The sequence below is a fragment of the Knoellia koreensis genome (assembly GCF_013041615.1).
Taxonomy (GTDB): Bacteria; Actinomycetota; Actinomycetes; order Actinomycetales; family Dermatophilaceae; genus Pedococcus; species Pedococcus koreensis.
Map to the genome: position 1 here is coordinate 967,472 of NZ_JABEPQ010000002.1, position 53,917 is coordinate 1,021,388.

Sequence of the window (53,917 nt, forward strand, 5' to 3'; positions counted from 1 at the left end):
TCGGGCCACCCAGGGCTCATCACAGCCGCAGCATCGACCCTCAGTGGCCCGAAGTCGGGAAGACCCTCGCACTTCGGGCCACCCAGGGCTCATCACAGCCGCAGCACCAAGCCTCAGTGGCCCGAAGTCGGGAAGACCAGCGCGGTGGCGATGGCGGCGAGGCCCTCGCCGCGGCCGGTGAGCCCGAGGCCGTCGGCGGTCGTGCCGCTGATGGACACCGGCGCACCGGCCGCCTCGGACATCACGTCCTGCGCCTCACCCCGCCGGGTGCCGACCTTGGGCCGGTTGCCGATCACCTGGACCGCGACGTTGCCGATCTCGAAGCCGGCCGCACGCACCAGCCGGGCGGCCTCGGCCAGCAGCACCTCCCCCGAGGCGCCCGCGATCTCGGGCCGATCCGTGCCGAAGTGCGCACCCAGGTCGCCGATCCCGGCCGCGGAGAACAGCGCGTCGCAGGCAGCGTGACAAGCCACGTCGCCATCCGAGTGACCCTCCAGACCCACCTCGCCCGGCCAGAGCAGCCCGCCGACCCACAGCTCGCGGGCCGACCCTTCCGCCGCGAACCCGTGCACGTCCACTCCCACGCCCACCCGCGGCATACCGGCTCGGTCCATGCCCCCAATCCAACCACCACGAAACCCGGGTGAACGCCCCGTCACACCCCGGCTAGCGTTGCGGCGCATGAGCGACACCCTCGACATCCCGGTCCTCAGGGGCGACCTCGTCACGCTGCGTCAGCACACCGAGGCAGATGCTGAAGGCGTGCGCGAGCGCGCCGTCGACCCCGAGGCGGTCCGCTACACGACCGTGCCGCTGGACTACACCCGCGAGATGGCGGTCGAGTACGTCACGAAGTTCACGGCCCCGTCGCCAGACCAGGTGTGGTGGGCGATCGAGGTCGACGGCCGGTACGCCGGCACCATCGACCTGCGCCGGATGGACGTCGAAGCCGGGGCCGGGTCGTTGGGCTTCGCGACGCACCAGGACTTCCGTGGTCGCGGCGTCATGACCGAGGCGGTCAGCCTCGTCCTCGACCACGCCTTCGGCACGCTGGGGTGGCAGACGGTGCGCTGGGAGGCCCACGGGGGCAACTGGGGCAGCCTGAAGTCGGTGTGGCGAGCCGGTTTCCCGGTCCCCGTGTTCGTCCCCGACCTGCTCGTCGAGCGCGGCAAGCTCGTCGACGGCTGGATCAGCACCCTGCACGCCGACGCCCCACGCGAACCGGTCTGCGACTGGGACGAGCTGCGCGCCACCCTGCCGGTGTCGGGCTGACTCAGACCTGTTCGCCGGGCTGGAGCGTGTCGGCGCCGTCCGGGGCCATGTGCGGCTCGCGCCGCGCGCTCACGAGGTGCAGCAGCCACGACCCGAGCCCGGCCGCCACGAACACCGCCGAGACCACGGCGAGGCTGAACACCGAGCGCGTGGCAAACGGTGCGAGCGCGAACGCGCTGACCCCGTTGAGGATCAGGGTGAAGAACGTGAACATCGACACCGCCGCCCCGCGCGACGCGGGGAACATGTCGAGCAGGACCAGCTGGAGAGTCGGGTATGCCGCGGCCGTGCCGACCGCGATCAGCGCCGGCCCGATCACCGCCCAGGGCAGCGTGGCCGCGGTGGGCAAGGTGCCGAGCACGACGTTGACCAGCGCGCCTGCCATCGAGAAGAGAAGCGCGGCCGTCACCAGCCTGCTCGGTGAGATCCGGCCCGCGGCGCGACCACTGAGGAACGAGCCGAGCATGACGCCGCCGATCATCGGCACGAAGAACATCCAGAAGTCGAGCTCGCCCTTGCCGAGCAGGTCGACCACGAAGATCGGCGCCGACCCGATGTAGAGAAACTGGCCGGCGAACGACAGACCAGCCGCCCACGCCACCCGGTGGAACGCACCGGCCCGCGCCACCTGGCCGAGGCTTCCCACCAGAGACCCGAACCGGAACGGCAGCCGGCGCGCCGGCGGGTGCGTCTCCGGCAGCAACAGCGCCACCAAGACGATCAGCAGCAGCCCCACTCCGGCCATGAAGTAGAAGACGACCGGCCACGTCCCGACCTGCAACAGAAGCCCGCCGACGATCGGTGCGACGGCCGGCGCCACGGCGAAGATCATCATGACCCGACTCATCAGCCGCTGCGCCTGGGGCCCCTCGAACACGTCACGGATCACGGTGCGGCTGACGATGACGCCACCGCCGGCGCTCAGCCCCTGCAACACCCGGAAGGCCAACAGGACGGGCAGGCTCGGCGACAGGGCGCACCCGATCGACGCCACGGCATACACGGCGACACCGGCGAGGATCACCCGCCGGCGCCCCAACGCGTCGGACAGCGGCCCGTGGAACGGGCTCATCAGCCCGAACGCCACGAGGTAGGCGCTCACGACGAGCTGCATCTGCTCGGTCGTGGCGCCGAGGTCAGCACCCATCGCCTTGAACGCAGGGAACGGCGTGTCGATCGAGAACGGGCCCAGCATCGACAGGCCCGCCAGCAGCACCGGCACGACGACCACGAGCCGCCGCTGGTGCGCCACGTCCACCGATGGTGCGTTGGCGGCGTCGCTCACGGCGCGAGCGCGCGCTCGGCCGCCGCGAGGTCGGCCGCCGTCGTCACCTTGAACGCCAGCGGGTCACCGTCGACGACCCGCACGTGGCCACCCGCGCGCTCGACGAGTGCGGCGTCATCCGTCGCGCCACCGTCGGCTCCGGCATGCGCGTGCTCGAGCACCTCGCGCAGGAACGCCTGCGGCGTCTGGATGGCGCGCAACGTCGCCCGGTCGGGCGTCGCCACGACCCGGCCCGACGCGTCCACGGCCTTGATGGTGTCGGTGACGGGTATGCCGGGAATGACGGCCGGGTGCCCCGAGCGCACCTCGTGCACCAGCCGGCTGAACAGCGAGGCGGGCGCGAGCGCCCGGGCCGCGTCGTGGACGAGCACGATGCCGTCGTCGGGGCGCAGTGCCGCCAGACCCGCCGCGACGGAGTCGGTGCGCTCGAGACCTCCGACCACCACGTCGACGTCCTGCGGACGGGCCGACCGGGACGCGATCGCGCCCGCCTCCCGCTGGTGGGAGGCGGGCGCAACGACGACCACGTGGCTGGTCTCGGGTGCCTCGAACGCCCGGCGCACCGCATGCTCGAGCAGCGGGACACCGCCGAGGTTCACGAACGCCTTGGGCTCACTGGCACCGAGCCTGGTGCCTCGTCCACCTGCGACGAGGACGACGGCAACGCTCAGGAGGCGAGCACCTCGTCGAGGATGGCCTCCGCCTTGTCCTCGTTGGTCTTCTCGGCGAGCGCGAGCTCGGAGACGAGGATCTGCCGGGCCTTGGCGAGCATGCGCTTCTCACCGGCGGACAGACCACGGTCCTTGTCACGGCGCCACAGGTCACGAACGACCTCGGCCACCTTGATGACGTCACCGGAGGCGAGCTTCTCGAGGTTCGCCTTGTACCGACGCGACCAGTTGGTCGGCTCCTCGGTGTGGGGGGCACGCAGCACCGCGAAGACCTTGTCGAGGCCCTCCTGGCCGACCACGTCGCGGACGCCGATGTCCTCGCAGTTCTCCGCAGGAACCTCGATCGTCAGGTCGCCCTGGGCCACCTTGAGCTTGAGGTAGATCTTCTCCTCGCCCTTGATCGTGCGGGTGTTGATTTCTTCGATCAGTGCCGCCCCGTGGTGGGGGTACACGACCGTCTCGCCGACCTTGAAAACCATGTGCTGTTTTCCCCTTTCGCGACCTCCAGAATAACACGACACGCCGACGGCGGAAAGCCGAGCATCCGACGTTTGTGCTGGTCAGGGGTGGTGGAAACCCTTGGGCGCCAACGAATTCGGTCTTGACAGGAGCGGCCCTTCCGTGCAACGCGCGGGGGTGCGCGCGTTCATGACGGAGGCCGGTAGGCTGTCCGTCGTGATGAGCCGCCTGCCGCTTGCCGCCCGCCTCGAGGGCCGCCGACCGTCCCCGCGCCGACTGCTTCCGGTGGCCGTTCTCGGTGCCGCACTGGCTCTTTCGGCCTGCCAGACCCAGTCGCCGATCCAGACCGACGTGGCCTACCAGCCCGCCGACGGCGTGCCCGTCGACCTCGGCCAGGTGCAGATCCGCGACCTCGTGATCGTCAGCGGCGGCAAGGACAAGGCCGGCACCCTGTCGGGCGCGGTGAGCAACACGAGCAACCAAGAGGCGCGCATCGCCTTCGCCCTCCCCCAGGCCCAGCCGGTCTACACGACCGCCGCACCCCACAGCGAGGCCCGCCTCACCGGCGACAAGCAGCTCCAGCTCCCGGCAGTGCCGACACCGGCCGGCAGCACGGTGACGCTCACCGTGCAGTCCCCGACCGCGCCGACCACCGTGGTCGTCGTGCCGGTCGTGGCCGCCAACCACTACTACGCCACCCTCGCACCCACCCCGCAGCCGAGCGGGACGGCGACCCCGAGCGCCACCGCCACCCCCTGAGGTGAGTGACGTCGGTATGCCGCGTGGGCGGCATACCGAGGTCATCGCACGCAGGTGCGCGGGGGCTCAGTCGCTCTCGAACTTGTAGCCCAGGCCGCGCACCGTGACGATGTGCCGCGGATCGGCCGGGTCGGGCTCGATCTTGGCGCGCAGCCGCTTGACGTGGACGTCGAGGGTCTTGGTGTCGCCGACGTAGTCGCTGCCCCAGACGCGGTCGATCAGTTGCATCCGGGTGAGGACGCGACCGGTGTTGCGCAGCAACATCTCCAGCAGCTCGAACTCCTTGAGCGGCAGCTGGGTCGGCTCACCACCGACGGTGACGATGTGGCGCTCGACGTCCATCCGCACCGGGCCGGCCTCGATGGTCGCGGGCAGCAGGTCCTCGGGCTCCTGGCCGCGGCGCAGGACGGCCTTGATGCGGGCCAGCAGCTCGCGCGAGGAGTAGGGCTTGGTGACGTAGTCGTCGGCGCCGATCTCGAGCCCGACGACCTTGTCGATCTCGCTGTCCTTGGCGGTCAACATGATGACGGGGACGCTCGAGCGCTGGCGCAGCGCACGGCAGACCTCGGTGCCGGACAGGCCGGGGAGCATGAGGTCGAGCAGCACCAGGTCGGCGCCGTTGCGGTCGAAGTCGTCGAGCGCCTCGGGGCCGGTCTCCGCGACGGCGACCTCGTACCCCTCCTTGCGCAGCAGGTACGACAACGGGTCGGAGAACGAGACCTCGTCCTCGACCACCAGGATGCGGGTCATGCGTGCGGTGCTCCTTGCGTGCGGCTGGTGCGGTTGGTCCGGTCGGGGCGGGCAGCGGCGAGGCGATGGCCCGCGGGCGAGGTGGGGGGCGTCGTGGCGTTCGCGGGGCGCGAGTCGGCTCGGGAGTCGGCGCGGGCGCCGGGGCGGCCCGGCGCATCGGTGGCGGCCGGCTCGGTCGTGGCCCCGGCGGTGGTGTCGTCGGCGGCGGGCAGACGGATCGTGAAGGTCGACCCGCGACCCTCCTCGCTCCAGACCGTGACGTCGCCGCCGTGGTTGGCGCAGATGTGCTTGACGATCGCGAGGCCGAGGCCGGTGCCGCCGGTGGCGCGCGACCGGGCGGCGTCGACGCGGTAGAAGCGCTCGAAGATGCGAGCCTGCTCGGCCTCGGGGATGCCCGCACCCTGGTCGCTGACGGTGATCTCGACCATGTCGCCGCTGCGCCTGCCACCGATCGCGACCCGCGACCCGGCGTCGGAGTAGGTGACGGCGTTACCGATGAGGTTGCGGACGGCCGTGACCAGCAGGTCCTCGTCACCGAACACCTTGAGGTCGGCCGCGGTCGCCTCGGTGAGGCTGATCTGCTTGGCGTCGGCGGCGACCCGCGAGTAGTCGATCGCCTCGTGGACGGCGGCGGTCACGTCCACCAGCTGCGGCTCGTGCAACGTGTCGGCGACCTGCAGCCGGGAGAGGTCGACGATCTCCTTGACGAGCTGGGCCAGGCGGTGGCTCTCGATCTGCATCCGCGACGCGAACCGCTCGACCGCCTCCGGGTCGTCCTTGGCGTCGAGGATGGCCTCGGCCAGCAGCCCGATGCCGCCGACCGGCGTCTTGAGCTCGTGGCTCACGTTGGCGACGAAGTCGCGCCTGACCTCCTCGACGCGGGTGGCCTGCGTGTGGTCCTCGACGAGCAGCAGGACGTGGTTGCTGCCCAGCGGGGCGACCCTGGCGCGCATGACCGAACGGGCCTGGCCGAGCGGTCCGCGGGCGAGCTCGAGGGTGGCCTCGCGGATGACCCCGTCGCGTCGTACCTGCCGGGCGAGGTGGCGCAGCTCGGAGTGGACCAGCTCGGTGCCCTTGACCAGGCCGTAGGCGACGGCGGGCGGGGAGTTGTTGATGACCTCGTCGGCGGAGTCGACGACGATCGCGCCCGAACGCAGGACGGCGAGGACGTCGCCGACGCCGGGCGGCAGTCCCTGGACGGCGGGCGTGGTCTCGGGCACCGTGGTCTGCTGGCGTTCGGAGTACCGCACGGCGATGACCGCGAGGGCGCCGAGGATCAGCCCGGCAAAGCCGGACAGCACGGCGACCTGCGTGGTATCCACACGTCAAATGTACGGTCCACGGCATACCGACACCGACCGCGACCGCCTGTGCGCGCACGCCACACCCCAGATGTTCACCTGAGTTCACCCGATCGTTCACTGGTCCGTGGGAGCCTCATCGCGCACGCACCACCGGCACCCCCGTGCCCACATCCCAAGGGAAGCAATGCGCGACGCCTTTCACGAGGACCTCGACACCATCTCCGACCGGCTGGTCGAGATGACCCGCCTGGCCGGGTCCGCCATGTCCCGCGCGACGACCGCGCTGCTCGACGCGGACATCCAGCTCGCCGAGTCGGTCATCGCGGCCGACAAGGAGCTCGACACGATGCGCGAGGACCTCGACGCCCTGTCGATCGACCTCCTCGCCCGGCAGCAGCCCGTGGCCACCGACCTGCGCATGGTCGTCACGAGCATGCGCATGAGCGCCGACCTCGAACGCATGGGCGACCTCGCCCGGCACGTCGCCAAGGTCGCCCGGCTGCGCTACCCCGACTCGGCGGTGCCGGCCGACGTCCGCGCCACCATCCTGCAGATGGGGCAGGTCGCCGAGCGCATCGTCGCCAAGTGCGGCCAGGTCATCGCGGCCAAGGACGTCGAGGACGCCAAGACCCTCGAGCAGGACGACGACGCGATGGACGACCTGCACCGCGAGCTGTTCAGCCACCTCAACGACGGCACGTGGCAGCACGGCACGCAGTCGGCCGTCGACCTGACCCTGCTGGGTCGCTACTACGAGCGGTTCGCCGACCACGCGGTCTCCGTCGCGCACCGCGTCGTCTACCTGGTCACCGGTGAATGGGATGTCGCCGAGGACCACGAGGAGCAGGAGGATCGCGCCACGTTGCGCTGACCCTGCTTCCTGGAGGGGCCCGGTATGCCGTGGGGGCGGCGCACCGGGCCCCTCGCCTTTTCGGATGGCCCCCCATTTCTCCCAGCGGTTCGAGGTGATCCCTCACCGGATTCCGGAGCAGAAATACCTCGAATCGCGTGGGGATGCTTTCAACCTCGGCGACACTGGGTCGCGTCTAGGGGTGCATGAGCACAGTCGTCGTCGGGGGGAGGTCCACCGTGGAGGCCGAGGTCGGGTCTGCCGAGGAGGACTTCGCCCGGTTCGTCCGCACGCGGTGGGATCAGCTGGTGCGCACGGCATACCTCCTCACGGGTGACCGGGGCCGCGCGGAGGACCTCGTCCAGACCACGCTGGTGAAGGTGCACCGCCGCTGGCGGCACATCTCCGGCGAGTCGCCCTACGCCTACACGCGGGCTGCGCTCGCCAACGAGTCGGCGTCGTGGTGGCGCCGACGCCGGGTGGCCGAGTCGCTCGGCGAGGTACCCGTGGGGGCCGACCGGGCGCCCGGGGACGCGTATGCCGCGGTCGACGCCCGCGACGAGCTCGCCCGAGCGGTCGTGCAGCTGCCGCCGCGGATGCGGGCGGTGATCGTGCTGCGCTACTTCGAGGACCTGTCGGAGGCCGACACTGCTGCGGCCCTGGGGGTGTCGACGGGTTCGGTGAAGAGCCAGGCGTCACGGGGACTGGAGCGGCTGCGGGTGGTGCTTGAGGCGCAATCCGGCTCTCAGACAACGGAATCCGACCGAGGCGAGAGGAGCCCGGCATGAGCATCGAGACCCAGCTGCGCGAGGCACTGACCGCGCGGGCGGACGAGGTGGGCGGCAGCACCGGCGACCCCTACGAGCGGGTGAGCGGCGCGGTGCGAAGCTCGCAGCGGCGGCGTCGGGCAGTCGTTGGTGGCGTGGCGGTGGCGGCCCTGGCCGCGGGAGTCCTCGCGCCACAGGTGCTCGGTAACCAGGGCGACCGCGGAACGACCCCGGCGACTCACACCCAGACCCTGCAGCTGCCCGCCCCGAACAACCCGGCGTGGCAGAAGCTCTCGACGTGGCCGACCCGTGGCTCGCTCGCGGGTGACAAGGGCTTCATGACGGCGGTCCTGGCTCGCTTCGACGGCGAGGCGCCCCGGATCCTCTTCGCCGGTGACGTCGAGGACCGGCGCGTCGTGCTGGCCTTCCAGCGCATCGCCGTACCCGTCGATGGGCCGGCCGGGGCAGGCGTCGACGAGCAGATCCAGGTGCTCAGCGGGCCGCGCGGCGCGCGCATCGACCAGCTGGAGATGGGCTCGAACAACTCCCCGGGCGACGTGAACACGCTCGTGGTGCGCCGAGACCAAGGACCCGACGGGTGGCTGATGGTCCTCGCCCCGCGCGACGTCCGCACGGCCGAGGTGTCCGCCTCGGTGTCGATCTCACCCTCGGGGACGGTTTCGCGCACCTGGTCGTCGCTCCCGCTCAGCGACGGCGTGGGCGTGATCCAGCTGCGCAACGCCCCGGTCGCCGTGACGCGGGTTCGAGCTGGTGGCTACGACGGGAACCTGCAGGTGCTCGCAGGAAACACCGACCAGGAACAACCCAACGCGGCGGCCTTCTGCGGCGGCTGCGGCGACTCGTTCTACGCGAGCGGACTGGACGCCGCGCGCGACGCAATGGCCACGGCCCTGGGTCTGCGTCCGGACCAGGTCGAGGTCAGCGCCCAGGTGCAGGGCCGTATCGACCGCGCGCTGCAGGGGAAGGACGGCACCCTCGGGGGGCCGGGCTCCGTGGGTCGGGTGCTGGTGGTCAACGGGCGGATCCCCGGTGGCGCCGTCGTGCGCACCGTCGCGGTCAGTGTCACGGAGAAGGACGGCTCGGGCTCGGTCTACCAGGCCGAGGACATCGTGCCCATCGACGCGGCCACGGCGGACCGCCGTCCGTGGGCCACGTGGGTCGACGACCCGGCGGGACAGGGGCTGGTCGTGCAGGTCTTCGCGCCGGGGGCCGCGTCGGTCCAGATCAGGTCCGAGTCTGCGACGATCTACCCCGGCAGCTCCCGGGCGCCGGTGAAGAACGGGTCCGCGGTGGTCGACATCGCCTCGGGGCAGAACGCCGTGCAACACCTCAGCGTGGTGACCTACGACGCGGCGGGACGCGAGCTGGGGACCTGGCCGCTCCAACCGACCAACCTCGGCGACCCGCTCGACCTGAGCCCCGACAACTGAGGCGGACCACCCACTGGTTCGAGGTATCGCCGCGCCGGATTCCGGTGCGGTAATACCTCGAATCGCGGGGTGGGTGGGTCAGCGGCCCTGGTTGGCGACGGCTGCGGCGGCCTCGGCGGCGGCCTCGGGGTCGAGGTACTCGGCCGGCTTGGTCGGCATGAAGTCCTCACCCAGGGTGTAGACCAGCGGCTGACCCGTGGGGATGTTGAGGCCGGCGATGTCCTCGTCGCTGATGCCGTCGAGGTGCTTGACCAGCGCGCGCAGCGAGTTGCCGTGGGCGGTCACGAGCACCGTCTCACCAGCCTCGAGGTCGTCCTGGATCGGCCCCTCCCAGTAGGGCATGAGCCGGGCGATGACGTCCTTGAGGCACTCGGTGCGCGGCACCTCGATGCCGGCGTAGCGCGGGTCGCTGCTCTGGTCGAACTCCGACCCGACCTCGATCTCCGGCGGCGGGGTGTCGAACGAGCGCCGCCACAGCATGAACTGCTCGTCGCCGTACTTCTCCCGCGTCGCCGCCTTGTCCAGCCCCTGCAACGCGCCATAGTGACGCTCGTTGAGCCGCCAGTCGCGACGCACCGGGATCCAGTGCCGGTCGGCCTCGTCGAGCGCGAGGTTGGCCGTGTTGATGGCCCGGCGCAGCACCGACGTGTGCACGACCGTGGGCAGGATCCCCTTGTCCTTCAACAGCTTCCCGCCGTTGACTGCTTCGGCACGTCCCTGGTCGTTGAGGTCGACGTCGACCCATCCGGTGAAGAGGTTCTTCGCGTTCCACTCGGAGTGTCCGTGGCGCAGCAGGATGAGGGTGTAGGCCATGCGACCAACCCTAGCGAGCGTCCTCCCGCGGCGGGTCACCGTCCCGCTGGAGGATCGACCGGAACGCCTCGAGGTTGCGCAGCGACTCACCGCGCGAGACCCGCCAGTCCCACTCCTTGCGCATCGAGGTGATGAAGCCGATCACGAGCAGCTCGTTGAAGTGGGCATCCGCGGCTTCCAGCAACGCACCACACAAAGCGTCGAGGTATGCCGCGTCGACGGCCGCCAGCGGGACGCGTCCGGTGACGTAGACGTCGCCACTGGCGTCGACGGCATACGCGAGTCCGGGCAGCCGGAGGTTGCGCCGCAGGAGGTATCGGTAGAACTCGAGGTGGTTCTCGTCGGGCTGGCGGATGACGAAGGCGGACACCGAGAGTGCGTCGGCGCCGACGACGAGCGAGGCGACGGTCTTGAGCTTCTTCTCCCCCGGCAGCGTCAGGACGTACTCGCCGTCCCGCGCGCCGGGCTCCCACTCGATGCCGGCGTCGGCGAGGAAGGCCTCGAGGACCGCGGCCACCGACTCACGCGTGGCACTCACGGTGTCACCGCCGCGGGCACACCGACGAGCGAACCCGTCGGCGAGGGGCCGTCGAGGCCACGGTTGCGCGCCCGGCACGCCTCGACGTAGACCTCGTAGAGCCGTTCGGTCGTGCGACCCCACCCGAACAGTGCGGCATGGTCGACGGCTTTGCGGGACAAGGCTTTTCGCGCCACCTCGTCGACTATCAGGCCCTCGAGGGCGTCCGCCCACGTGGCCGGGTCGTGTCCGGGGACCAGCAGCCCGGCGTCGCCCACGGCCGTCGGCAGGCCACCGACGTCGGCCGCCACGACAGGCGTCCCACACGCCTGCGCCTCCACCGCTACGAGCCCGAACGACTCCGAGTAGCTCGGCACCGCAACGAGATCCGCTGCGCGGTACCACTGCGCCAGCTCGGTGCGCGGCACCGGCGGGACGAACCGCACCTGCGGCGTCACGCCCAGCCGCGACGCCAGCTCGGCGAGCGCCTCGGGGTGGGCCAGACCCGACCCGGACGGTCCCCCCAGAACCGCCACGACCAGCTCACCGGCCCAGTCCGGGTGGCGGGCCAGCAGCTCCGCGGCAGCCTGCACCAGGACCTCGGGCCCCTTGAGCGGCTGGATCCGCCCCACGAACAGCAGCACCTTGGCATCGTCCGGCAGCCCCACCGAGGCGCGAGCGGCACGCTGGTCGCCCGGGCTGAACAGGTCGAGGTCCACCCCGGGAGGCACGACGACCACCTTGTCGGGGTCCGCGGCATACAGGTCGATGAGCTCGCCCCGCTCACCCAGGGTGTTCGCGATGAGGCGGTCGGCCGCCTCGACGACCTGCACCTCGCCGATCTCCCGGCCACTCGGCTCGGGGGTGTCGCCCGCGGCGAGGTGGAGGTTCTTGACCCGCGCCATCGTGTGCATGGTGTGCACGAGGGGCACCTGCCAGCGGTCCGCCGCCAGCCAGCCGACCTGGCCCGACAGCCAGTAGTGCGAGTGGACGAGGTCGTAGTAGCCCTCCGGATGGTGGGCGCCCGTGCGCATGACCCCGGCCGCGAACGCGCAGAGCTGACCCGGCAGGTCGTCCTTGCCCAGCCCCTCGTAGGGCCCGGCAGTCACGTGCCGCACCAGGACGCCGGGCTCGAGCTCCACCGTCGGCGGCAGGTCGGCGGACGTGGTCCGCGTGAAGATCTCCACCGCCACGTCCCGCTTCGCCAGCTGCCGCGCGACCTCGACGACGTAGACGTTCATGCCGCCCGCGTCACCCGTGCCGGGTTGCTCGAGGGGCGAGGTGTGGACGCTGAGCATGGCGACGCGGTCGATGCGTTCGCAGCTCATGCTGTCGAGTCTGCCACCACCGGCGGCTACCCCTGCGGTCGGGCGCGGGAGGAGACCGTGAGCGACGCCGCGTCGGACCACACATGCACGTCCACGCGCCCCTCCGGGCGGGCGTCGACCCCACGGGCCACGCGTTGCGGGCCGACGCCGACGTCGGTGCCCATGGAGGAGGTGTATGCCGCCTGGCCGTCCAGCGCGCCGGGGTCCAGCCAGCGGGCGGAACCACGCAGGTTGACCGCGGGCAGCGCCGGCGGGAGCCCGGTCGTGAGCGGCCGGTGGTCGAGGTGCCAGATGACGCCGTCGGCACCGTTGATGTTGACGCCGAGCCGGATGACCGGTCCGGCGAGCTCGACCCGCAACGTGAACGGCAGGCTGCGGTGGCCGTCGAAGACCTCGCCGAAGTAGGTGGCGCGCCCGGGGAGGAACACCAGCTCGTCCACGCGGATGTTGTCGAACCGTCGCTCGATGCGCTCCTGCCGCTTGGTGCCCGAGCCCTCGACCCGGCCCTGGACCGCCGACAGCATCGACCCGCTGATGACGGTCTGGAGCAGCAGGTCGTCGCCGCGCATGACCCGCATGCCGTCGGAATAGAGGCTGACCGTCACCCCACCGCCGAGGGTGGCGACGCCGCGGGCATCGCCGCCGACGACGAGCAGACCCGGTGTGACGTTGTCGAAGCCGTTGTCACCGCGCAACCACTGCGGCACATGGGACACGAGCCCGAGCAGCGACAAGGCTGCCAGGGAGGCCACGAGCGCGACCATGCTGCGGCTGATGTCCCGCTCGCGCCACCACCACACGGTGCCACCCTACGGTCGTCGCCCCCTGCCGCTCGCTTGCGTCTGCGTGAGCGGTTGCCATGGCCGCCGTTCACGCAGACGCAAGCACCCGGGGGAGGCGCATAGGCTGCCGGGGTGCCCGCCCCACGACCGGTCGGCGCCATCACCCGTGGCACCACCAACCCGAACCGGCTCCGCAGGGTCGACCGCTGGCTGGCCGGGCCGCAGGCGTGGCGGTTGCGCGCCCCCGACGAGCCACCGGTCGTCGTCGACCTCGGCTACGGCGCGTCGCCCGTCACCGCGGTCGAGCTCCGCGACCGGCTGACCCGCGTGCGCCCGGACGTGCAGGTGGTCGGCGTCGAGATCGACCCGGCCCGTGTCGCCGCCGCCAAACCGCTTGAGCGCCAAGGCCTTTCGTTCCGCCTGGGTGGGTTCGAGGTGCCTCTCGATGACGACCGGCGACCGCAGGTGGTGCGCGCCTTCAACGTCCTGCGCCAGTACGACGAGACCGAGGTCGCCGCGGCGTGGCGGACCGTCCAGGACCGCCTCGCACCGGACGGCCTGCTCGTCGACGGCACCTGCGACGAGCTCGGCCGGCTCAGCACCTGGGTGGCGGTGGACGCCGACGGTCCCCTGTCGCTCAGCCTCTCGTGGCGCCTGCGTGGCCTCACGACGCCCTCCGACATCGCCGAACGGCTCCCCAAGGCACTCATCCACCGCAACGTCCCGGGCGAGCCTGTCCACGGGTGGCTCACCGCGCTCGACCAGGCGTGGGCACGCAACGCACACCACGCGGCATACGGTGTGCGCCAACGGTTCCTGGCCGCCATGGGCGCCCTCCGCGCGGACGGTTGGCCACTGCTCGACGGGCCGGCGCGGTGGCGGCTCGGCGAGGTGACGCTCGCCTGGTCGGCGGTCACTCCGGGCGGGGACCCCGCCCAAACGCCTCAGCGGGCGTAGTCGTCCTCGAGGCGCACGATGTCGGCCTCGTCGAACTCACCGAACGCGACCTCGAGGAGGCGCCCCGGCTGGTCACCCTTGTTGGCCATGCGGTGCACGGCGCCCACCGGCACCCACACCGACTCGCCCGGCTCGGCGCTCCAGGTGCGGTCGCCCACGGTGACCTCGATCGGCACGTCGAGCACCTGCCAGAACTCGCCGCGGTGGTCGTGGGTCTGCAGCGACAACCGGTGCCCGGGCTCGACGGTGATGATCTTGACGGTGACGCGCTCGTTGGACACGAACTGCTGGAAGTTCCCCCACGGCCGCTCGACCCGGAAGATCCCGTCTCGCGGGTCGGCGAGCTGCTCGAGCTGGTCGGTCTGCTGGTCTGGCATTGGTCTCCCCCTGCGAGAGTCGGCGCCACCCCGTGTGGTCGCCGTGAAGTCGTGGTCCTCGTTCACCACGGCCCGTAGGGTCCCATGCGCTGGCCCCCACGGCCCCCACTCACCTGACGTAGAGCCGGTCTCACATCAGCGAGGTAGATCGCGGCGCCGACGAAGCCGATCAGCCCGATCGAGAACAGCAGCCCGCTGTTGATCGACACGAAGCCGAACACCGCGGCGAGCGCCGTGACGATGGTCCAGAACTTCTTCGTCCGCTTCCCGGCGGCGACGAACGCGTCCGGCCGGTTGCGCAGGCAGTCGACGAGCGCGAACAGCTCCGCCCCGAAGGCGGCGAGGCTGAGCAGCAGGACGACGATGCTCTGGGCACTGCCGATCGCGGAGAACATGGCGTCAGCCTAATGGGGCCCGCACACTCAGACGTCCACCACCAGCGTGACGGGGCCCTCGTTCACCAGGGCGACCTGCATCATTGCCCCGAAACGCCCGGTCGCCACCTCGACACCACGCTGGCGCAGCGCCGCCACGACGGCCTCCACGAGCGGCTCGGCCACGGGGCCGGGCGCGGCGGCGTTCCACGACGGGCGCCGGCCCTTGCGGGTGTCGGCATAGAGCGTGAACTGGCTGACCACGAGCACCGGTGCACCCTCGTCGAGGACTGACCGCTCGTCGTCCAGGATGCGCAGCTCGCTGATCTTGCGGGCCATCGTCGCCACCTGCTCGGGCCCGTCGTCGTGGGTGACGCCGACGAGGGCGAGCAGGCCGGGGCGCGTGATCTCGCCGACGACCTCACCGTCGACGGTCACCGAGGCTCGGCTGACGCGTTGCAGCACCGCGCGCACGGTTGCGGCCCGCCTCAGATGCCCACGGCGACGATCGCGCCCACGGGCTCGCCGTGGCCGAGCACCGGGGAGTCCTCGAGCTGGGCCAGTGCCGCCGACTCGACCCCGAGCCGGCGCAACGCGGCGGCGAGGATGACCGGCTTCGCCCGCTGGTAGCCGTCGGCCACCTTGAGGGCGATGCCACGACCGTCGGCCAGCCCCACGGCGTACACCGACTCCGCCCCGTCCTTGGCGATGAGGCCGGGCGTCGCCTCGATGAGCGCCGTGACGTCGCGGCCGGTGCCGCCGAGGTATGCCGGGTGGCTGCGGATCGCGTCGGCGACCTGGCCCTCGAGGGTGTCGGGGCCGGCGGACGCGAGGCGGCCGAACGCGCGGGCCAGCCCGGAGAGGGTGACCGCCATGACGGGGGCACCACAGCCGTCGACCGCGGTCGCGGCCACGGTGTCGCCGGTGAGCTCCTCGAGCGTGTCCTTGATCGCGACCTGCAACGGGTGGTCGGGCTCGCGGTAGCTCGCGGTGTCCCAGCCGCCCACGACGCAGGTGGCGAGCATGGCGGCGTGCTTGCCCGAGCAGTTCTGGGTGATGGGGAGCTTGCCGCCGCCGCTGCGGATGACCTCGAGCTTGGCCTCCTCGTTGACCGGGTAGTCCGGCGTGTTCTGCAGCGCACCCTCGGTGAGCCCGACCGAGGCGAGCATGGCGCGGACGGCCTCGACGTGGAAGTCCTCACCCGAGTGGCTGGCGGACGCGAGCGCGAGGTGCTCCGGCGGCATGCGCAGGCCGTGGCGCATCATGGCCAGGGTCTGGATCGGCTTGTTCGACGACCGGGGGAAGATCGGGTCGCGCGTGTTGCCGAGGTCGAGCAGGTGCTCACCGTCGGGGGCGGTCGCGACGACCGACGCGCGGTGCGCCGACTCGATGAAGCCGCCCCGGACGTAGTGCGCGAGGACGGGCGCGTCGGCGAGGACGGCAGGGGTTTGGGGGTCCACGGAACTCACCCGCCGACCCTATCGACCCCCCGCGCCCCAGCTTTTCCGCGTCATGCGCAAAAGCGAGCCTCCCTCGGGAACATTTCCCGAGGGAGGCTCACAGTTCCCGAGCGAAGCGCGCGGACTGCGCTTCACGCCCGAGTGAGGACCAGGCTCAGTCGCCGACCTTGGTGGCGGCGGCCTTGGTGGCCTTCTTGCTGGCGGCAGCGGTCTTGCGGGCACCGGTGGTGGTGCTCTTGGCCGCGGTGCGGGTGCGGGCCGCGCTCTTCTTGGTGGTGGTGGCGGTGCGCTTGGCCGCGGTGCGGGTGCGCTTGGTGGCGGTCTTGACCGCGGTGGCGGCCTCGGCGGTCTCGTCGACGACGGACTCGGCGATGGCGTCGGCGGCCGCGACGGCCTCCTTGCGGCCGGTGGTCAGCGTGGCCTTGGCCGAGCGCTGGATGTCGGAGGCCGACTTGCGGGCGGTGGTGACGGCACCCTTGCCGAGCGCGAAGGTGGCCTCGGCCTGAGCGATGAGGTCCTTGGTCGACTTCTGGGTGCGGACGCGCTTGACCAGCTTCTCACCGCGGGCGGCGATGGTCTCGTACTCGTCCTGGGCCTTGCTCGCGAGCTCGAGGCTGCGGTTCAGGGCCACGGCGGGGAGCTCCTTGACCTGCTTGGTCGCGGCGTCGATCGCGGTCTCGGCCTTGGCCTGCAGCTTGGCGGGCTTGAGCTCGGCGCGACGGGCCTCGGCGCGGTCGCCCGCCTCGCGGATCTTCTCGACCGCGAGGTCGGTGAGGCCCACGGCGTAGAAGACGGGGGTCGTGTCGGTCACGGTCTTGCGGATGTCGGCAGCCAGTGCCATGGGGATCTCCTTGATCATCGGGTGGTCTTGCTGGAACGCCCGCCGGTGGCCGGCTTGCGAGTTGCCTTGGTGGGCTTGGGTTTCGGCGCCTTTGCCGTCTTGGGTGTTGCCGTCCTGGGTGTTGCGGCGCGGTCGGCGGCGGCCTTGGCCAGGTCGCGTGTCGACTCCCGTGTCGAGGCGGAGTCACCGGCCTCGACGAACGAGTCGTAGATGTCGATGAGGGTGCGCCGCTGCCGGTCGGTGAGGGCCGGGTCGGACTTGATGACCGCACGGGTGTCGAGCGGCCCGACCCCGGAGCCGTGGCGCTCGTCGAGGATGCCGGCTTGCACGTAGAGCGACTCGGCGGAGACCTCGAGGCCCTTCGCGAGCTGCTGGAGGATCTCGGCGCTCGGCTTCTTCAGCCCGCGCTCGATCTGCGACAGGTAGGGGTTGGAGATGCCGGCGAGGTCCGCGAGCTGGCGCAGCGAGAGCCGGGCGGACTGACGCTGCTCGCGCAGGTAGTCACCGAGGCTGTTGCTGCCCAACGGGTTCAGCGGGATCCGGCTCACGCCTCCATCATGCTTGCTCTAGTTAGCAGGATGCAAACTCAAGACAGCGTGATGGTGACCACACGGCGTATTCAGGCGGCGGAAAAATCGCCTTGTGTGGGCGGTAGCGACGCGAGGGGCGGCGCCAACGTGCCTTTTGCGGGGTCAGCGACGGGGCTTGATGGCCAGGAGGGTGCGCGCGTCGTCGGTGGACATGGCCGGGCGCTGCATGACCTCGGCGAGGTGGGCGGCGCGCTCCACGAGCTGGGCGTTGTGCTCGACGGGTATGCCGCGGGCGAAGACGACGTTGTCCTCCATCCCCACGCGCAGGTGGCCGCCGGCGGCGAGGGCAGCGGCGGCGATCGGCAGGTGGGTGCGGCCGATGCCGGTCGCGGACCAGGACGTCACCTCGGCCGGCAGCATCGCGACGCCCGCCATCAGCGCAGCCGGTGTGCCCGGCATACCTCCCGGCACACCGGTGACGAAGTCGACGTGCACCTTCCCACCGAAGGGGAGGCCGTGCTTGTCGATGAGCCGCGCCAGCGACGCGACGTGCCCGAGGTCGAACAGCTCGAACTCGGGGACGACCTCGCGCTCCTGCGCCTGCACGTAGAGGTCGGACATGAAGCCCGACGGGTTGAGGAACACGTCGTCGCCGAAGTTGGTGGTGCCACAGGTGAGCGAGCACGAGTCGGGTTCGGCGTCGAGGACGGTCAGGCGCTGCTCGAGCGGGTCGTGGACCGAGCCACCGGTGGAGAGCTGGATGACCAGCGACGTCTGCTCGCGCAGCGCGTCGACCGCGGCCTTGAGGTGGCCGTGGTCGAGGGTGGGCCGGTGCTCGCCGTCGCGGATGTGCAGGTGGATCATCGCCGCGCCTGCGGCCTCGCACCGCTGCGCGGTCTCGACGAGCTCCTCGAGCGTCGTCGGCAGCTGCGGGAAGTCCGCCTTGTCGAGCTCGGCGCCGGTGGGCGCGACGGTGATCAGGGTGCCGGGGGTGGTGGCCATGGGCGCCATCATGGCAGCGAGCCGGCGGCAGCCGAGCACCGGTCAGGGCGCGACCACGACCTCCTGCGCGGCGCTGACACCACCGGCGTCGAGCGTTGCGTCGACCGGGGTGTTGCGCTTGACCACGGCGAGCGCGATCGGCCCGTCCTCGAAGTGGCGGGCCACCGTGGTGAGCCGCCCGACCTCGCGCCCGTCGAGGCTGACCGGCGCACCCGCCTCGGGCAGCGTGTGCCCCGAACCGTCGAGGTGCAGGAACACGACCCGGCGCGGCGGACGGCCGAGGTTGTGCACCCGCGCGATCGTCTCCTGCCCGCGGTAGCAGCCCTTGTGCAGGTGCACGGCCGTGCGCAGCCAGTCGACCTCGTGCGCGATCGTCCGGTGGTCGGTCTCGAAGCCCAGCCGCGGCCGCCAAGCCGCCACCCGCAGCGCCTCGCTGGCCCAGGTGCCGGCCAGGTCGCGGTCCCCGACCGCGTCGACGAGGGACTCGCGGGGCACGAGGACCTCACGCCACCGTCGCCCGTGTGCCGGGTGGCCTTCGACCGGGCCGTATGCCGCGGTGTCGCCGACGAGCCCCGGCCACGGGTCGACCCACGCGACCGGTTCGCCGGGCTGCGACTCGTTGCCGACGGGTTCGCCGAGGACGGCGATGTCGTCGGTGCGATCGGTCACCTCGACGCGCAGCATGAACCGCATCGAGTCGAGCCACGCGGCGAGCGCCGGAGCGGTGCCGGGCTCGACGGTGATCCAGGTCGTCTCGCCGTCGTCGACGACGTGCAGGTCGTGCTCGACATGCCCTTTGGGGCTGAGGACCAGCGCCTCGGTGGAGGTGTGCGGCGCGAGGCCGGTGAGCTGCTGGCTGGTGATCGAGTGCAGCCACGAGAGCCGGTCGGGGCCGGTGACGGTGACGACGCCTCGGTTGGACAGGTCGACGACGGCCAGACCCTCGGACAGTAGCCGCTGCTCGCGCAGCGGGTCGCCGTAGTGGGCCGCCACCCCGGCGTCGGCACCCTCGGCCTCGACGGCGCCGGCGCGCTCCAGCAGCGGCGAGCGCCGCGCCGCGCCGGTCTGCTCGACGGTCGCCTCGGTCGACTCGCCGGTCGGCGACTGGGTCGGCTCGGTCATCGGCTGCACTGCGCACACTCCCCGTGGACGGCCATGTGGGTCATGTCAGCGACAAAGCCCCTGGCCCCCAGAACATTCCCCACGAACGTCTCCGCCAGCTCACGGGGACACTCGTCCACCCGGCCGCACACGCGGCATACGAGGTGGATGTGGGTGGCGTGATCGGCAAGGTGGTAGCTGGGCGCCTTGTGGTCGAGGTGGGTGTGGGTGACCACGCCCAGCGACTCGAGCGCCTCGAGCGCCCGGTACACGGTCGAGGCGGCGAGGCGCGCACCACCGTCGGCGGCGACGAGCTCGACGACCTGCTCGGGGGTGACGTGACCCGCGCGGCTCACGGCGTCGAGGACACGCTGGCGTTGCGGCGTCATCCGCCGCCCCTGGGCCCGCAGCCGGTCACCGACGTCCTGCATCCGTCCACTGTACGGAGGGTGGGTCGAAGCCGGCACGGCACACAGGAACGCCCACCTACACTGTGCGCGTGCTGGACGACTTCGAGGACACCGAGACCCGGGCGACCGAGCCCCCCAAGCGACGCCGGCGTCGTCGAACGATCGTCGTGGCGCTGTCGCTGGTCGCCCTGCTCGTGGTGGGGGTGGCCGCGGGCTACCTGTTGCTCCTTAACCAGACCGTCGCGAACAACGTGCAGCACGAGAGCCTGTTGCCCCAGCCCGACGCGGGCGGGACACCCGGTCCCACCAAGAAGCCCGGCACCAAGGACGCCCAGAACATCCTGTTCATCGGCTCCGACGCGCGCGCCGGGCTGGCCGGCGCCCGCTCCGACGTCATCGTGCTCATGCACGTCGCCGGCGACCGCAAGACCGTCACGCTCATCCACTTCCCCCGCGACCTCTACGTGGACATCCCCGGACGCGGCAAGGACAAGATCAACGCCGCCTTCGCCTACGGTGGCTCGCCGCTGCTCGTGCAGACGTTGCAGAACCTCGTGGGCGTTCCGATCGACCACGTCGCGATCACCAACTTCGACGGGTTCAAGCGGATGACCGACGCCGTGGGTGGGGTGAACGTCTACGTCGAGGAGCCGAGCACCAGCGGCGGCTACACGTTCACCAAGGGCTACCAGCAGATGAACGGCGCGCAGGCCCTCGCCTTCGTGCGGGAGCGCAAGCAGCTCAGCGAGGGCGACATCTCCCGGGGTCGCCGTCAGCAGGCGTTCATCAAGGCGCTGCTGCTGAAGTCCCTCAGCCGCGACGTCCTCACCAACCCGGTCAAGCTCGCCCAGTTCGTCGACGCGGGCACCCAGAACCTCATCGTCGACCAGCAGTTCTCCGTCGGGCAGATGCGTAGCCAGGCTCTGTCGCTGCGCAACCTGCGCGGCAAGGACGTCCGGTTCATCACTGCGCCGTTCACCGGCTTCGGGACCTCACCGCAGGGGGCCTCGATCGACATCCTCGACGAGCCCGGCATGCAGGCGCTCGGCCAGGCGCTCCAGGACGACGACCTGGCGAGCTACCGCGACAACGGCTGAGCACACGGCATACGCCGCCTGCGTCGAGCAAGGTATGCCGCGGGGTCGCCGAGGGCCCGCCAGAAGACTCGCCCAGTCGGCCCGCGCCGGCGCGACCGCTCAGGCGACGCGCTTGAGCTCGGCCGACACGTGGCTCTGCAAGGGCTCACCCATGGCGGCCATGTCCATGGCCCACATGAGGTTGGAGTTGACCAGGCCGTAGAGGCGGTGGCCGGCGTTGTACTCCTTGGAGTTCGGGCTGCGCAGGACGCCGTCGGTGCGCAGCTCGATCTTGGCCGGCTCGGCCTTGCCGTAGTAGAGCTCGACGATGCCCGTCGGGTGGCTGAGCAACAGCTCGACGTCACCGTCCTCGCCCGGCCGCCAGAACCCGAGCTCGGTCGCCAGGGGGCGCACCTTGGTGCCCGCCTCGTCGAGGAGCCAGGAGCGGCTCTCCCACTGCAGGAACGGGCGCCCGTCGTGGGTGCAGACGATCTCCTGGCCGAAGTTGGCCGACTCGATCGTGGGATAGCCCACGACCCCGGCGCCCTCCCAGGTGCCGACGAGCCAGGCCAGCGGTGCGAGCTCCGGCGCGAGGTCGGTGTCGATCGTGAAGACCATCAGCGCGGGGTCTTGACCAGGCGGTAGACGACGAAACCGGCGAACCAGGTCACGACGACCGCGGTGGTGACGAGCAGGGCGATGAAGAACGTGTGCACCCTTCAGATCGTAGCCTGAGGCCCATGACCAGCTCCCCCGCCGACCCCGCCCGCAGGCTCGTGATCAAGGCCACCTCCGGCGTCGAGGCGCTCGAGCGGCTCAACCAGGCCCTCACCGTCGCGGCCACCGCCGCGGCCAGCGGTGTCGAGGTGAGCCTGTGGCTCACCGGTGAGGCGACGTGGATGGCGGTGCCGGGTCGCGCCGAGCAGGTCGAGCTGCCCCACGCAGCACCGGTGGCCGACCTGCGCGAGGCCGTGCTCGCCACCGGCACGGTGACGGTCTGCGGCCAGTGCGCTGCCCGTCGCGACCTCACCGAGGACGACCTCGTCGAGGGGGTCGTGATCCGGGGTGCGGCGGCGTTCGTCGAGGAGGTCATGGCGCCGGGCGCGCAGGCGCTCGTCTACTGACCGGCCGCGTCCTGGGCGGGGCCGGTATGCCGTGTGCGCGCCAGCCGTCGAAGGCCGCCCCGGCGCCGGGTCAGCGGGAGAAGATCGGCAGGAAGACCACCGTGAACACCACGACCCCGGGCAGCAACGAGGACGCGGCGGCCGACGCGAGCTGCGAGCGCGGGTGGGCCGCGGCGGGCAGGGGCGCCAGCACCCGACGGGCCGCGTGCGACACGGCTGCCGTCAGCAGCCCGAGCAGCGCACCGAGGGCCGGCGACGGACCGCCGCCGAGCACTGCGACGGCCATGGCGGCGAGGCCACCGGCGAGCATCGCGATGAACAGCGCCCACTGCCGGGTGCGGTGCACCGCGATAAGGGGGTCGGCGAGGGCGCCGACCCCAAGGCCCGCCATGGCACAGGCGAGCGCGTGGGAGCCGTCGAGCGCATGGGGGACGGCGGAGTATGCCGTGCCGGCGGCGATGATCGCGAGGCCGGCGATGCTCGCGGCCATGGACTCGGTGAGGCGCGGGCGACCGTCGCGACGCAACAGCTGGTGCAGGAAGGCCCCGATGACGGCCACCGCGAGCGCCGCGGGCATCCACCGCAGCCAGGGGTCGTCCGGTGTCAGCAGCACCGCCGCCGCGAGCAGCAGGGTTCCGGCCGCGAGCACACCCGTGGTGCCGCGGGGGCTCGGCAGCCCGAGCAGCCAGGGCCAGCCCCACGCGAGGACGAGCCCCCCGAGCGCCACCGCGAGGACGACGAACCGCGGGCTGGCGTAGCCCGTCAGGGCGATGAGAGCCGCCAGGGCCACCGTCCCGGCAATGGTCAGCGGCCTGACCGCGGTCGCGCGGCGCGGCAACGGGACACGCCCGTGCGCCGCCTCCCGGCGCTCTCGCCGAGTCAGGGGCAGGACCGGCGACGGCTCCTGCTTCTCCTCTGACACAAGGGGCATCCTTGCATCACCCTCCGGCAAACGGTGGCAGTACCTCGACGACGGCGCCGTCGGGCACGGCAGCGTCCCGCTGGGCGCTGCGCCCGTCGAGCAGCAGGCTGCTCACGGCCGCCACCGGGGCCAGCTCCGGGCGCAGCGCGGTGGCCGCCGCGACGACGTCACCGACCGTCGCGCAGCCGGTCACGACGTCGCTGTCGACACCGGCCGCAGCGCGCGCAGCCGCCCAGTAGCGGACGGTGACCGCACCGCCCTTCGGGCCACCCGGCATACCGGCTCCTCGTCGTCGTGGTCGGCGTCGGAAGACGCCGCGTTGGTGAGACAACGATCTCACCATGCGTCGGCACCCGCTCCGACGGGCCCCGCCCCGTACCCTTGGTGGGCATGGCTCGTCTCCTGCTGCTGACGAACACCCTGGCGCCCAGCGCCGAGGTGCTTCCGGCGCTGGGCCTGCTGAGCCACCACGTGCGGGTGCTGCCCGCCGAACCCACCGCCCTGGTCGATGCTCCCCCGGCCGACGCCGTCATGCTCGACGCCCGCCGCGAGCTGGCCGTCGCGCGGTCGCTGTGCCGGGTCTTGCGCGTCAGCGGCATGTCCGTGCCGCTGCTCGCGATCGTGACCGAGGGCGGCCTCGCCGGCCTCACCGCCGAATGGGGCGTCGACGACGTGCTGCTCGACTCGGCCGGTCCCGCGGAGGTCGAGGCGCGGCTGCGGCTGGCCACCGGCCGGCTCGCCGAGGCGACCGAGCCCGAGGACGTCCAGATCACCGCCGGCGACGTCACCATCGACGAGGCGACCTACTCCGCGCGGGTCAAGGGGCGGCTGCTCGACCTGACCTACAAGGAGTTCGAGCTGCTCAAGTACCTCGCCCAGCACCCCGGCCGCGTCTTCTCGCGCGCCCAGCTGCTGCAGGAGGTCTGGGGCTACGACTACTACGGCGGCACGCGCACGGTGGACGTCCACGTGCGGCGGCTGCGCGCCAAGCTCGGCACCGACCACGAGGTGCTGATCGGCACGGTCCGCAACGTCGGCTACCGCTTCGTGCCCGCCGAGGAAGCCCTCGCGGACAGCTGACTGCGGCGCACCTCAGCTTTTCCGCGTCATGCGGGAACTGTGAGGTTCGCTCGGTCTACTAAGGCGAGCGAAGCCAACTTTCGCGCATGACGCGGGAAAGCTGTGGCGCGGGGAAAAGGCTGCGGCGCCTCCCCGACGTGGTCGGGGAGGCGCCGCCTTCGTATGCCGCGTGGCTACCGGGAGTGCCCCGGCGTCAGTTGGCGGTGATCCGGGTCAGCGGGCCCGGGGTGTAGGGCGAGTTCGCCTCGAGGTAGTTGGCGAACGCGTCGATGTCCAGACCGCCGTAGTAGACGTTCGTGCCCTTGGCCATCGTCGCAAACCCGTCGCCACCGCCCTGCAGGAAGTTGTTGGTGACGACCCGGTAGGTCTGGGTGTCGACCAACGGCTGCCCATTGACGGTCACGGCCCCGAGGGTGGTGCCGGAGTAGCTGTAGTTGAACCCGGCGTTGACCTGCAGGATCTTGCGACCGGTGCCAGCGTTGGCGCCACTCCACTGCTCGTTCAGCACCTGCTTGATCTGCGCTCCGGTGAGGTCGAGCGAGACGAGGTAGTTGTTGAACGGCTGGACCGTGAAGGCCTCCTCGAACGTGATGTCGCCGGGCGCCTCACCGTAGGGCGAGTTGGCGTACGTCAGGTCGGAGCGGATGCCGCCGGGGTTCATGAACGCGATGACGGGCTTCTGGCCGTTCGTCACGACCGACGGGTCGGCGAGCTGGGCGTCGGCGATGAGGTCACCGAGCTGGGACTCACCCGCGGAGTTCTGCGTGCGCGTCACGTCGGTGTTGACGTGGCCGATGACCCGGCTGGCGATGGGCTTCACCAGCTCCTTGTAGGTGTTGATGATCGAGGTCTGCGTGGGGTCCTTGGGCACCTCACGCGAGACGATCATGTTGGCGCTGCTGACCGAGGTCCGCACGATGTCCTGGGTGCGACGGTCGTAGGTCAGGTTGGTGTCGGTGAACAGCCGGCCGAACGACGAAGCCGAGGTGACCATGCGCTGCTGGCCCTTGGGGTCCGGGACGTTGCAGACGTAGGGCTGGTGGGTGTGGCCGGAGACGATCATGTCGATGGCCGGGTCGAGGTTCTTGGCGATCGGAAGGATCGGGCTGTCGGCCGCGAGGGTCCCGCCCTTGGCGCAGGTGTAGTCGTACGTCGGGTTGACGGTGTACGGCTTGTTGTCCGGGCCGTACCAGACCTGCTGGTTCGGGACGCCACCTTGGTGGATGAGGACGACGATCGCGTTGACGCCCTTCTTCTTCAGCTCGGGCACGAGCTTGTTGGCGGTCGTCACCTCGTCCTTGAACTCCAGCCCGGCGACACCGGCGGCGGTGACGATCGAGGGAGTGTCCTTGAGGGTCATGCCGATGAAGCCGATCTTGGCGCCCTTGACCTTCTTGATCGTGTAGGCCGGCAGGATCGTCTTGTCGGTGCCGGCGTAGTCGACGTTGGCCGCGAGGTAGTCGAAGTTCGCGCCGGTGAAGGTCTTGCCGCCGGGGCAGGAGTCCTGGTTGTTGGCGCCGGCACCGTCATCGATGCAGCCGCCGTCGGCCATGCGCTGGAGCTCCTTGTAGCCCTCGTCGAACTCGTGGTTGCCCACGGCGCTGGCGTCGAGCTTCATCGCGTTGAGCGCCTCGATGGTGGGCTCGTCGTGGAACGCGGCCGACAGGAACGGCGAGGCGCCGATGAGATCACCAGCGGCGACGGTGAGCGAGTTGGGGTGGCCCTTGCGCGCGTTCGCCAGGTTGGTGGCGAGGTACTCCGCGCCACCCGCGTCCTTGGTCACGTCCACGGCCTTGCCCGTGGCGGGGTCGAGCCGGTGGTCGACCGTGACCCGGCCGCTGGAGCCCGACGGCGGCTCGAGGTTGCCGTGGAAGTCGTTGAAGCTCAGGAGCTGGATGTCCATCGTCGGGCCGTTCTTGGCGGCCGTGGCGGTGCCACCGGCGGTTGCGGCGACGGTCGCAGCGGCGGCTGCGACGGCCACCACGCCCACCAGCCGGCGAGTGCGTGAGTGCGTCATGTGTGCGTCCTTGCAGGTCAGAGCCGGCCTGGCGTGGCCGGACCCGTGCACGCTAACGGGGCGCGGGCCTTTGCGGAAGATGCATGGTGCAATGCTTCCGTGTCCTCACCTGACGTTCGCCCGGCCGACTCACTGACCCCGACGGAGCAGGCCGCCGTCGCTTCCCTGCAGGAACGTGCGGTCGCCGCTGATGGCGTGCGGCCGCTGTCCGAGCAGTCGGTGCTGTCGCTCACCTCCCCGCCCGGCCGGGTCAGGCACTTCCTCGGGTATGCCGCGGACGACCTCGTCGGGTACGCCCAGCTCACCGGGTCGGCCGGCGCTGGCCCGCGCGTCGGGTCCGAGGGCGACGCCGGTGAGGGCGAGGAACCACCGTCGGCCGAGCTCGTGGTGGACCCCGACACCCGGCTCGCCGGCCACGGCAGCGCCCTGCTCGCCGCCGTGCTGGACGAGGCGCCGTCGGCGCGGTTGTGGGCCCACGGCGACCTGCCGGCGGCCCGCGCCTTCGCCGAGGCCAAGGGACTCCAAGCGGTGCGCGAGCTGCACAAGATGTCGCGCGCGCTCGGGCCGGCCGACCTCGAGCCGGCCACGGTGGCCCTGCCGGAGGGCTTCACCGCACGGGCCTTCGAGCCCGGCCGTGACGAGGAGCCCTGGCTCGCCACCAACGCCTCCGCCTTCGCCCACCACGCCGAGCAGGGCCGGCTCACCCTCGAGGACCTGCACGACCGCATGAGCCAGCCGTGGTTCGACCCGACCGGCTTCATCGTCCTCACCCACGAGTCCGACCCGGACGCCATCGCCGCCTTCCACTGGACCAAGGTCGACCCCGAGCAGGAGTCCACCCTCGAGCCGGGCAGGACGGCCGGTGAGGTCTACGTCGTCGGCGTCGACCCGGCATACCAGGGACGCGGCCTCGGCCGCCCGCTCACCGCCCTGGGGCTCGCCCACCTGGCCCGGCTGGGACTGCCCGAGGTCGTCCTCTACGTCGACGGTGACAACACGGCGGCGATACGCACCTACACGGGCCTGGGGTTTCGCAGCATCATGGTCGATGTGATGTATTCGCGTGCCGTTCACCAGCCACTGTCAGGATGACCCCATGAGCGTGACGACCCGCACCCACGACGCGGACTCCGACGGCGCCGACCTGCCAGGTGACGTCTCGATCGCGAGCGCCCAGCCGCGCGGCGCGAACGGGCGGTTCATGCGGGTGGTGCGCCAGACCGGGGAGGACGAGGACGGCCTGCCCGCCGACCGGTTCCTCGACCGCGAGATCTCGTGGCTGCAGTTCAACGAGCGGGTGCTCCAGCTGGCCGCCGACGAGAGCGTGCCGCTGCTCGAGCGCGCCCGGTTCCTCGCGATCTTCACGTCCAACCTCGACGAGTTCTTCATGGTGCGGGTCGCCGGGCTCAAGCGGCGCATCGCCACCGGCCTCGCCGTGCGCTCCGCCTCCGGGCTCGAGCCGCGCGAGGTGCTCGACCAGATCGCGCTGGTCGCCCACGAGCTGCAGTCGATGCAGACCACCGTCTACAAGGAGCAGGTGCAACCCGCCCTCGAGGAGGAGGGCATCAGCATCGTGCGCTGGGACGAGCTGAGCGACGACGAGCGCGCCCAGCTGTCGGAGTTCTTCGTCGACCAGGTGTTCCCGGTGCTGACCCCGCTCGCGGTCGACCCGGCCCACCCGTTCCCCTACATCTCCGGACTGTCGCTCAACCTCGCCGTCCTGCTCCTCAACCCCAAGACCGGCAAGGAGCACTTCGCGCGGGTCAAGGTGCCGCCGCTGCTGCCACGGCTGATCCACATCGAGCCCGAGGCCGGCGAGCCGGTGACCGCCGACCTGTTCGACACCCGGTTCGTGCCGCTCGAGGACGTCATCGCCGCCCACCTCGACAGCCTCTTCCCGGGCATGGAGGTGCAGGAGCACTTCACCTTCCGCGTCACCCGCAACGAGGACCTCGAGGTCGAGGAGGACGACGCCGAGAACATCCTCAAGGCGCTGGAGAAGGAGCTGACGCGGCGCCGGTTCGGCCCGCCGGTGCGGCTCGAGGTCGACGAGACGATGGACGACCACGTCCTCGACATGCTGGTGCGCGAGCTCGGTGTGAGCGACAGCGAGGTCTACCGCCTGCCGGCACCCCTGGACCTGCGCAGCCTCAACATCGTCGCCGACATCGAGCGGTCCGACCTGCACTACCCGCCGTTCCGCGGCCAGACCCACCCCGACCTGGCACCGGCCGAGAGCTCCAAGGCCGCCGAGGTCATCCCCGTCATCCGCGACAAGGACGTGCTGCTGCAGCACCCCTACGACTCGTTCTCCACCTCGGTGCAGGCGTTCATCGAGCAGGCCGCCGCCGACCCGCGGGTCCAGGCGATCAAGCAGACGCTCTACCGCACCAGTGGTGACAGCCCGATCGTGGACGCGCTCATCGACGCCGCCGAGGCGGGCAAGCAGGTGCTGGCGCTGGTCGAGATCAAGGCGCGCTTCGACGAGCAGAACAACATCAGCTGGGCCCGCAAGCTCGAGCACGCCGGCGTCCACGTCGTCTACGGCATCGTCGGCCTCAAGACGCACGCCAAGCTGTGCATGGTGGTGCGGCAGGAGCAGGACGGCACGCTGCGCCGCTACTGCCACGTCGGCACCGGCAACTACAACGGCAAGACCGCCCGCCTCTACGAGGACTTCGGCCTGCTCACCTCCGACCCGCAGGTCGGTGAGGACGTCGCGAAGCTGTTCAACCAGCTGTCCGGGTTCGCGCCACGCAGCCGGTTCAAGCGGCTCCTGGTGGCGCCGCGGTCGGTGCGCAGCGGTCTCATCGAGCGGATCGACGCCGAGATCGCGCACTCGAAGGCCGGCAAGAAGGGTCTCGTGCAGTTCAAGGTCAACTCGATCGTCGACGAGCAGGTCATCGACGCGCTCTACCGCGCCTCGCAGGCCGGCGTCCACGTCGACCTGTGGGTGCGCGGCATCTGCGCGCTGCGTCCCGGGGTCGAGGGGCTGTCGGAGAACATCACCGTGCACTCGATCCTCGGCCGGTTCCTCGAGCACTCGCGCGTGTTCCACTTCGGTGGCGGCGGGAAGCCGGAGGTCTTCATCGGCAGCGCGGACATGATGCACCGCAACCTCGACCGCCGGGTCGAGGCCCTCGTCAGCGTCTCCGACCCGCGCCACCTCCAGCAGCTCACCGGCCTGCTCGCCAAGGGTGCGAGCGGCGACTACGCCCACTGGGACCTCGGCCCCGACGGCCGCTGGGTCCGCGTCAGCACCGCCGAGGACGGCACCCCCCTGCCCGACCTGCAGAGCACCCTCATCGAGGAGCACACCAAACGCCGGCGCAAGGCACGGCGTCGTTGAGGACGCCCATCCCCGCCGCGGGGACCGTCCCGTGGCGCCGCCGTCGTGGCCAGCTCGAGGTCGGCCTCGTGCACCGGCCGAAGTACGACGACTGGTCCTGGGCCAAGGGCAAGCTCGACCCGGGCGAGGAGTGGGCGGTCGCGGCCGTCCGCGAGACGCTGGAGGAGACCGCGCTACCGGTCGGGCTCGGCCGCCCGCTCCCGACGGCGGAGTACACCGTGCTCGACGGCTCGGGCCGGCCCGCGACCAAGGAAGTCCGCTACTGGGCCGCCGAGGCGACTGCGCCGGCGGGCAAGCTCACCAACGAGATCGACGAGGTGGTCTGGCTCGACGTCGTCAGCGCCTCCGACCGCCTCGACTACGCCCGCGACCGGGAGCAGCTGCGGGCGCTCGTGCGTGCCGACAAGGCCGGCACCCTGACCACCTGGCCGCTCGTGGTCGTCCGCCACGCCCACGCGGTCGGCCGATCCGCCTGGGACGACGACGACCGGCTGCGCCCCCTCGACCAGGCGGGGCGCGAACGCGCCGACGCCCTCGTGCCGCTGCTCGCGGCATACGGCATCTCGCGTCTCGTCAGCTCGCCCTCGGTGCGGTGCACCGACACGGTGCGCCCCTATGCCGCCCACAGGTCCCTGCCCGTGCGCACCAAGGACGGGCTCAGCGAGGAGGGGTATGCCGCGGACGCGGCACGCGCGGCCCGTCACCTCGAGCGGCTGCTCGAGCGCGGGGTGCCCGCGGTGCTGTGCAGCCACGGACCGGTGCTGCCCGACGTGCTCGGTCGGCTGCGGCACCTCGTCGACCGCTGCGAGCCGGGGGCGGGCGTCACGACCGAGCAGCTCTGGATGGCGCAGAAGGACAAGATGTCCAAGGGTGAGGCGCTGGTGGCGCACCTGGTCGGCACCGGCGCCCAGGCCCGCGTGGTGGCGGTGGAGCGGCACCATCCGTGAGTGCCGCCTGACCGTTCGCTGACCGGCCGTTCACCCGGCGCTCGACCCCGGGTCGAGCGGGCGCCGCCCAATGTCTGGGTGGTGTTCACCGTCCGTTCACCCACGACGGGCCGCCGCGTCACCCTCCCTCCCTACTTTCGCTGTGGTCGGGCACTCACGCCCGCCCAAGACTTCCATTGTGGAGAGGTTTGAACACCGTGAAGATCCAGCGTCTCGGCCTCGTGGCCAGCGTCGCCCTGGTCGGCTCCCTCGCGCTGAGCGCTTGCGGCTCCGACAACAACGCGTCCGGCAGCGGCTCGTCGGACACCGCCTCGGGCTCGTCCTCGAACGCCTCGGCTGCCGACTGCGGCCCCGACGGCGGCGGCACCCTGAACGCTGAGGGCTCCTCGGCCCAGAAGAACGCCATCGAGGAGGCCATCTCCAGCTTCCAGGACAAGTGCTCGGGCACGACCGTCAACTACAACCCGAGCGGTTCGGGTGCCGGCATCAAGCAGTTCATTGCCGGCCAGGTCGACTTCGCCGGGTCGGACTCGGCGCTCAAGAAGACCGAGAAGGACGGCAAGATCGAGGCCGACGAGGCTGCGAAGTACTGCGGCTCGCCCGCCTGGAACCTGCCGATGGTGACCGGCCCGATCGCCGTGGCCTACAACGTCAAGGGGGTCGACAAGCTCGTCCTCACCCCTGAGGTCACCGCCAACATCTTCAACGGCAAGATCACCACCTGGAACGACCCGGCCATCGCCAAGGTCAACTCCGGTGTCACCCTGCCGAGCCAGCCGATCAAGGTCTTCTTCCGCTCCGACGAGTCGGGCACCACCGAGAACTTCACCAAGTACCTCAAGGCCGCCGCGCCCAACGCGTGGACCGCCGAGCCGGGCAAGGCCTGGACCGGCAAGGGCGAGGGCAAGCAGAAGTCCGACGGTGTCGCGGGTGCCGTGAAGTCCACCGAGGGTGGCATCACCTACGCCGAGTGGTCCTACGCCAAGGACAACAGCCTGGGCATCGCCCAGATCGACAACGGTGCGGGCCCGGTCGAGCTGACCGGTGACTCGGTCGGCAAGGCCGTCGCGGCCGCGAAGCCGGACGGCGAGGGCAACGACCTGCGCCTCAAGCTCGACTACGCGACCAAGGAGGCCGGCGCCTACCCGATCCTCCTCGTCACCTACGAGATCGTCTGCTCCAAGGGCAAGGACGCGAAGAAGGCCGAGCTGACCAAGGCCTTCCTCAAGCACTTCGCCTCCGAGGAGACCCAGAAGTCCCTCGAGGAGATCGGCTACGCGCCGCTCCCCGCCGAGGTGCAGGCCAAGGTCGAGACCGCCATCGGCGCCCTCTCCTGACCGTCGCCTGACTGACGCAGCACCTCGTATGCCGCGGGGCTGGGACCCAGCCCCGCGGCATACGCACTCCCCCAGGTTTGAACCCACATCCCATCCCACACCCCTGAGGCATCCCACGTGTCAACCGTGACCGGCGTCTCCGTCGCCGACACCCCAGGCCCCGACGACCGCGGCCCCCAGGGCGACCGCGCCAGCACCGGCCGCGCCGGGGACCGCGTCTTCAGCGGTCTCGCGACCGGGTCCGGTGCCCTGGTGATCGCCCTGGTCACCCTCGTCGGCGTGTTCCTGCTGTGGCAGGCCATCCCGGCCATCGCCGACGACAAGGACAACTTCTTCCTGTCGCGCGCCTGGGACGTCAACGACACCAGCAACCTGCGGTTCGGCATCGTCGAGCTGCTCTGGACCACGGTCGTCGCCTCGACCATTGCGATGCTGATCGCGGTGCCGGTCGGCGTGTGCGTCGCGCTGTTCATCACGCAGTACTCACCGCGCTGGCTCGCCCGGCCGGCCGCGAGCCTGGTCGACCTGCTCGCCGCGGTGCCGTCGATCATCTACGGCTTCTGGGGAATCAAGACGTTCGGGCCGAAGTACCAGCCGTTCCAGGACTTCCTGCTCGACAAGCTCGGGTGGTTCCCGCTGTTCTCCAAGACCTCGGTCAGCGGCACCGGCACGATCCTGTTCATCGGCATCGTCCTGGCCATCATGATCCTGCCGATCGTCACCGCCCTGTCCCGCGAGGTCTTCGCGCAGACGCCCGTGGCGCACAAGGAGGGCGCGCTCGCGCTCGGCGCCACCAAGTGGGAGATGATCCGCACCGCGGTGCTGCCGTTCGGACGGCCCGGCGTCATCTCCGCCGCAATGCTCGCGCTCGGGCGCGCGCTCGGTGAGACCATCGCCGTCACCATCATCGTCTCGGCGCTCGCACCGGGGACCAAGTGGTCCTGGTCGCTCCTCAACGGTGGTGAGACGTTTGCGTCGCGGATCGCCAACAATGCCCAGGAGTTCGACTCGCCCGCCAAGACCGGCGCCTTCATCGCCGCCGGCCTGGTGCTGTTCGTCCTGACCTTCGTCGTCAACGCCATCGCCCGCATCGTCATCGAGCGCAGGAAGGCGTTCACCGAATGAGCAGCAACACGGTCCGCATGACCGATGTGGCCATCGTCGACGAGCCGCGCTCGACCAAGCCGGCCGGCGCCACCGACGGGCCGGCCACGGCCGACTCCGGCGGCTCGGGCGGGCGACGGTCGCCGAGCCCGGTCTTCGGGCACCCGGCGCGCGCCCGCGAGGTGAAGGACCACCTGGCCCGGGTCGTGATGTGGCTGGCGTTCCTGTTGGCCCTGGTGCCGCTGGTCTGGATCCTGTGGACCGTGCTCTCCCAGGGCTACCACCTGCTGCTGCAGTCGGAGTGGTGGACCAACTCCCAGAAGGGGATCACGTCGCGGCGCGAAGGCGGGGGCGCCGTGCACGCGATCCAGGGGACGCTCATCCAGGGACTCACGACGGCGGTCATCTCGGTGCCGATCGGCGTGATGACGGCGATCTACCTGGTCGAGTACGGCCGCGGGAAGTTCGCCAAGGCCGTGTCGTTCATGGTGGACATCCTCACCGGTATCCCCTCGATCGTCGCCGGCCTGTTCATCTATGCCGTGTGGGTGACCACGCTGGGCCTGCAGCGGGTGGGCTTCGCCGTCTGCCTGGCCCTCGTGATGCTCATGGTGCCGGTGATCGTGCGCTCCACCGAGGAGATGCTCAAGCTGGTGCCCAACGAGCTGCGCGAGGCGTCCTACGCCCTCGGGGTTCCCAAGTGGAAGACGATCATGAAGGTCGTCCTCCCGACGGCGTTCTCGGGCATCGTCACCGGCGTCCTGCTCGGCCTCGCCCGCGTCATGGGTGAGACGGCACCGCTGCTGATCCTCGGGCCCTACACCAAGGCCATCGCCACCGACCTGTTCGGCGGGTACATGGCGACCCTGCCCACGATGATCAACCAGGACCGCAGCGAGAGCCTCCAGCCCGCCGTCGACCGGGTCTGGGCCGCCGCGCTCACGCTGATCCTGCTGGTCCTGCTCCTCAACATCGCTGGCCGGGTCGTCGCCCGGTTCGGCTCCGTCCGCAAGTAGCCGGCCACGCGGCATACCTGCCCCTCATCCCCGCCGACATCCCCAGCGAACATCCCACGCACGAAACCCAGTAAGGACGAATCCCACTCATGGCCAAGCGAATCGACGTCAGTGACCTGAACGTCTACTACGGCTCCTTCAAGGCCGTCGAAGGCGTGACGATGACGGTCGAGCCCCGGTCGGTGACGGCGTTCATCGGCCCGTCGGGCTGCGGCAAGTCGACCTTCCTGCGCACCCTGAACCGCATGCACGAGGTGATCCCCGGCGGGCGCGTCGAGGGCAAGGTCATGCTCGACGACCAGGATCTCTACGGCTCGGGCGTCGACCCGGTGGCGGTGCGGCGGACCGTGGGCATGGTGTTCCAGCGGCCCAACCCGTTCCCGACGATGTCGATCTACGACAACGTGGCGGCCGGGCTGAAGCTCAACGGCATCAAGGGCAAGAAGAAGCTCGACGAGGTCGTGGAGAAGTCGCTGCACGGCGCGAACCTGTGGAACGAGGTCAAGGACCGGCTGAACAAGCCCGGCGCGGGGCTCTCGGGCGGTCAGCAGCAGCGGCTGTGCATCGCGCGGGCGATCGCGGTCGAGCCGCAGGTGCTGCTGATGGACGAGCCGTGCTCGGCGCTGGACCCGATCTCGACGCTGGCGATCGAGGACCTGATCTCCGAGCTCAAGAGCAAGTACACGATCGTGATCGTCACGCACAACATGCAGCAGGCGGCGCGGGTGTCGGACCAGACGGCGTTCTTCAACCTCGCGGCGACCGGCAAGCCCGGCAAGCTGATCGAGATCGCCGACACCCAGAAGATCTTCAGCAACCCCAGCGTCAAGGCCACCGAGGACTACATCAGCGGCCGCTTCGGCTGACCCTCCGCTCCCCTCCCGCCACTTCGGGCCACTCACGCTCGGTGTGCGGTCGTTCTTCAGGCCTCAGTGGCCCGAAGTCGAGGGGTGCGTGGCACTTCGGGCCGCTCACGCTCGGTGTGACGCGGGTCATCAGCCCTCAGTGGCCCGAAGTCGAGGCCGTGAAGCTCGTCCATTCGCGCAGGGGTTCGTCCTCGTCCACCCGCCAGAGGCATCGGATCTTGTCGGGAGCTGCGCGCCGACGGGCGGCCTGCAGTTCCGCCACCATCGCTTCACCGTAATTCCGCAGGCCGGACGTGCCCCACCGTCCGACGGCGAAGCCGATCTGCTCCAGACCACGCTCGCGTTCCCGTTCAGCAACCATCACGGCAGCCGCAGCCTCAGCGTCCCACTCGCCCTCGGCAAACTCGCCCTGGTACTTGCCGCGACCATCGCACTCGCCGATGACGCCGGCACTTCGCCACAGCAGGTCGACTCGTGCGACGAACTCGCCTTCGAGCGTGTGCAGATGCACCTGGCTCTCGGGCGTGCTGAACCCGCGCCTCGACGCAACCGCAACCGAGGCCGACTCGAGCCAGCTCTCCCGGCGGCCGTCGGCAAGCGCGAGCCCCTCGTCTGCCAGCCTGATGCCGGGCCACCGCTTCTGGAATGCGCGCATCTCGCGGAGCTCCTCGACTGTGGTCAGCCCCGCCCGCAGAGCGCCGTCCGCAATGGCCAAGGCGTTGCGGAGCCGGTGCTGTCGAAAGCAGTCGACCACCGTGCGGGCGGGCGTGGTGAGGGGTATGCCGTCCAGCTCGGCGATGTGCTCGTCCGGCAGGGCTCCGTGCAACACTCGGCGCCAGTCATCCGGATAGCTCGTTCGCGAGGTTTTGTGCGAGGTCTTGTTCACCGTCAGTGAGACCTTTCCCAGTGGCCCCTGAGGAGCGGGAAAGCCATGGAGGACTGCGGCGCTGGCGTGGCTGACGACGGACCCGGCCACGAGCTGTTGAGCCGGGCGCGTCAGGGCTCGGTGCGCATCCTTCGCGGTGAGCTCCAGCCATGGCTCGCGGGCGGCATACAGGGAAGGGGCCACCCTGATGACATGTCGCCTCCGGATCGCGCCCGCGAGGGCGGTCTTGCCGAGTCCGGCTGCCAGCGCCTCCGACGGCAGGAATGGTTGCGGCAACTCCACCCAAGCGCTGATGTGTGCGGCTCTCATGGTGTGACCGTGACCCGCCCGACTGTTGGCCGTCCAGGTGCCCCGTGCGCAGCTGTGGACAAGGCACCGATGCGCGGGCCCCTGTGGACAGCACTCGTGGCCTCACGCCTGACCAGCCAGGGCATACGAAGTGGCACAGGCCCCCGACTTCGGGCCACTCACGCTTGACCAGCCAGGAAATACCAAGCTCGGGTGGCCGCAAGTGCCACACGCTCCCGACTTGTGGCCACACAGGGCTGAAGAGCCGCGGCGCATCAGGCCCCAGTGGCCCGAAGTCGGGGTGCGGGCCGGAACGACGGGTGAAGAGCAGGCGTGGAGGCGCGGGTCAGACGAAGAGGTTGATGAGGAAGTAGGAGATGACCGCGACCAGGCCGGCGCCGGGGAAGGTGAAGATCCAGGCGCCGATGATGTTGCCGGCCACGCCCCACCGCACCGCCGACAGCCGCTTGGTGGCGCCCACGCCCATGATCGCCGACGTGATGGTGTGCGTCGTCGAGATCGGGGCCCCGAACGCCATACCCGCCACGTAGAGGATGGCCGCCGCCGTGCTCTCCGCGGCGAACCCCTGCGGCGGGTCGAGGTGGATGATGCGGCGGCCGAGGGTGCGCATGATGCGCCACCCACCGGCATACGTGCCGAGCGAGATGACGATCGCGGCCATGAGGAGCACCCACAGCGGCACGTGGTCCCCGGAGTGGTAGCCGCCCACCGACAGCGCGAGCACCACGACACCCGCGGTCTTCGCGGCGTCCTGGAACCCGTGCCCGAACGCCATGGCCGCCGCCGACGCGGTCTGTGCGTAGCGGAAGCCGCGCTGCACCCGCCCCGGCTGGGCCCGGCGGAACGCCCACAGGATCGTCGTCATGACAAGGTAGCCCAGCACGAACCCGACCACCGGCGACGCCAGCATCGGGATGATGACCTTCTCGAAGATGCCCTGCCACTTGACCGTGGCCCCGGCAGCGAGCGCCGCACCACCGAGCCCGCCGATCAGGGCGTGCGAGGAGGACGACGGCAGGCCGTACCACCAGGTCAGCAGGTTCCAGCCGATGGCCCCGATGAGGGCGGCCGCGCAGATCACCAGCCCCTGGGTGCCCTGCGGTGCGTCGATGATGCCCTTACCGACCGTCGCCGCGACCGCGCCGAACTTGTAGACGATCAGGCCACCGGCGAGGTTCGCCACGGCGGCCATGGCCAGCGCGACCCGCGGTGTCAGCGCACGCGTCGACACCGAGGTCGCGATCGCATTGGCGGCGTCGTGAAAACCGTTGGTGTAGTTGAACCCCATCGCCAGCGCGATGACGATGCCAACCGGAAGCCATTCCATGGGAGGGCTCAGGACTCCTTGACCGCGATGCTCTCGACCTTGTGCGCGACCTTCTCGAACGCGTCGGCCGCGGCCTCGAGCTCCTCGACGACCTCCTTGAGCTTCATGATCGTGATGGCGTCCGACCCGAAGTCACCGTTGAACAGCCCGGCCAGCAGGCGGCGGTAGGTCTGGTCGGCCTGGTTCTCGAGTCGGTTGATCTCGATCCAGTACTCCGACAGGTCCTTCATCGACCGCAGCCGCGGCATCGCCTCGGCGGTCAGCTCGGACATCCGCGACAGCACCTCGACCTGGTCGGCGACGCCGGCCGGGAGGTCGCCCACGCGGTAGAGGACGATCAGGTCGACCGCGGCATCCATCATGTCCATGCAGTCGTCGAGCGCGGACGCCAGGCCGTGGATGTCCTCGCGGTCGAACGGCGTGATGAACGAGCTGTTGACCTTGCGGATGATCTCGTGCGTCGACTCGTCTGCGTCGTGCTCGATCTCGCGCATCCGGGCCGCGATCGAGTCGCGCTCCCCGATGTCGGCGCCGAGCATCTTGGTCAGTTCACGCGAGCCCTCGACGAGGTGTGACGCAGACGTGGCGAACAGGTCGTAGAAGCTGTTCTCCTGGGGGGTGAGGCGAAAGCCCACGGTTCTCTCCGGTCATGCGGGGGATGGCCGGGGACGATGCTACGGCCAATTGGCGCCGCGGATGCAACTCGGGGCCACCTTGCGTGCACGCGCCGGTCACCTGGGCGCCCGCCGCCGTCCACCCGGGCCCGCGGCATACCGGTGTCGCCCGCAGGGCGTCGACCAGCAGGTATGCCGTCCGGCCGGCTCACGCACGCACGTCGCCGACGCGCCTGCTCGCGAAGTCTCAGACGCGCTATGCCTTGGCGGCCGCGCCCTCACGCTCGTCGTCGTGGGAGACCCCGAGGACCTCGTCGATCTCCTCGTCGGTGAGCGGCCGCTCACTCGCCGACGCGGCCACCACGAGCTCACCGACGAGCTCGATCTCCCCCTGGAGAGCGTTGTCGGTGAGGTCGCCGGAGGCGGCCGGATCGGACGTCATGGAACGACGCTAACGGAGTTCTGGCCATCCATGGCAACGACCTTTGCCATTCCTTGACCCCCACGCGCAAGAACCACCCGTCCGGACTATGTGTGGGCCTTGCCTTCTACTGCGCGGGTGCTATGGCAGATGATGGAGGTATGCCGCGTGAGCAGCCGGGTGCTCCGGCGCCGGTGCCCCCACGGGTCGAGGTCGTCGAGTTGGGCTCCTTCGCGCACGGCACCTGCCTGGTGTGTGGGTGGAAGGGGCCCGGGCGGCGGGCGCGGCGGCTGGCGCGGGTGGACGCCCAGACCCACGACGCCACCTGCGGTTCGAGGTAAAAACGCCCGGGAATCAGGGGCGTTTTTACCTCGAACCGGGAGTTCTGTGCGCCGGGCCGGGAGCGCCTCACGGCGCGTGGCCGCTCGTAGCGGCTTCAGTTGGGACCCGGGGCTACCGCGGCCCGACGCACGAAAAACTGTAACCCGCGAAGGGGCCACCGTGTTCCCGAGTCCACAGGCCGCGCGTGGCGCAAGACCCGAACGGCCGACCGGGCGCGGGGCATGAGGTGCCGGTCACGGAGGTGACGGCCGCGCCGTCAGTGACCACGCGGCATACCGCTCAGAGCAGCTCGCCGGCCTGCCAGAGGCGCGCACTGGCCTCGAGGTCCTCGGCCGTGGTGAGCATCGACGCGGCGCGGCGGGTCTGCGCGCCGGCGGCCTCACGGTCGGACGCGTCGGTGGTGTGGGCGCGTTCGGCGCGGCCCGCGGCGACGACCCGGCAAAAGGCCGCGGCGCGTTGCAGCGCAAGGGAGAAGTCGCCGTTGAAGACCCCACGCAGGACGGTGTCGGTGAGGCCCTTGAGCTCCTCGGGTCCGGGCGGTTCGGCGACCCCGGCGACGGCGTGGTTGACGTCGGTGAAGCGGATGCCCTCCGCGTAGTCGGCGCTCGCCTCCTCGGGGTTGCGTTGCACCCACTCGCGCAGGGCGTACAGCCGCCACAGCGCCCCCGGGAGGCTGCGGGCGGGGCGGTCGGCCCACAGCTCGGCGACGGTCGACAGGCCGAGCTCGTCGACCAGGGCGATCAGGCGGGCGGTCAGCTCGGGGTCCTGCGCCGCGCGCCCGCGACCGACGAGGACGGCCGCGGTCTCGTGCGCGATCTCGGTGACCTGCGCGGGGTCGGGGACGGTGCCGCCCCGGGCCTCCATCGCCGCGGGGCTGAAGAAGGCGGGGCGGCGCGGGTTGTCGCGACCACTGGGTTCGTTGCGCATCGGTCCCATTGTGACCCCTCCCCCGCGCCCCAGCTTTTCCGCGTCATGCGCGAACTTGAGGTTCGCTCGGGTTACTGGACCGAGTGAACCCCAAGGTTCGCGTGCGAAGTCGCGCCGTTCGGTCAGCCGAAGAGGTCGCCCAGGAAGGACGACTTGCGGCGCCCGCCATGCCCGCCGTAGCCATAGGGCGCCTTGGACGTGGCACGGTGCTGCACCGGGTAACCCTGCGCCGGCGGCTGCTGCCACTGGCCCTGGCCCTGCTGCTGGTAGCCCTGCTGGTATTGCTGCTGTTGCTGCGGCGGCTGGTGCTGCTGGGCGCTCCAGGCGTTCTCCGCCGCGACGAGCGCCTCGAGCTCACCGCGGTCGAGGAACAGCCCGCCACAGCCGGTGCACTGGTCGACATGGACCTGGTTGCGCTCGTAGTTGCGCATCTCGGATCCGCACTTGGGACAGGTGAGGGTGCTCATGTCGGGCCAACGGGCGGGGTGGTGGCCGGGTTCCGCTGGCCGCGTCCCGTTACGCTGTGGCGCGGTTCGACCACGCCGGTATGCCGCGTGGCCGACTGAGGGCCTCTAGCTCAATTGGCAGAGCTGCGGACTTTTAATCCGTAGGTTGTCGGTTCGAATCCGACGGGGCCCACCACGCATCACGGCAGGTCAGACGGGTTGTCGGTCGGGAAACGAGAGGACCGATGGACGCCCTGAGGCCATGTTTGGTGCAGTTGACGGTGCAGTTGCGCGACGCACTGAGCCGTAGGGACACAATGAGGCGCCTCCGGGAGCACGGGGGCTCATCGAGTCGCAGAAGCTGTCTCCCATGGCTCATGGTGACCACCAGCGCCAAACCGGTGGCGTTGGGTGGTGTGACCGAGATGACCACCTCCGAGGTTCGGTTGATCGCCGAGCGGATCGAGGCGCGGCTGGCCTCGATTGCCGAGCACGAGGCGGCCATTCGCAGCGACCTGGAGGCGCTGGCGTCGTTGACTTCACCAGCAGCTGACGACCACCTCTTGGACGTTGCCGCGGCCGCGCAGTGGCTGGGAGTGTCCCGGGCCACCATGTTCCGCCTGCTGCGTACAGACACCCGGCTGCTCCATGTCAAGGTCGGCAAGCGCACTCTGTTCCGTCCCGATGACCTGCGGGCCTACGCCGCTGGTCAGGTCGCCTCGTGAGCCGGACCCGGTCTGCCAACGGCCGCTCCTCGATCTACAAGGACTCCGCCGGGACCTGGCACGGGTGGGTCACCATGGGGCGCGACGACAACGGAAAGTTGGTGCGCAGGCACGTCCGAGGTCGCACCCGAGCCTCCGTGACCGAGCGAGTCGCAGACCTGGAACGCGAGCGTGCCAGCACGTCGGGGCGCGCGGCGGCGAACGGTCGACAGACCCTCGGGGACTGGCTCGAGGAGTGGCTCGTGCTCATCAAACGCAGCCGCAAGCCCAGGACGTTCAGCACCTACGACGCCCTGATCCGCACCCACTGCCAGCAACTGAAGAAGGTCAAACTGCACGATGTCACCGTTCGGCAGATTGATGACCTGCTAGACCACGTCGCCACCACGGTGAGCGCGACCACCGCCGGCAACCTTCACCGCACTCTGCGCGCCGCATTCTCCGTCGCGGTTCGTCGCGGACTCGTGGCGTCAAACCCTTGCAGGTACGCCACCGTCCCTCGGGTGTCGCACACCGAGGTTCACCCGCTGAGCGTGCGGGAGGTGCATGACCTGCTCACAGTCGCGTCCGGTGCCCGCAACGCGGCCCGGTGGTCGGTGGCTCTCGCCCTGGGGTTGCGGCAGGGCGAGTCGCTCGGACTCAGGTGGGAAGATGTCGACCTCGAGAGCGGAACTCTCGCGGTACGTCGCCAGCTGCAGCGCCACCCCTGGGAACACGGCTGCGCGGAAGACCAGCCCGGGCACACTGCCGCGAAGTGCCCGCGCCGCCACTCAGGCGGCCTACGGTTCGACGACACCAAGACTGGAGCCGGTCGACGGGTTCTCGCCATCCCTCCGCAGATGCTCCCCCAGCTCCTCGACCACCGCCGCGCCCAAGCTGCCGAACGCCTCAAGGCTGGGTCCGATTGGCAAGACCTCGATCTCGTCTTTCCTCGACTAGACGGCTCCCCGACGGATCCCCGCCACGACCACCGCGCGTGGAAGAGCCTGCTCGCGCGCGCGGGCATCCGCGATGCCCGGCTCCACGACGCCCGCCACACAGCCGCCACCCTGCTGCTGGCCCAAGGCGTCGACGGCCGCGTCGTCATGAGCCTTATGGGCTGGAGCCAAGCCGTCCTGCTCACCCGCTACCAGCACGTGATCGACACCATGCGGATCGACGCCGCCCTCAAGATCGGCAGCGCAATCTGGGGTGAGTCAGGAGCCTGAGCGAAACGGCCGGCATAGGACCATCCGGGCACTCTCCGGCGGATTTCGGGCACCCGAGCTCGGTCTGTCACTGAGGCCGCCATGGATCACCAGGACTTTGGAGGCTACCGCTCGCAGCATGGACCCGGCTGGTCTGTTCTTGCGCTCACGAGGGTTCGGTCCTCGAGCGGTCTGCCGACGCGTGTGCTTGGTTCACCGCCGTGCTGGAGTTGCGATGTAGTGGTTCCGAGTTGGGCGCCCGCGCTCATGGCCGCCCCGGCCGCGTCGACGAGCGCGCCGCTGGCGTCAACCACCTCGGCACGGACAACGACAGGGAGTAGGACGGCTCGGTTGGCCAGCAGGTCCTGAGGCGTGACAGTGGCTTTGTGGGGGCTGTCGTCGATTATGACGGGTGTGTGTGAGCTCTGACGGCGTGCGGCGATCGCCATGGTGTTGACGGCTCGCGCAGCGCCGGTCATCCTCGGATCTTCGGCGACGTCGTCGACGAGGTGCGCCAGGTCGAGGTTCGCAGCCAGCACCTGTCCCACGAGCGAGGGGACGCGGTTGATGTCGGTGCGCTGGGCCATGACTGCGGCGGACGACGCGACAGCGCCGTCGACGAGGACCTCACGTAGGGCGGCCCTGACTTCCCCACTCGCGCAAGCCAGCTCGTGGTCCGTGCGGCGGTGGGACACAGGCGTGAGCTTCGCCCATATGCGGGCGATGGACTCCCACCGCGCTTGCGCGATGACGAGGGCGGGATCGAGACGATCTCGGTAGTGCTCCTGCTCGACGTGTCCCGCGGCGACCGATCCCCGGAGCAGGGCGTTGCTCCCGGCCAGGATCAGCGCCTGTGTACGCGCGGCGAGCAGCAGGTCCGCCGTGTGCGTGCTGTCGACGAGGACCCGGTGACTGACGATGTCCCAGTCGGCGACGGCTTGTGCGAGGCGCCCAGCGGCTGGCGGATCCCGGTGCTCTCCGGTCAAGTCATTCGGGTAGGTCCGAGAGACGACGCTTCCGGCGAGCTGCTCGAACGCGGCAGTGTGCTCGAGCGCGGCGCGGACCTGGCGCAGCGACTTTGCGGCTGGCACGTGACCGCTGCCGGCTAGCTTCGCCTCCAGTTCCCGCAGGTGGCGGCCGACGGCGACATGGACTCCGTGGGAGCCGATGTAGAGGGTGTGCATGATCCGGGTCCTGGCTGCGGCCAAGTCTGAGAGCTCAAGTGCGTTCAAGGGTGGCTCAGGAGTGCGATGCCGAGTGATCAGATCCTCGGCGCGAGCAAAGCCAGCGGCGATGTCGAGGTGACGCTGGTCCGCCGGGCCCTCACCTGGCCATCCAGTCCGGTGCCGTCGATGGTGCGCGTCGGCCATGGCCTGGAGCCGCACCACTGTCAGGTCGTCATCGTTGAGAGTCCGCTGCTCGGCGCCTGGCTGAGGAGTCGTGGGCGCAGGCAGCGCGTGCCACAGCTCGGCGGCGGCCTGGACGACCTCGCCCCACGTCCGCAGCATGGTGGCTGCGTCCATCTCGTCAACGTCGATCAGGACCGCGCGAGCAGTGTGGTCCGCCTCGAGAAGTAGCTCGCCGACGCTGCGCTGGTCGACGCCCGTCATGTGACGTGTTCCCCGACCAGGTCGCAGACGGCGACGACCAGCTGCGACGAACCAACGGGAAGGTCCTCGATCGGGCACACGCGCAGAGCCCTCTCGGCCGAGCGCATCAGCTCGAGCGGGTCCTCCACGGCCAGAGCGGCGACGGGCACGGGACTGATGCCCACGGGCGTGAGCTCGAGGGCCCGGGAGGCGGCCAGGTCCAGCCCCAAACCTCGAAAGCGCAGCTGAGGGTCGGGGTCGGTCTGCGCCTGGGCCCAAGTGAGGTCGGCCGCGCGCGCCAGGAGCACGGCCGCGGTCGCCAGGCAGGCAGCGGGGCTTGTGCTCTCAGTCAGGGCATCGGTGCGCATCATGGGGTTCTCCTCGTCGTCGAGATCGTCGTGTCCATCCCTGCAGGTCTCGGCGCGGGCTGACAGGCCTGAATTTCAGCCTGTGGATAAGACGGCAGGGCCTGTCGTAGGTGCGGACGACACTTCTCATGGGCCTTAAGGCCCCGGTGCTGTCGTGGCGGTCAACACCGTCGACAGTCGAGATGTCAGCACTAGTGCATCGCATGGACGGGAGAGGAGAAGACCGTGACGACGTCGCTGAAGAAGGTGCTGGCGTGCGGGCCGGCTGTCGTGGTCAGTGTGATGCTCACGTTCGTCTTCGGCTCTGTGCTGCCGCCGCTGGCAGGGTTGGCGGCATTCGTTATCGGGCTGGGCGTGATGCTCGCCTTGCTGGTGGGCTGGGGCGAGCCCTTGGCCTCCCGACTCCTGTTCCATGCGCGAGCGCTAAACGAGGCCGAAATTGGCACCCTAGCGCCGGCGGTGGCGATGCTGTGCCAGCGGGGCATCCCGATGGGTCGCCTCGATGTGCGGGTGAAGCGCAACGCGGTGCCGATCGCAGCCGTGGGGGTGGGGCGTCGAACCGTTGTGGTCTCGGGAGGCTTGATGGGCGCGATTCGAGACGAACAGCTACCGGTCGACCAGGCGGCCGCGGTGCTGGGACATTGTGCCGGCGTCGTGCTCAGCGGCGCTGTGCGGTCCGACCCTGCCTTGGCGTACTGGACTCTGCCTTGGCAGCTCACCCGGGCCTTGGTCGGTGCACTCGTGCAGCCCTTCCGAAGGCTGCCGCTGGCGGCCCTTGCCTGGAGGGGCCGCTTCGTCGTCGCGCTGGTCGCCGCGGTGCAGTCGGTAATCGCCGAGCAGCTGGGAGTTGCCGGCGCCTTGGTGACGCTGTGCGCCCTGTCCTACCTGCTGGGTGCGGGCGAGGGGGCCTGGGCAGCCACCTTGCGTGAGATCGGTGATGACCGCGTACGCCAGGCCGGTCTGGCCGACGCACTCGCCCGCCTCCTGCTGCGGTGCTCCAGCTCGGCAGCGACGCACGAACGCGTGCATGCGCTGACTGGTCCGCACAGGTGCCACGGCTGGCACTGGTGACATCGCCGGCGTAAGGCTGGCCGAGGCGATGCTCTCGGCCACCGGGTCATCGGGAAGCCGTCATCGTTCGGGCGTCGAACGCCAACGGATGGCTCCCGTGGTGGTGGGCGTGTGAGACCTCGTCATGCGCCCCACAGTCGAGTGTCATCACAGGTGCGCGTCGTCGTCTGGATTGACGACGCTCAGCAGCCGATCCAGGCGTTCGGCCGGGACATGGCTCGGGTCGAGCAGCGGAAGGCATCGGCTGCACAGGTCGACGCCGGTGTCGGCGCAGACCCAGTGGCACCCGTCGGGACACGCGTGCGCGTCAGTGCACCCGCAGACGAGACAGACCCGGTGGCGAGGGAGCCCTCCCGCCACCACGGTCTCTATCTCCGCAGCGAGATCGGCAGCCGCGACAAGGAGCCGCGCCGCTGCGGCAGGGTGTCGAGTTCGGCGCAGGATCTCTGCCGATGCCTTGGTGGCCACCTGCTGGTGCTCGAGCCTGACCACAACGTCCGCCGTAATGGCCGGCTCTCGTGTCCACGACTGCATGATGACCACCTCTCCCCGCTTCCTCGCACTCCCCAAGGGCTGCGGCCTACCTCCTGGTGGACATGTCGTCGCAAGGGGTCCTGTCCACTCAGCCGACATCCCGCGCTTAGGGCTACGACGAGTCGTCGACGAGCAGTCAGGGGTGGCCGTCATGAGTTCCAACAAGTCCTGGGATGTTGCGTACAGGCGAGACCGTGCCCGCGGGCAGCGGCGTTACGTCGCCGCTGACGCCACCCGGAGCCGGCTGAAGGACCTGGTCGACGCCCACGTCCCTCTTCGCGCGATCGCCCGAGCAACGGGCCTCAGCGACACCGCGATCGGCCACATCGTCGCCGGCCGCCACGAGCTCGTCCAACGCACCACGGCAGAGCGGATCGCGACCCTGTCCCTTGCCGACGTGCTCGAGCAAGCGGACGGAAACGTGCCCAGCATCGGTGCGACGCGCCGGGTCCAGGCATTGATGGCGATCGGGTGGCCCAAGGCCGATCTCGAGGCTGCGGGGGTGCCCTCCGCGCAGCTCGTCACGCGGGCTCGGGACCTGGTCAGTGCCGAAGGTTGGCGCCAGACGCGTGACGTCTACGACCGGCTGAGCATGACCCCTGGCCCCTCTCAGAAGTGTCGGGACCGAGCCCGGGCCCGCGGCTACGCACCGCCCCTGGCGTGGGAGGAGGACACGCTGGACGACCCCCGCGGCACCCCGCAGGTGGACTCGTCGACGCCCGCACCAGTGGACGTGGTTGCGGTCGACCGGGTGGTGGCCTCCGCCCGCGCCGGGTTGGGTTGCGATACCAGCTTGCGGCTAACTCGGCAGGAGTATCTGGCGGCCACCCGGGAGCTCGCCGCGCACGGAGCCTCTGATGCCGAGATCTCCGAAGCGTTCGGGGTCTCGAGCCGAACCGTGCTTCGCTTGCGGCACCGCAACGGCATCGCCTCGGGCGTGCGGGCCGACCACGTGGCCGAAGACTCCAGCAATGCCGACCTGGTCGGCTCGGCCCGGCTCCGCCGAGCCGTTCAGCTGGGGAAGTCCTCGGGCCATTCCGGAGCGGAGTTCGCGGGGCCGGTGCCCGCGGTGGGTGCCTGACCCCTGCTCGTCGCCCTCGGGCCCTAGGAGGCCCCGTCTGAACGATGGACCAGGCGGTCGGGTGTGAGCGGGACGCTGGCCGTCACCTCCAGCGATGGGCCAGTTCGGGTTTCGAACGCCGCCAGGACGTGACCGGCGCCAGAGGCGGATGGCGCCAGGACACCACTGAGGCCGAGGAACCAGGCGGCGTGCCCGACGGCTTGACAGGCGGTCCAGTCGTCGTCGGCGATGTCTGCCTCCCCAATGCCGACGTGCGCCAGCGCACTGGCGTCTCGCAAGTCGAGGATGGCCAGATTAGTGACCTTGACCGTGTGCAGCTTGTACGGCACCCGCAGCAGTTCAGCTGCGGTGTTGTTCTGCGAAACGGCCAACCGTTCCAGCTCGGCCAGGCAGGTTTCGATCGGCGTGGCGAGGTAGATGGTGGCGAATATGTCGGGAGGGTTCCAGCGGCCGCCGTTGAGGCGCGCGCCAGCCCCAGAGAGGGGGTCGCGGCGAGCGGTGGTGTACCGGTAGGTGGTGCCGGACCAAGCCGACGCCCCGAGCTGGTCGACCCGCTGGACCAGCTCGTCGTCGAGGGGCATCAAACAATGACCCCTTCGGCGATGGCCTCGATCAGGTTGAGCACGTCTCGGTACTGCCCTGCGTGAATCCGTTTTGCCGGCGTGTCATGGTCCAGGAGCCGGTTGGGGGTGAAGATCCAGACGTTGGCGCGGTCGCTGGGCAGTACCTCTGACACGGCTTCCGCGACGTAGGCCAGTTCGAGCAGCCGCTGTTTGTTCAGCCGTTGCGGGACCACCTCACCGCTCGACCAGCGGGCGACGGATCGGGCGGTGGCGTCAACGATGCGCCCCACTTCGTCCTGCGTGAGCCCAAGATGATCGAAGATGTCCGTCACCTTGTGCGCCAGCGCACCTCTATCGGCCATTGCACTCATCGGCGTGTCCCAACTTTGACGGGTCTTTTGTCATCTACTATGCCACTAGTTTGGCGCAACGGAGGACATCGGACATGAGTGTCGAGTTTCAGCTTGATCACCAGGACCACCACAAGGTGGAGGACTTCCTGGCCCGTGGCTCGAGCGGCGTCGCGGCCATCGCCCTGCATCCCAAGGCCGCAGCGCACCAACAGGCGGCGGCGGAAGCGGCTATCGCGGCTGGCATTGACGTCCTCTACGACCCGCGCACCGAACGCCTGGCATACCCCGGCCACGGCTTGGACCGCCTGCCCGGCTACGTCGGCGCCCCCTTCGACATTAACCAGCTCGCCCTCAACCTGTCGCACCGGCAGAGACTGGTCGAGGCGGTGGTGACGGCGCACCCCGACTTCAGCACCGTCTTGACCCCGCCGCACTTCTACGTCGATGGGATGCGGGCCGGTCGCCTCAACCTCGCATTGGCCGAGGCCACCATCCTGGCAACCGACAAACCCGTGCGGCCCGTGCTGATGCTCAAGTCCCGCTTCTCGCACGACGACGCTGGCACCCTCGCCGCCGAGTACTCCGACGCCGGCTTCACCCAGATCGACTTGCGGTTCACCCCCCTGGGCGGCGAGGGCGACGGCATCCCCAAGATCCGCAGCGCGTTCAAGGTCGCGGACATCTTCCGAACCGCCGGCATGAGGGTGATCCTCGGTCGCTCCGGAAACATTGGACAAGCCGCCTTCGCACTCGGGCACGTCGACGGCTACTCCATGGGTATCGGACAGATGGAGCACGTCAGTCACGCCGCGGACATCGCCCGACAGAAGCGACCCCCCGTCCTGGACCAGGACGGCAAGAGGAAGGGCGGCATTTGGCAGGGTGTCTACCTTCCGGGCCTCGCGGCCACGGTCAGCATGAAGCGTGCACGCCAGCTGCTCGAGAACAGCGACGTGCGGACCCGTCTCGGATGCCGTATCGAGGGATGCGCGAATTCGCTGCTCGGTCCGGTCATCGACCATAAGAGCCACTACCTGCACTCACGAGCAAGCGACGCCACCCGTTTGCTTCAGACGCCACCGCACTGGAGACCCAAGTTGGAGACCGACCGGCTCCGGCGAGCGCTAGAACTGCGCGAGCTCGTGAACGAGAGCTACCGCGCCCCTGAGTCTCCGGCGATGCCCACCCGCACACTAAGGAGCCTTCTCGACGGCATCGAGGAGGAGCGGGCTACATCCGTCGCTTGATGAGGAGGAGGGTTCAGCCCGGTCACTCCTGCCGCAGCGCGGCGCGCGAGTCAGCTGGTGGACCACGGTGATTACCACACACCCCAATCCACGGCTCCGTCAGCAACCGGCTGCGTGCCGTGGCCGATCACGAGCCCCCAGGGCCCGGTCTCGGCGGACCATCCGACCGACCCGCAGACCTTGCACTCCCGCACCACGACCGGAATCACCGACGTGGTCTCAACGGCCGACGGAGCGCATCCGCGACCCGGACCCTGTTGTGCCAGCTCGTCGACGGCGACCCGCACGGCATACGTCGCCGGTGGGTGAACGACCAGCGTTCGATCCAGAGACCGCGGGCCGTCGTAGGGTCCTTCGCCGGCGAAAGCCGGGACGACGGCACCCGCGTCAGTTAAAGCCGTGCTTCGAACACCAGCGTTCGATGAAAGTCCTCGTCTGGCCGTCGAGGCCAAACGCGGTTCAACCGGATCGCGTGGGCTGAGTGGCCGGTCGCCCTGGATGTCAAGGTCGGGAGGACTTGTCCAACCGCCACCTCGAGCGCTCGGGCAAGACCGGCGTCGTCGAGGGCTGTGCGGACCTTGTTTCGAGCGTCGGTGAACTTCGTGATCATCGTAAGGTCGACGGCGGCCGCGACCTGTTCAGCTTGGGCTGCCAGCTGGGCGATCGCGATGTGCTCTGGGATGGCGGGGTCGAAGACCGGGAACGGGACGTGGAAGACGTACTTGTCGAAGTCACGTGGACCAAACAGCCCCTTGGTCTGGAGTGGCCGGACCCGCTCCAGCAGTGTGTGGCTGTTGAGGATCGCCTCGAGGTACCGTCCCTCGTCGGCTGATCCGACGGCCGCCCAGTACAGCTTGTGGTCGATCACGGCCGCGCTCGATGCGATGCGAGCTGCGGCGAGCGAACTGCCAGCCTTGCTGTAGACCACCCGATGCGTCGCAAGGGGAAGCTGGGCGGACAGCTGGCTCTGGTAGTCGAATCGTTCAAGCAGAGGCAGCGTCTCGGTCGGCTTTCGCCCGGTTTCCCAGGCCGCCTCGACGTCCGCCCACCACCGGCTCGCACCTGGCAGGGCATCCACCTCGGAGCGCGTCATGATGCGATCCGTGGCGAGGGGAAGGACCGCCCGGCGGGGCGCGAGTGGGCGATACGGGGCCATGTTCTCCCCCAGGTAAACGTCGCGGATCATCGACCACACCTTGCTGGTGCTCACCGCGGAGGCGATCGCCCACGCGGTCGTCGGGTTCGACCTGGTCGCGGACCAGCTGACCGCCGCCGAGGTCACCCGCGGAACCCGGTTCCGCGAGGCCCAGATCTATGGGGTCGTCGAGGAGGACTTCTTCGACTGGGTCCTCAGGCAGACGGTGGTGAGACGTTCGTGCTTGACCTGGTGCGTCGGATCGCGCGCTTTGACTGAACAACTCTGGGTCGTCGTCGAACGCGGAGCCGAACGCGGTCCTCAGCAGCTTGGACCACAGGTCTCGCTTGACGGCCACGCCCGGCATGTTCTTGCTGCGCTCGTAGAGGTCCGCAAGTGTGGTGTGGTCGAGCTTATGACCGGGGGACTCTGCGCCGAGTCGTTCGCGGATTGCGGATGGCGTCGGTGGGATGTGGTGCTTGGTAGCAAACACCGACTCGAGCCAGATCAGGATGTCGTCATGGTCGGCGCGGTTCGCGTCGAGCACCCTTCTTGACCTCGATGCGGCAGTGCCCGACCTGGACGTCGAGCCGACGGCGAGTTCCGTCCCCCGTCTGCACCTCCAGTTTCGCGACGTCGCGCTCAAGGTCGCAATGGGCTACGTCGGCCCCGACGCGGAGCGGCCTATGCCGGGGCCTCGCGCGAGCGGCTATCGGCTGGTCGTCGACGGACTGCCGGAGCGTCACGGTAACCGGCCCCGAACCTACGATTCGGCGCGATTTCATGATCTCTGGCTCGCCGGTGTCAGCCGCAAAGAGATCGCCGAGGAATTGCGACTCTCAGACGCCTACGTCGCCTGAATCGCCAAGAAGGCATGGCCACCACTGTGGAGAGCAGGCGACGTCACCAAGCATTCGGGTGGACCCGCGCCAACTACTGGCTCCGCCTACGAACGGGCCACTTCCCCGAACCCGACGGCATCGAAGGCGCCCACCGCTGGTGGTGGCCCGAAACGACAAACGCGTGGACCTCACGGCAGAACCTACACAGCTGCCCCGACTGCGGTGCTCTTGTCCAGCGCCTGCAGCAACATCGCGTACGCCACCGTCGCGCCGATTGACGGGCGACGAGGCCGAGCAGCGCCAAACCCTTTCATCCAGTCGACGAGCACCTACCAGCGGCCTCAGTCGGCCCGGTCCTCGTCGGACGCCGTCGAGCCGTCCGAGTCGGCCAGCGCGCACAACCGTGCCACCTCCCTACGGCTTAGCCCCTCCCCGCACCACTGGATCGCCTCGTCCACGCTCAGGCCTTCAGCCGACGTCATCGCGAGCAGCGCCTCCCCCGCGCGCTGCTCGTAGCGACGAACGAGCTCGTCCCGCTCGCCCAGGGCCACCATGACCTCGACTCCTCGGGCACTGAGCCGCTTCTCCCGGGCCACCCGCTGCTCGCGTATTTTGGCCTGAGCATCCAACGCCGCCCGCCGGGCCAACTGCCGGACACTCTGCGCCTGGCCCCTGACCGGCTTGTCCTGCGTCTGACTCATCGCGTGTGTGCCTTCCGAATCGCGGAACCTGTCACCCGGCTAAGGCCGCGACCACTCCCCGAGTGGACACCGCGCCACCTTCAACCACCGACCGACCCGACGTACCCCCGTCGAAACAGCCGAACTCCGAGTGCCACACACCTCATGCATTCCCGGTGGAAACGTGTCGAGTCCCGGCTCGCGGGACTCGCCACTTCGGTGGTCGTGCAGTGACACCTCCCGGGGAGTCCGGAGACTCGGTTTGGTGTTTCACCCCGCCTCGGGCAGGGCGGTGACGTGATCGTAGTGAAGCTTCTCGGCCTCGAGGGGAGTGAGGTCCTGGAGGTACTCGTGGGGCCGGATGGTGTTGAAGAAGTCGACCCACTCGAACGCGGCGACCTCGACCGCGTTGATGTCACGCCATGGCCCGTTACGGTTGATCTGCTCGGTCTTGAAGGAGCCGATCGTGCTCTCGGCCAAGGCGTTGTCGTAGGCGTCGCCGACGGACCCGACGGAGGGGTCGATGCCGGCGTCCAGGAGCCGCTGGGTGAAGGCGATCGAGACGTACTGGCTGCCCGCGTCGGAGTGGCTGACCAGCCCGGACAGGTCGGTGACCCCTTCGTTGGCGCGGGTGAAGATGGCCTGCTCGAGCGCGTCGAGGACCAGCGCGGTCTTCATCGAGGTCGCGGCTCTCCAGCCGATCACCCGTCGGGCGAAGGCGTCGACGACGAAGGCGACGTACACCATCCCGGTCCACGTCGGCACGTAGGTGAAGTCGGCGACCCACAGCCGGTTCGGCGCGACCGGGGCGAAGTCCCGCTCGACCCGGTCGCGCGGTCGCGCGGCGTCCTGGTCCGGGATCGTGGTGCGAGGCCGCTTGCCGTACCGGGCACCCTCCCACCCGTTGACCCGGTACAGCCGCTCCACGGTGCAGCGGGCCACCTCGTGCCCGGCCCGGCGCAGGTGCAGCCACATCTTGCGGCTGCCCAGCGCGGCGACGAGCCGGGAGCCGGCCCGCTCGGCGACGATCAGCTCGGTCAGCTCCTGGTCGCGCAGCTGACGACGGGTTGGCGCCTTGCGCACCCACTCGTAGTACGTCGAGGCGCTGACCGTCACCCCGTGTTCGGACAGGACGGCGCACAAGGGCTCGACACCCCAGCGCAGCCCGTCGGCCACGCGGTGGTCCTTGTGCTCGGTGATGAAGGCGATCACCATCTCCCGGGCCGGTCGAGCTCGGCCGCGAAGAAACTCGAAGCAGCTTTGAGGATCTCGTTGGCCCGCCGCAGCTCGGCCACCTCCCGTTTGAGGGCCTTGACCTGCTCGTGCTCAGCCGTGGTCATCCCCGGCCTCGCGCCAGCATCGATCTCGGAGCGGCGCACCCACTTGCGCACCGTCTCCGGTGACCCCACCCCGAGCTTGGCTGCGACCGAACGGATCGCTTCAAACTCCGAGGGGTACTCGCCCCGCTGCTCCTGCACCAGCCGGACCGCGCGCTCCCGAAACTCCTGGGAGTACTTCGACGGACGTCCCATGACCTGCATCCTTCCAACGAATCAGGTCTCCGGACATGCCGGGAGGTGTCACAGGTCAGCACGGGTGCGGGCATTCGGCGCGCGATGACACGCCGGGGCGGCCTTCGGGACCAGCAAAGCGTCGGAGCAGGTCAGGCGCCACGGCCGCTTCCCATATCCCGTTTAACGGGATAATCTCCCGCCTATCGGGATCTAGAAAGGTGGCGATCATGGCCGATCGGCGTGAGAGGCCGGCCGGAGCCGCGCTCACCCTGCTCGCGGACGGCGTGGGCCTGTTGCATCCTGACGCGCGGGTTCTGGAGGCGATGCTGACCGGTTGGGAACAGCAGATGCTGGCCCGGAACTTGGCCCCGACGACCATCCGGACCCGCACCCGGCAGGTCCGGGCGCTGGTCGCGCATGCTAACGAGTCCCCGTGGTGTTGGACGATGGCCACCGCCGATGAGTGGTTTGCCGACCTGCGCTCGGTCAAGCACTGCAGCCTGTCCACGATCCGTGGCCTGCAGGTCACGATCCGTGGGTTCTGCGACTACCTGATCGACCCGGCGTATGAGTGGGCCACGGTGTGCCAGGAACGGTTCGGGGTCACCCCGGTACAGATCATCAACGAGGCCAACGCCGCGGCGCACGTCGCCGACTACGAGGGCCAGCCGACCCGTCGGGCGTTCACCCGGTCCGAGCTGGTGATGTTGCTGGAACACGTCGACGCCAGGGCCTCGACCCGGCAAGGCCTGGGGGTCAAGGGCTGGGCGTCGGTGTTCCGTGACTCGGTCATCTTGAAGGTGGCTTACGGGTACGGGACGCGGCGCAACGAGACCCGGATGCTGGACCTGACCGACT

62 protein-coding genes and 1 tRNA gene (1 of these 63 only partly in view) are annotated in these 53,917 nt (G+C 70.0%); 26 read left to right on the forward strand and 37 right to left on the reverse strand.

Annotated features, from left to right (window positions below):
• Positions 1-113 precede the first annotated feature (113 nt).
• Entirely contained in the window at positions 114-614 is a 501-nt protein-coding gene (ispF, locus tag HJG52_RS12860; RefSeq protein ID WP_171243936.1) for a 2-C-methyl-D-erythritol 2,4-cyclodiphosphate synthase, read from the reverse strand.
• Between the two features lie 67 nt (positions 615-681).
• Here ispF and HJG52_RS12865 point away from each other — a divergent pair, with 67 nt between their 5' ends.
• Positions 682-1,272, forward strand: a complete 591-nt coding sequence (locus HJG52_RS12865; RefSeq protein ID WP_171243937.1) for a GNAT family N-acetyltransferase — start codon at positions 682-684, stop codon at positions 1,270-1,272.
• Position 1,273: 1 nt separating this feature from the next.
• Here HJG52_RS12865 and HJG52_RS12870 read toward each other — a convergent pair whose 3' ends face one another.
• Genes HJG52_RS12870 through HJG52_RS12880 form a run of 3 tightly spaced genes read right to left on the reverse strand, consistent with a single transcriptional unit; the run spans position 1,274 to position 3,707 of the window.
• Positions 1,274-2,557 carry a multidrug effflux MFS transporter gene (locus tag HJG52_RS12870; RefSeq protein ID WP_346767729.1) on the reverse strand — a complete coding sequence of 428 codons (1,284 nt, stop codon included), beginning with the start codon at positions 2,555-2,557 and terminating at the stop codon, positions 1,274-1,276.
• Entirely contained in the window at positions 2,554-3,228 is a 675-nt protein-coding gene (ispD, locus tag HJG52_RS12875; protein WP_171244171.1) for a 2-C-methyl-D-erythritol 4-phosphate cytidylyltransferase, read from the reverse strand. The genes HJG52_RS12870 and ispD overlap by 4 nt, the downstream gene beginning before the upstream one ends.
• On the reverse strand, positions 3,225-3,707 hold the full coding sequence (locus HJG52_RS12880) for a CarD family transcriptional regulator (RefSeq protein WP_056884891.1): 483 nt from the start codon (positions 3,705-3,707) through the stop codon (positions 3,225-3,227). The genes ispD and HJG52_RS12880 overlap by 4 nt, the downstream gene beginning before the upstream one ends.
• A gap of 196 nt (positions 3,708-3,903) precedes the next feature.
• On the opposite strand from HJG52_RS12880, the gene HJG52_RS12885 reads away from it, so the two are divergent.
• Entirely contained in the window at positions 3,904-4,446 is a 543-nt protein-coding gene (locus HJG52_RS12885) for a hypothetical protein (RefSeq protein ID WP_171243938.1), read from the forward strand.
• Positions 4,447-4,512: 66 nt separating this feature from the next.
• Here the strand turns inward: HJG52_RS12885 and HJG52_RS12890 are convergent, their stop codons facing one another.
• Both HJG52_RS12890 and HJG52_RS12895 read right to left on the reverse strand, forming a co-directional pair.
• Positions 4,513-5,196 (reverse strand): response regulator transcription factor, encoded by a 684-nt coding sequence (locus HJG52_RS12890; RefSeq protein ID WP_171243939.1) that lies wholly within the window; start codon positions 5,194-5,196, stop codon positions 4,513-4,515.
• The gene (locus HJG52_RS12895) at positions 5,193-6,518 is read right to left on the reverse strand and encodes an ATP-binding protein (protein ID WP_171243940.1); all 1,326 of its coding nucleotides are present in this window, start codon (positions 6,516-6,518) and stop codon (positions 5,193-5,195) included. The genes HJG52_RS12890 and HJG52_RS12895 overlap by 4 nt, the downstream gene beginning before the upstream one ends.
• Before the next feature lie 166 nt (positions 6,519-6,684).
• Between HJG52_RS12895 and phoU the strand changes: the two genes are divergently transcribed.
• The 3 genes from phoU (at position 6,685) to HJG52_RS12910 (ending at position 9,568) form a co-directional block, all read left to right on the forward strand.
• Positions 6,685-7,371 carry a phosphate signaling complex protein PhoU gene (gene phoU, locus HJG52_RS12900; protein WP_171243941.1) on the forward strand — a complete coding sequence of 229 codons (687 nt, stop codon included), beginning with the start codon at positions 6,685-6,687 and terminating at the stop codon, positions 7,369-7,371.
• A 185-nt stretch (positions 7,372-7,556) separates the two neighbouring features.
• Positions 7,557-8,138 carry a SigE family RNA polymerase sigma factor gene (locus HJG52_RS12905; protein WP_171243942.1) on the forward strand — a complete coding sequence of 194 codons (582 nt, stop codon included), beginning with the start codon at positions 7,557-7,559 and terminating at the stop codon, positions 8,136-8,138.
• Complete coding sequence (locus tag HJG52_RS12910) at positions 8,135-9,568, forward strand: hypothetical protein (RefSeq protein WP_171243943.1); 1,434 nt, start codon at positions 8,135-8,137, stop codon at positions 9,566-9,568. The genes HJG52_RS12905 and HJG52_RS12910 overlap by 4 nt, the downstream gene beginning before the upstream one ends.
• 78 nt (positions 9,569-9,646) lie before the next feature.
• On the opposite strand, the gene HJG52_RS12915 is transcribed toward HJG52_RS12910, so the two are convergent.
• From HJG52_RS12915 to HJG52_RS12930, 4 genes are read right to left on the reverse strand one after another with little or no spacing between them, the layout of a single operon-like run.
• Positions 9,647-10,381 (reverse strand): phosphoglyceromutase, encoded by a 735-nt coding sequence (locus tag HJG52_RS12915; RefSeq protein WP_171243944.1) that lies wholly within the window; start codon positions 10,379-10,381, stop codon positions 9,647-9,649.
• A gap of 10 nt (positions 10,382-10,391) precedes the next feature.
• Positions 10,392-10,919: a YbjN domain-containing protein gene (locus tag HJG52_RS12920; protein WP_346767730.1), complete on the reverse strand. Its 528-nt coding sequence runs from the start codon at positions 10,917-10,919 to the stop codon at positions 10,392-10,394.
• Positions 10,916-12,226 (reverse strand): D-inositol-3-phosphate glycosyltransferase, encoded by a 1,311-nt coding sequence (gene mshA / locus HJG52_RS12925; RefSeq protein WP_171243946.1) that lies wholly within the window; start codon positions 12,224-12,226, stop codon positions 10,916-10,918. The genes HJG52_RS12920 and mshA overlap by 4 nt, the downstream gene beginning before the upstream one ends.
• Before the next feature lie 26 nt (positions 12,227-12,252).
• Complete coding sequence (locus tag HJG52_RS12930) at positions 12,253-13,026, reverse strand: hypothetical protein (protein ID WP_171243947.1); 774 nt, start codon at positions 13,024-13,026, stop codon at positions 12,253-12,255.
• 114 nt (positions 13,027-13,140) lie between these two features.
• Here HJG52_RS12930 and HJG52_RS12935 point away from each other — a divergent pair, with 114 nt between their 5' ends.
• Positions 13,141-13,965, forward strand: coding sequence for a class I SAM-dependent methyltransferase (locus HJG52_RS12935; RefSeq protein ID WP_171243948.1), 825 nt, complete (start codon positions 13,141-13,143; stop codon positions 13,963-13,965).
• Here the strand turns inward: HJG52_RS12935 and HJG52_RS12940 are convergent.
• The 9 genes from HJG52_RS12940 to HJG52_RS12980 all read right to left on the reverse strand — a co-directional run bounded on the left by HJG52_RS12940 (position 13,953) and on the right by HJG52_RS12980 (position 20,081).
• A complete protein-coding gene (locus HJG52_RS12940) occupies positions 13,953-14,342 on the reverse strand; it encodes a phosphomannose isomerase type II C-terminal cupin domain (RefSeq protein ID WP_171243949.1) in 390 nt (129 codons plus the stop codon). The genes HJG52_RS12935 and HJG52_RS12940 overlap by 13 nt on opposite strands.
• Positions 14,343-14,404: 62 nt before the next feature.
• A complete protein-coding gene (locus HJG52_RS12945; RefSeq protein WP_171243950.1) occupies positions 14,405-14,737 on the reverse strand; it encodes a DUF2516 family protein in 333 nt (110 codons plus the stop codon).
• A 27-nt stretch (positions 14,738-14,764) separates the two neighbouring features.
• Positions 14,765-15,190, reverse strand: coding sequence for a D-aminoacyl-tRNA deacylase (gene dtd, locus HJG52_RS12950; protein ID WP_171243951.1), 426 nt, complete (start codon positions 15,188-15,190; stop codon positions 14,765-14,767).
• A gap of 14 nt (positions 15,191-15,204) precedes the next feature.
• Positions 15,205-16,185, reverse strand: coding sequence for an asparaginase (locus tag HJG52_RS12955; protein WP_171243952.1), 981 nt, complete (start codon positions 16,183-16,185; stop codon positions 15,205-15,207).
• Positions 16,186-16,330: 145 nt separating this feature from the next.
• Complete coding sequence (locus HJG52_RS12960; RefSeq protein ID WP_171243953.1) at positions 16,331-17,017, reverse strand: hypothetical protein; 687 nt, start codon at positions 17,015-17,017, stop codon at positions 16,331-16,333.
• A 14-nt stretch (positions 17,018-17,031) separates the two neighbouring features.
• A complete protein-coding gene (locus HJG52_RS12965) occupies positions 17,032-17,565 on the reverse strand; it encodes a helix-turn-helix domain-containing protein (RefSeq protein WP_171243954.1) in 534 nt (177 codons plus the stop codon).
• Positions 17,566-17,709: 144 nt separating this feature from the next.
• The gene (locus HJG52_RS12970; protein WP_171243955.1) at positions 17,710-18,549 is read right to left on the reverse strand and encodes a beta-keto acid cleavage family enzyme; all 840 of its coding nucleotides are present in this window, start codon (positions 18,547-18,549) and stop codon (positions 17,710-17,712) included.
• Between the two features lie 42 nt (positions 18,550-18,591).
• Positions 18,592-19,671 (reverse strand): CAF17-like 4Fe-4S cluster assembly/insertion protein YgfZ, encoded by a 1,080-nt coding sequence (gene ygfZ, locus HJG52_RS12975; protein ID WP_171243956.1) that lies wholly within the window; start codon positions 19,669-19,671, stop codon positions 18,592-18,594.
• A complete protein-coding gene (locus HJG52_RS12980) occupies positions 19,668-20,081 on the reverse strand; it encodes a Fur family transcriptional regulator (RefSeq protein WP_171243957.1) in 414 nt (137 codons plus the stop codon). The genes ygfZ and HJG52_RS12980 overlap by 4 nt, the downstream gene beginning before the upstream one ends.
• Before the next feature lie 68 nt (positions 20,082-20,149).
• On the opposite strand from HJG52_RS12980, the gene HJG52_RS12985 reads away from it, so the two are divergent.
• Positions 20,150-21,157, forward strand: coding sequence for an LCP family glycopolymer transferase (locus HJG52_RS12985; RefSeq protein WP_171243958.1), 1,008 nt, complete (start codon positions 20,150-20,152; stop codon positions 21,155-21,157).
• 99 nt (positions 21,158-21,256) lie between these two features.
• Here HJG52_RS12985 and HJG52_RS12990 read toward each other — a convergent pair whose 3' ends face one another.
• On the reverse strand, positions 21,257-21,754 hold the full coding sequence (locus HJG52_RS12990) for a heme-binding beta-barrel domain-containing protein (protein WP_171243959.1): 498 nt from the start codon (positions 21,752-21,754) through the stop codon (positions 21,257-21,259).
• A 122-nt stretch (positions 21,755-21,876) separates the two neighbouring features.
• On the opposite strand from HJG52_RS12990, the gene HJG52_RS12995 reads away from it, so the two are divergent.
• Positions 21,877-22,260 carry a DsrE family protein gene (locus tag HJG52_RS12995; protein WP_171243960.1) on the forward strand — a complete coding sequence of 128 codons (384 nt, stop codon included), beginning with the start codon at positions 21,877-21,879 and terminating at the stop codon, positions 22,258-22,260.
• Between the two features lie 70 nt (positions 22,261-22,330).
• Here HJG52_RS12995 and HJG52_RS13000 read toward each other — a convergent pair whose 3' ends face one another.
• Positions 22,331-23,191 (reverse strand): hypothetical protein, encoded by an 861-nt coding sequence (locus tag HJG52_RS13000; protein ID WP_171243961.1) that lies wholly within the window; start codon positions 23,189-23,191, stop codon positions 22,331-22,333.
• Between the two features lie 7 nt (positions 23,192-23,198).
• Entirely contained in the window at positions 23,199-23,459 is a 261-nt protein-coding gene (locus HJG52_RS13005; protein WP_171243962.1) for a MoaD/ThiS family protein, read from the reverse strand.
• A 113-nt stretch (positions 23,460-23,572) separates the two neighbouring features.
• Between HJG52_RS13005 and HJG52_RS13010 the strand changes: the two genes are divergently transcribed.
• Positions 23,573-24,262: a response regulator transcription factor gene (locus HJG52_RS13010; protein WP_171243963.1), complete on the forward strand. Its 690-nt coding sequence runs from the start codon at positions 23,573-23,575 to the stop codon at positions 24,260-24,262.
• Positions 24,263-24,455: 193 nt separating this feature from the next.
• Here HJG52_RS13010 and HJG52_RS13015 read toward each other — a convergent pair whose 3' ends face one another.
• Positions 24,456-26,279 carry a bifunctional metallophosphatase/5'-nucleotidase gene (locus HJG52_RS13015; protein ID WP_171243964.1) on the reverse strand — a complete coding sequence of 608 codons (1,824 nt, stop codon included), beginning with the start codon at positions 26,277-26,279 and terminating at the stop codon, positions 24,456-24,458.
• A gap of 99 nt (positions 26,280-26,378) precedes the next feature.
• Between HJG52_RS13015 and mshD the strand changes: the two genes are divergently transcribed.
• The 7 genes from mshD to pstB all read left to right on the forward strand — a co-directional run bounded on the left by mshD (position 26,379) and on the right by pstB (position 34,898).
• On the forward strand, positions 26,379-27,371 hold the full coding sequence (gene mshD, locus HJG52_RS13020; RefSeq protein ID WP_171243965.1) for a mycothiol synthase: 993 nt from the start codon (positions 26,379-26,381) through the stop codon (positions 27,369-27,371).
• Positions 27,372-27,375: 4 nt separating this feature from the next.
• Positions 27,376-29,628 (forward strand): RNA degradosome polyphosphate kinase, encoded by a 2,253-nt coding sequence (locus tag HJG52_RS13025; protein ID WP_171243966.1) that lies wholly within the window; start codon positions 27,376-27,378, stop codon positions 29,626-29,628.
• Positions 29,625-30,575, forward strand: a complete 951-nt coding sequence (locus HJG52_RS13030) for an NUDIX hydrolase (RefSeq protein ID WP_171243967.1) — start codon at positions 29,625-29,627, stop codon at positions 30,573-30,575. Before HJG52_RS13025 ends, HJG52_RS13030 begins: the two co-directional genes overlap by 4 nt.
• 197 nt (positions 30,576-30,772) lie before the next feature.
• The gene (gene pstS / locus HJG52_RS13035; RefSeq protein WP_171243968.1) at positions 30,773-31,912 is read left to right on the forward strand and encodes a phosphate ABC transporter substrate-binding protein PstS; all 1,140 of its coding nucleotides are present in this window, start codon (positions 30,773-30,775) and stop codon (positions 31,910-31,912) included.
• A gap of 117 nt (positions 31,913-32,029) precedes the next feature.
• Positions 32,030-33,037 carry a phosphate ABC transporter permease subunit PstC gene (gene pstC / locus HJG52_RS13040; RefSeq protein WP_171243969.1) on the forward strand — a complete coding sequence of 336 codons (1,008 nt, stop codon included), beginning with the start codon at positions 32,030-32,032 and terminating at the stop codon, positions 33,035-33,037.
• Complete coding sequence (gene pstA, locus HJG52_RS13045) at positions 33,034-34,032, forward strand: phosphate ABC transporter permease PstA (protein WP_240977809.1); 999 nt, start codon at positions 33,034-33,036, stop codon at positions 34,030-34,032. The genes pstC and pstA overlap by 4 nt, the downstream gene beginning before the upstream one ends.
• Positions 34,033-34,121: 89 nt before the next feature.
• On the forward strand, positions 34,122-34,898 hold the full coding sequence (gene pstB, locus HJG52_RS13050) for a phosphate ABC transporter ATP-binding protein PstB (protein WP_171243970.1): 777 nt from the start codon (positions 34,122-34,124) through the stop codon (positions 34,896-34,898).
• Positions 34,899-35,034: 136 nt separating this feature from the next.
• Here the strand turns inward: pstB and HJG52_RS13055 are convergent, their stop codons facing one another.
• The 6 genes from HJG52_RS13055 to HJG52_RS13080 all read right to left on the reverse strand — a co-directional run bounded on the left by HJG52_RS13055 (position 35,035) and on the right by HJG52_RS13080 (position 40,191).
• Positions 35,035-36,093 carry a type IV toxin-antitoxin system AbiEi family antitoxin domain-containing protein gene (locus HJG52_RS13055; protein ID WP_171243971.1) on the reverse strand — a complete coding sequence of 353 codons (1,059 nt, stop codon included), beginning with the start codon at positions 36,091-36,093 and terminating at the stop codon, positions 35,035-35,037.
• A 325-nt stretch (positions 36,094-36,418) separates the two neighbouring features.
• Positions 36,419-37,420, reverse strand: a complete 1,002-nt coding sequence (locus HJG52_RS13060; protein ID WP_171243972.1) for an inorganic phosphate transporter — start codon at positions 37,418-37,420, stop codon at positions 36,419-36,421.
• 8 nt (positions 37,421-37,428) lie between these two features.
• Complete coding sequence (locus HJG52_RS13065) at positions 37,429-38,055, reverse strand: DUF47 family protein (protein WP_171243973.1); 627 nt, start codon at positions 38,053-38,055, stop codon at positions 37,429-37,431.
• 235 nt (positions 38,056-38,290) lie between these two features.
• Positions 38,291-38,476 carry a hypothetical protein gene (locus HJG52_RS13070; RefSeq protein ID WP_171243974.1) on the reverse strand — a complete coding sequence of 62 codons (186 nt, stop codon included), beginning with the start codon at positions 38,474-38,476 and terminating at the stop codon, positions 38,291-38,293.
• Between the two features lie 600 nt (positions 38,477-39,076).
• Positions 39,077-39,724 (reverse strand): hypothetical protein, encoded by a 648-nt coding sequence (locus HJG52_RS13075; RefSeq protein ID WP_171243975.1) that lies wholly within the window; start codon positions 39,722-39,724, stop codon positions 39,077-39,079.
• Positions 39,725-39,846: 122 nt separating this feature from the next.
• Positions 39,847-40,191 carry a TFIIB-type zinc ribbon-containing protein gene (locus HJG52_RS13080; protein WP_171243976.1) on the reverse strand — a complete coding sequence of 115 codons (345 nt, stop codon included), beginning with the start codon at positions 40,189-40,191 and terminating at the stop codon, positions 39,847-39,849.
• A gap of 99 nt (positions 40,192-40,290) precedes the next feature.
• Here HJG52_RS13080 and HJG52_RS13085 point away from each other — a divergent pair.
• The 3 genes from HJG52_RS13085 to HJG52_RS13095 all read left to right on the forward strand — a co-directional run bounded on the left by HJG52_RS13085 (position 40,291) and on the right by HJG52_RS13095 (position 42,103).
• A tRNA-Lys gene (locus HJG52_RS13085) sits at positions 40,291-40,366 on the forward strand.
• Between the two features lie 181 nt (positions 40,367-40,547).
• The gene (locus HJG52_RS13090; RefSeq protein WP_171243977.1) at positions 40,548-40,895 is read left to right on the forward strand and encodes a helix-turn-helix domain-containing protein; all 348 of its coding nucleotides are present in this window, start codon (positions 40,548-40,550) and stop codon (positions 40,893-40,895) included.
• Entirely contained in the window at positions 40,892-42,103 is a 1,212-nt protein-coding gene (locus HJG52_RS13095; protein ID WP_171243978.1) for a tyrosine-type recombinase/integrase, read from the forward strand. The genes HJG52_RS13090 and HJG52_RS13095 overlap by 4 nt, the downstream gene beginning before the upstream one ends.
• Before the next feature lie 104 nt (positions 42,104-42,207).
• Here HJG52_RS13095 and HJG52_RS13100 read toward each other — a convergent pair whose 3' ends face one another.
• Positions 42,208-43,266, reverse strand: coding sequence for a hypothetical protein (locus tag HJG52_RS13100; protein ID WP_171243979.1), 1,059 nt, complete (start codon positions 43,264-43,266; stop codon positions 42,208-42,210).
• A 66-nt stretch (positions 43,267-43,332) separates the two neighbouring features.
• On the opposite strand from HJG52_RS13100, the gene HJG52_RS13105 reads away from it, so the two are divergent.
• Positions 43,333-43,659 carry a hypothetical protein gene (locus HJG52_RS13105; RefSeq protein ID WP_171243980.1) on the forward strand — a complete coding sequence of 109 codons (327 nt, stop codon included), beginning with the start codon at positions 43,333-43,335 and terminating at the stop codon, positions 43,657-43,659.
• Positions 43,660-43,688: 29 nt separating this feature from the next.
• On the opposite strand, the gene HJG52_RS13110 is transcribed toward HJG52_RS13105, so the two are convergent.
• Positions 43,689-44,042, reverse strand: coding sequence for a hypothetical protein (locus HJG52_RS13110; protein ID WP_171243981.1), 354 nt, complete (start codon positions 44,040-44,042; stop codon positions 43,689-43,691).
• 222 nt (positions 44,043-44,264) lie between these two features.
• Between HJG52_RS13110 and HJG52_RS13115 the strand changes: the two genes are divergently transcribed.
• Positions 44,265-45,110, forward strand: a complete 846-nt coding sequence (locus HJG52_RS13115) for a hypothetical protein (protein ID WP_171243982.1) — start codon at positions 44,265-44,267, stop codon at positions 45,108-45,110.
• Between the two features lie 147 nt (positions 45,111-45,257).
• Here the strand turns inward: HJG52_RS13115 and HJG52_RS13120 are convergent, their stop codons facing one another.
• Complete coding sequence (locus tag HJG52_RS13120; protein WP_171243983.1) at positions 45,258-45,653, reverse strand: hypothetical protein; 396 nt, start codon at positions 45,651-45,653, stop codon at positions 45,258-45,260.
• 142 nt (positions 45,654-45,795) lie between these two features.
• Here HJG52_RS13120 and HJG52_RS13125 point away from each other — a divergent pair, with 142 nt between their 5' ends.
• Positions 45,796-46,725, forward strand: a complete 930-nt coding sequence (locus HJG52_RS13125) for a helix-turn-helix domain-containing protein (protein ID WP_171243984.1) — start codon at positions 45,796-45,798, stop codon at positions 46,723-46,725.
• Positions 46,726-46,748: 23 nt separating this feature from the next.
• Here the strand turns inward: HJG52_RS13125 and HJG52_RS13130 are convergent, their stop codons facing one another.
• Both HJG52_RS13130 and HJG52_RS13135 read right to left on the reverse strand, forming a co-directional pair.
• A complete protein-coding gene (locus tag HJG52_RS13130; protein WP_171243985.1) occupies positions 46,749-47,306 on the reverse strand; it encodes an RES family NAD+ phosphorylase in 558 nt (185 codons plus the stop codon).
• Entirely contained in the window at positions 47,306-47,659 is a 354-nt protein-coding gene (locus HJG52_RS13135; RefSeq protein ID WP_206070557.1) for an antitoxin Xre/MbcA/ParS toxin-binding domain-containing protein, read from the reverse strand. The genes HJG52_RS13130 and HJG52_RS13135 overlap by 1 nt, the downstream gene beginning before the upstream one ends.
• 116 nt (positions 47,660-47,775) lie before the next feature.
• Between HJG52_RS13135 and HJG52_RS13140 the strand changes: the two genes are divergently transcribed.
• Complete coding sequence (locus HJG52_RS13140; protein WP_171243986.1) at positions 47,776-48,888, forward strand: hypothetical protein; 1,113 nt, start codon at positions 47,776-47,778, stop codon at positions 48,886-48,888.
• Positions 48,889-49,279: 391 nt separating this feature from the next.
• Here the strand turns inward: HJG52_RS13140 and HJG52_RS13145 are convergent, their stop codons facing one another.
• Positions 49,280-50,098 (reverse strand): hypothetical protein, encoded by an 819-nt coding sequence (locus HJG52_RS13145; RefSeq protein ID WP_171243987.1) that lies wholly within the window; start codon positions 50,096-50,098, stop codon positions 49,280-49,282.
• On the opposite strand from HJG52_RS13145, the gene HJG52_RS13150 reads away from it, so the two are divergent.
• Both HJG52_RS13150 and HJG52_RS13155 read left to right on the forward strand, forming a co-directional pair.
• A complete protein-coding gene (locus HJG52_RS13150) occupies positions 50,091-50,579 on the forward strand; it encodes a hypothetical protein (RefSeq protein WP_171243988.1) in 489 nt (162 codons plus the stop codon). The two genes, HJG52_RS13145 and HJG52_RS13150, sit on opposite strands and share 8 nt — an antisense overlap.
• A gap of 13 nt (positions 50,580-50,592) precedes the next feature.
• Positions 50,593-50,883 carry a hypothetical protein gene (locus HJG52_RS13155; RefSeq protein ID WP_171243989.1) on the forward strand — a complete coding sequence of 97 codons (291 nt, stop codon included), beginning with the start codon at positions 50,593-50,595 and terminating at the stop codon, positions 50,881-50,883.
• Positions 50,884-51,206: 323 nt separating this feature from the next.
• Here HJG52_RS13155 and HJG52_RS13160 read toward each other — a convergent pair whose 3' ends face one another.
• Positions 51,207-51,566: a hypothetical protein gene (locus tag HJG52_RS13160; protein ID WP_171243990.1), complete on the reverse strand. Its 360-nt coding sequence runs from the start codon at positions 51,564-51,566 to the stop codon at positions 51,207-51,209.
• A gap of 249 nt (positions 51,567-51,815) precedes the next feature.
• A protein-coding gene (locus HJG52_RS13165) for an IS3 family transposase (RefSeq protein ID WP_171243991.1) occupies positions 51,816-53,077 on the reverse strand; the annotation gives its coding sequence in 2 pieces (ribosomal slippage) (positions 51,816-52,795 and positions 52,795-53,077; 1,263 coding nt in all).
• 209 nt (positions 53,078-53,286) lie between these two features.
• Here HJG52_RS13165 and HJG52_RS13170 point away from each other — a divergent pair.
• Positions 53,287-53,917, forward strand: partial view of a tyrosine-type recombinase/integrase gene (locus HJG52_RS13170; RefSeq protein WP_048551904.1) — the 5' portion only. The gene runs 509 nt beyond the window's last position; only the first 631 of its 1,140 coding nucleotides appear in the window; its start codon is at positions 53,287-53,289; the stop codon falls past the right edge of the window.

What these genes read in the sequence shown, in the direction of transcription:
- ispF (WP_171243936.1), bottom strand. Translation starts at nt 614, where the DNA reads ATGGACCGAGCCGGTATGCCGCGGGTGGGCGTGGGAGTGGACGTGCAC.
- HJG52_RS12865 (WP_171243937.1), top strand. Translation starts at nt 682, where the DNA reads ATGAGCGACACCCTCGACATCCCGGTCCTCAGGGGCGACCTCGTCACG.
- HJG52_RS12880 (WP_056884891.1), bottom strand. Translation starts at nt 3,707, where the DNA reads ATGGTTTTCAAGGTCGGCGAGACGGTCGTGTACCCCCACCACGGGGCG.
- HJG52_RS12890 (WP_171243939.1), bottom strand. Translation starts at nt 5,196, where the DNA reads ATGACCCGCATCCTGGTGGTCGAGGACGAGGTCTCGTTCTCCGACCCG.
- phoU (WP_171243941.1), top strand. Translation starts at nt 6,685, where the DNA reads ATGCGCGACGCCTTTCACGAGGACCTCGACACCATCTCCGACCGGCTG.
- HJG52_RS12905 (WP_171243942.1), top strand. Translation starts at nt 7,557, where the DNA reads ATGAGCACAGTCGTCGTCGGGGGGAGGTCCACCGTGGAGGCCGAGGTC.
- HJG52_RS12910 (WP_171243943.1), top strand. Translation starts at nt 8,135, where the DNA reads ATGAGCATCGAGACCCAGCTGCGCGAGGCACTGACCGCGCGGGCGGAC.
- HJG52_RS12915 (WP_171243944.1), bottom strand. Translation starts at nt 10,381, where the DNA reads ATGGCCTACACCCTCATCCTGCTGCGCCACGGACACTCCGAGTGGAAC.
- mshA (WP_171243946.1), bottom strand. Translation starts at nt 12,226, where the DNA reads ATGAGCTGCGAACGCATCGACCGCGTCGCCATGCTCAGCGTCCACACC.
- HJG52_RS12940 (WP_171243949.1), bottom strand. Translation starts at nt 14,342, where the DNA reads ATGCCAGACCAGCAGACCGACCAGCTCGAGCAGCTCGCCGACCCGCGA.
- HJG52_RS12945 (WP_171243950.1), bottom strand. Translation starts at nt 14,737, where the DNA reads ATGTTCTCCGCGATCGGCAGTGCCCAGAGCATCGTCGTCCTGCTGCTC.
- HJG52_RS12960 (WP_171243953.1), bottom strand. Translation starts at nt 17,017, where the DNA reads ATGGCACTGGCTGCCGACATCCGCAAGACCGTGACCGACACGACCCCC.
- HJG52_RS12970 (WP_171243955.1), bottom strand. Translation starts at nt 18,549, where the DNA reads ATGGCCACCACCCCCGGCACCCTGATCACCGTCGCGCCCACCGGCGCC.
- ygfZ (WP_171243956.1), bottom strand. Translation starts at nt 19,671, where the DNA reads ATGACCGAGCCGACCCAGTCGCCGACCGGCGAGTCGACCGAGGCGACC.
- HJG52_RS12980 (WP_171243957.1), bottom strand. Translation starts at nt 20,081, where the DNA reads ATGCAGGACGTCGGTGACCGGCTGCGGGCCCAGGGGCGGCGGATGACG.
- HJG52_RS12990 (WP_171243959.1), bottom strand. Translation starts at nt 21,754, where the DNA reads ATGGTCTTCACGATCGACACCGACCTCGCGCCGGAGCTCGCACCGCTG.
- HJG52_RS12995 (WP_171243960.1), top strand. Translation starts at nt 21,877, where the DNA reads ATGACCAGCTCCCCCGCCGACCCCGCCCGCAGGCTCGTGATCAAGGCC.
- HJG52_RS13000 (WP_171243961.1), bottom strand. Translation starts at nt 23,191, where the DNA reads ATGCCCCTTGTGTCAGAGGAGAAGCAGGAGCCGTCGCCGGTCCTGCCC.
- HJG52_RS13005 (WP_171243962.1), bottom strand. Translation starts at nt 23,459, where the DNA reads ATGCCGGGTGGCCCGAAGGGCGGTGCGGTCACCGTCCGCTACTGGGCG.
- HJG52_RS13010 (WP_171243963.1), top strand. Translation starts at nt 23,573, where the DNA reads ATGGCTCGTCTCCTGCTGCTGACGAACACCCTGGCGCCCAGCGCCGAG.
- HJG52_RS13015 (WP_171243964.1), bottom strand. Translation starts at nt 26,279, where the DNA reads ATGACGCACTCACGCACTCGCCGGCTGGTGGGCGTGGTGGCCGTCGCA.
- HJG52_RS13025 (WP_171243966.1), top strand. Translation starts at nt 27,376, where the DNA reads ATGAGCGTGACGACCCGCACCCACGACGCGGACTCCGACGGCGCCGAC.
- pstA (WP_240977809.1), top strand. Translation starts at nt 33,034, where the DNA reads ATGAGCAGCAACACGGTCCGCATGACCGATGTGGCCATCGTCGACGAG.
- pstB (WP_171243970.1), top strand. Translation starts at nt 34,122, where the DNA reads ATGGCCAAGCGAATCGACGTCAGTGACCTGAACGTCTACTACGGCTCC.
- HJG52_RS13055 (WP_171243971.1), bottom strand. Translation starts at nt 36,093, where the DNA reads ATGAGAGCCGCACACATCAGCGCTTGGGTGGAGTTGCCGCAACCATTC.
- HJG52_RS13060 (WP_171243972.1), bottom strand. Translation starts at nt 37,420, where the DNA reads ATGGAATGGCTTCCGGTTGGCATCGTCATCGCGCTGGCGATGGGGTTC.
- HJG52_RS13070 (WP_171243974.1), bottom strand. Translation starts at nt 38,476, where the DNA reads ATGACGTCCGATCCGGCCGCCTCCGGCGACCTCACCGACAACGCTCTC.
- HJG52_RS13075 (WP_171243975.1), bottom strand. Translation starts at nt 39,724, where the DNA reads ATGCGCAACGAACCCAGTGGTCGCGACAACCCGCGCCGCCCCGCCTTC.
- HJG52_RS13080 (WP_171243976.1), bottom strand. Translation starts at nt 40,191, where the DNA reads ATGAGCACCCTCACCTGTCCCAAGTGCGGATCCGAGATGCGCAACTAC.
- HJG52_RS13090 (WP_171243977.1), top strand. Translation starts at nt 40,548, where the DNA reads ATGGTGACCACCAGCGCCAAACCGGTGGCGTTGGGTGGTGTGACCGAG.
- HJG52_RS13100 (WP_171243979.1), bottom strand. Translation starts at nt 43,266, where the DNA reads ATGCACACCCTCTACATCGGCTCCCACGGAGTCCATGTCGCCGTCGGC.
- HJG52_RS13105 (WP_171243980.1), top strand. Translation starts at nt 43,333, where the DNA reads ATGCCGAGTGATCAGATCCTCGGCGCGAGCAAAGCCAGCGGCGATGTC.
- HJG52_RS13110 (WP_171243981.1), bottom strand. Translation starts at nt 44,042, where the DNA reads ATGATGCGCACCGATGCCCTGACTGAGAGCACAAGCCCCGCTGCCTGC.
- HJG52_RS13125 (WP_171243984.1), top strand. Translation starts at nt 45,796, where the DNA reads ATGAGTTCCAACAAGTCCTGGGATGTTGCGTACAGGCGAGACCGTGCC.
- HJG52_RS13130 (WP_171243985.1), bottom strand. Translation starts at nt 47,306, where the DNA reads ATGCCCCTCGACGACGAGCTGGTCCAGCGGGTCGACCAGCTCGGGGCG.
- HJG52_RS13135 (WP_206070557.1), bottom strand. Translation starts at nt 47,659, where the DNA reads ATGAGTGCAATGGCCGATAGAGGTGCGCTGGCGCACAAGGTGACGGAC.
- HJG52_RS13160 (WP_171243990.1), bottom strand. Translation starts at nt 51,566, where the DNA reads ATGAGTCAGACGCAGGACAAGCCGGTCAGGGGCCAGGCGCAGAGTGTC.